At 66.3% G+C, this 57671-nt stretch carries 51 protein-coding genes and 1 pseudogene (2 of these 52 running past the window's edge); 37 read left to right on the top strand and 15 right to left on the bottom strand.

From position 1 onward, the window contains the following. The 6 genes and pseudogenes from BTH_RS25945 to BTH_RS32225 form a co-directional block, all read left to right on the top strand. On the top strand, positions 1–358 hold the final stretch of the coding sequence (locus BTH_RS25945; protein ID WP_009891763.1) for a hypothetical protein. The gene continues 659 nt to the left of window position 1, outside the view; 358 of the gene's 1017 nt are visible here — the last part of the coding sequence; its start codon lies off the left edge, out of view; its stop codon occupies positions 356–358. A gap of 2 nt (positions 359–360) precedes the next feature. After that, positions 361–3384 (top strand): T6SS effector BTH_I2691 family protein, encoded by a 3024-nt coding sequence (locus BTH_RS25940; RefSeq protein ID WP_009891761.1) that lies wholly within the window; start codon positions 361–363, stop codon positions 3382–3384. Positions 3385–3394: 10 nt separating this feature from the next. Then, on the top strand, positions 3395–4114 hold the full coding sequence (locus tag BTH_RS35365; protein ID WP_223297064.1) for a putative type VI secretion system effector: 720 nt from the start codon (positions 3395–3397) through the stop codon (positions 4112–4114). A gap of 347 nt (positions 4115–4461) precedes the next feature. Further along, a complete protein-coding gene (locus BTH_RS35360) occupies positions 4462–4851 on the top strand; it encodes a hypothetical protein (protein ID WP_223297063.1) in 390 nt (129 codons plus the stop codon). 184 nt (positions 4852–5035) lie between these two features. After that, on the top strand, positions 5036–5749 hold the full coding sequence (locus BTH_RS32230) for a putative type VI secretion system effector (RefSeq protein WP_201762942.1): 714 nt from the start codon (positions 5036–5038) through the stop codon (positions 5747–5749). 115 nt (positions 5750–5864) lie between these two features. Next, positions 5865–6132: pseudogene (locus BTH_RS32225) on the top strand (transposase); the annotation flags it as partial. A 189-nt stretch (positions 6133–6321) separates the two neighbouring features. Here the strand turns inward: BTH_RS32225 and BTH_RS34025 are convergent. Next, complete coding sequence (locus BTH_RS34025) at positions 6322–6489, bottom strand: hypothetical protein (protein WP_009951519.1); 168 nt, start codon at positions 6487–6489, stop codon at positions 6322–6324. Between BTH_RS34025 and BTH_RS35355 the strand changes: the two genes are divergently transcribed. From BTH_RS35355 to BTH_RS25900, 7 genes are all read left to right on the top strand, one after another. Next, on the top strand, positions 6482–6979 hold the full coding sequence (locus tag BTH_RS35355; RefSeq protein WP_223297062.1) for a hypothetical protein: 498 nt from the start codon (positions 6482–6484) through the stop codon (positions 6977–6979). The genes BTH_RS34025 and BTH_RS35355 overlap by 8 nt on opposite strands. Beyond that, positions 6972–7691, top strand: a complete 720-nt coding sequence (locus tag BTH_RS35350; RefSeq protein WP_201762943.1) for a putative type VI secretion system effector — start codon at positions 6972–6974, stop codon at positions 7689–7691. The genes BTH_RS35355 and BTH_RS35350 overlap by 8 nt, the downstream gene beginning before the upstream one ends. A 257-nt stretch (positions 7692–7948) precedes the next feature. Then, positions 7949–8356: an IS66-like element accessory protein TnpA gene (gene tnpA / locus BTH_RS25920; protein WP_009888727.1), complete on the top strand. Its 408-nt coding sequence runs from the start codon at positions 7949–7951 to the stop codon at positions 8354–8356. Beyond that, positions 8353–8700 (top strand): IS66 family insertion sequence element accessory protein TnpB, encoded by a 348-nt coding sequence (gene tnpB, locus BTH_RS25915; protein ID WP_009889515.1) that lies wholly within the window; start codon positions 8353–8355, stop codon positions 8698–8700. Before tnpA ends, tnpB begins: the two co-directional genes overlap by 4 nt. 29 nt (positions 8701–8729) lie before the next feature. Beyond that, complete coding sequence (gene tnpC / locus BTH_RS25910; RefSeq protein WP_009889500.1) at positions 8730–10301, top strand: IS66 family transposase; 1572 nt, start codon at positions 8730–8732, stop codon at positions 10299–10301. Between the two features lie 298 nt (positions 10302–10599). After that, positions 10600–11913: an Nramp family divalent metal transporter gene (locus tag BTH_RS25905; protein WP_009891744.1), complete on the top strand. Its 1314-nt coding sequence runs from the start codon at positions 10600–10602 to the stop codon at positions 11911–11913. 749 nt (positions 11914–12662) lie between these two features. Beyond that, on the top strand, positions 12663–12926 hold the full coding sequence (locus BTH_RS25900; RefSeq protein ID WP_009891742.1) for a hypothetical protein: 264 nt from the start codon (positions 12663–12665) through the stop codon (positions 12924–12926). Positions 12927–13125: 199 nt separating this feature from the next. Here the strand turns inward: BTH_RS25900 and BTH_RS25895 are convergent, their stop codons facing one another. From BTH_RS25895 to BTH_RS25885, 3 genes are all read right to left on the bottom strand, one after another. Further along, positions 13126–13407, bottom strand: coding sequence for an H-NS family nucleoid-associated regulatory protein (locus BTH_RS25895; RefSeq protein WP_009891740.1), 282 nt, complete (start codon positions 13405–13407; stop codon positions 13126–13128). A gap of 485 nt (positions 13408–13892) precedes the next feature. Continuing rightward, positions 13893–14819: an amidohydrolase family protein gene (locus BTH_RS25890; RefSeq protein WP_009891736.1), complete on the bottom strand. Its 927-nt coding sequence runs from the start codon at positions 14817–14819 to the stop codon at positions 13893–13895. Between the two features lie 44 nt (positions 14820–14863). After that, complete coding sequence (locus BTH_RS25885) at positions 14864–16204, bottom strand: MFS transporter (protein WP_025369430.1); 1341 nt, start codon at positions 16202–16204, stop codon at positions 14864–14866. Between the two features lie 364 nt (positions 16205–16568). On the opposite strand from BTH_RS25885, the gene BTH_RS25880 reads away from it, so the two are divergent. The 7 genes from BTH_RS25880 to BTH_RS25850 all read left to right on the top strand — a co-directional run bounded on the left by BTH_RS25880 (position 16569) and on the right by BTH_RS25850 (position 24324). Then, positions 16569–17462, top strand: coding sequence for a LysR family transcriptional regulator (locus tag BTH_RS25880; protein WP_009891734.1), 894 nt, complete (start codon positions 16569–16571; stop codon positions 17460–17462). A gap of 802 nt (positions 17463–18264) precedes the next feature. Then, positions 18265–18810, top strand: a complete 546-nt coding sequence (locus BTH_RS25875; RefSeq protein ID WP_025369429.1) for a Csu type fimbrial protein — start codon at positions 18265–18267, stop codon at positions 18808–18810. Positions 18811–18862: 52 nt separating this feature from the next. Next, positions 18863–19423 (top strand): Csu type fimbrial protein, encoded by a 561-nt coding sequence (locus BTH_RS25870; protein ID WP_009891732.1) that lies wholly within the window; start codon positions 18863–18865, stop codon positions 19421–19423. 82 nt (positions 19424–19505) lie between these two features. Next, on the top strand, positions 19506–20030 hold the full coding sequence (locus BTH_RS25865; RefSeq protein ID WP_009891731.1) for a Csu type fimbrial protein: 525 nt from the start codon (positions 19506–19508) through the stop codon (positions 20028–20030). 17 nt (positions 20031–20047) lie between these two features. Continuing rightward, the gene (locus tag BTH_RS25860; protein WP_009891730.1) at positions 20048–20887 is read left to right on the top strand and encodes a fimbrial biogenesis chaperone; all 840 of its coding nucleotides are present in this window, start codon (positions 20048–20050) and stop codon (positions 20885–20887) included. 44 nt (positions 20888–20931) lie between these two features. Then, complete coding sequence (locus BTH_RS25855; protein ID WP_009891728.1) at positions 20932–23343, top strand: fimbria/pilus outer membrane usher protein; 2412 nt, start codon at positions 20932–20934, stop codon at positions 23341–23343. Positions 23344–23358: 15 nt separating this feature from the next. After that, complete coding sequence (locus BTH_RS25850; protein WP_009891727.1) at positions 23359–24324, top strand: Csu type fimbrial protein; 966 nt, start codon at positions 23359–23361, stop codon at positions 24322–24324. A gap of 84 nt (positions 24325–24408) precedes the next feature. Here the strand turns inward: BTH_RS25850 and BTH_RS32185 are convergent, their stop codons facing one another. Then, a complete protein-coding gene (locus BTH_RS32185; RefSeq protein ID WP_223297061.1) occupies positions 24409–24645 on the bottom strand; it encodes a hypothetical protein in 237 nt (78 codons plus the stop codon). 89 nt (positions 24646–24734) lie between these two features. Between BTH_RS32185 and BTH_RS25845 the strand changes: the two genes are divergently transcribed. Both BTH_RS25845 and BTH_RS25840 read left to right on the top strand, forming a co-directional pair. Continuing rightward, positions 24735–26807 (top strand): ATP-binding protein, encoded by a 2073-nt coding sequence (locus BTH_RS25845; RefSeq protein ID WP_025369426.1) that lies wholly within the window; start codon positions 24735–24737, stop codon positions 26805–26807. Beyond that, the gene (locus BTH_RS25840; RefSeq protein WP_009891722.1) at positions 26808–27440 is read left to right on the top strand and encodes a response regulator transcription factor; all 633 of its coding nucleotides are present in this window, start codon (positions 26808–26810) and stop codon (positions 27438–27440) included. It abuts the gene before it with no gap. A gap of 210 nt (positions 27441–27650) precedes the next feature. On the opposite strand, the gene BTH_RS34680 is transcribed toward BTH_RS25840, so the two are convergent. Next, positions 27651–27893, bottom strand: coding sequence for a hypothetical protein (locus BTH_RS34680; protein ID WP_154660009.1), 243 nt, complete (start codon positions 27891–27893; stop codon positions 27651–27653). A 244-nt stretch (positions 27894–28137) separates the two neighbouring features. Between BTH_RS34680 and BTH_RS25830 the strand changes: the two genes are divergently transcribed. After that, positions 28138–28980 (top strand): methyltransferase domain-containing protein, encoded by an 843-nt coding sequence (locus BTH_RS25830; protein WP_009891719.1) that lies wholly within the window; start codon positions 28138–28140, stop codon positions 28978–28980. A 17-nt stretch (positions 28981–28997) separates the two neighbouring features. Here the strand turns inward: BTH_RS25830 and fabV are convergent, their stop codons facing one another. Beyond that, on the bottom strand, positions 28998–30191 hold the full coding sequence (gene fabV, locus BTH_RS25825; RefSeq protein WP_009891718.1) for an enoyl-ACP reductase FabV: 1194 nt from the start codon (positions 30189–30191) through the stop codon (positions 28998–29000). Between the two features lie 224 nt (positions 30192–30415). Then, positions 30416–31999, bottom strand: coding sequence for an acid phosphatase (locus BTH_RS25820; protein WP_009891716.1), 1584 nt, complete (start codon positions 31997–31999; stop codon positions 30416–30418). Positions 32000–32232: 233 nt separating this feature from the next. Here BTH_RS25820 and BTH_RS25815 point away from each other — a divergent pair, with 233 nt between their 5' ends. Continuing rightward, positions 32233–33624 (top strand): cytochrome-c peroxidase, encoded by a 1392-nt coding sequence (locus BTH_RS25815; protein WP_009891714.1) that lies wholly within the window; start codon positions 32233–32235, stop codon positions 33622–33624. Positions 33625–33669: 45 nt separating this feature from the next. Here BTH_RS25815 and BTH_RS25810 read toward each other — a convergent pair whose 3' ends face one another. Beyond that, positions 33670–34380, bottom strand: coding sequence for a M15 family metallopeptidase (locus BTH_RS25810; protein WP_235378641.1), 711 nt, complete (start codon positions 34378–34380; stop codon positions 33670–33672). Between BTH_RS25810 and BTH_RS35340 the strand changes: the two genes are divergently transcribed. Beyond that, on the top strand, positions 34351–34563 hold the full coding sequence (locus BTH_RS35340) for a hypothetical protein (protein WP_223297083.1): 213 nt from the start codon (positions 34351–34353) through the stop codon (positions 34561–34563). The two genes, BTH_RS25810 and BTH_RS35340, sit on opposite strands and share 30 nt — an antisense overlap. On the opposite strand, the gene BTH_RS35775 is transcribed toward BTH_RS35340, so the two are convergent. After that, entirely contained in the window at positions 34527–34706 is a 180-nt protein-coding gene (locus BTH_RS35775; RefSeq protein ID WP_009905872.1) for a hypothetical protein, read from the bottom strand. The two genes, BTH_RS35340 and BTH_RS35775, sit on opposite strands and share 37 nt — an antisense overlap. On the opposite strand from BTH_RS35775, the gene BTH_RS25805 reads away from it, so the two are divergent. The 3 genes from BTH_RS25805 to BTH_RS25795 all read left to right on the top strand — a co-directional run bounded on the left by BTH_RS25805 (position 34632) and on the right by BTH_RS25795 (position 37899). Then, positions 34632–36731 (top strand): glycoside hydrolase family 3 protein, encoded by a 2100-nt coding sequence (locus tag BTH_RS25805; protein ID WP_009891711.1) that lies wholly within the window; start codon positions 34632–34634, stop codon positions 36729–36731. The two genes, BTH_RS35775 and BTH_RS25805, sit on opposite strands and share 75 nt — an antisense overlap. A gap of 286 nt (positions 36732–37017) precedes the next feature. Further along, a complete protein-coding gene (locus tag BTH_RS25800; RefSeq protein WP_009891709.1) occupies positions 37018–37404 on the top strand; it encodes an RT0821/Lpp0805 family surface protein in 387 nt (128 codons plus the stop codon). A gap of 18 nt (positions 37405–37422) precedes the next feature. Further along, positions 37423–37899: an NUDIX hydrolase gene (locus BTH_RS25795; RefSeq protein ID WP_009891707.1), complete on the top strand. Its 477-nt coding sequence runs from the start codon at positions 37423–37425 to the stop codon at positions 37897–37899. A gap of 294 nt (positions 37900–38193) precedes the next feature. Here the strand turns inward: BTH_RS25795 and BTH_RS25790 are convergent, their stop codons facing one another. Continuing rightward, positions 38194–39903 (bottom strand): glutamine--tRNA ligase/YqeY domain fusion protein, encoded by a 1710-nt coding sequence (locus tag BTH_RS25790; RefSeq protein ID WP_009891706.1) that lies wholly within the window; start codon positions 39901–39903, stop codon positions 38194–38196. A 247-nt stretch (positions 39904–40150) separates the two neighbouring features. Between BTH_RS25790 and BTH_RS34675 the strand changes: the two genes are divergently transcribed. Next, positions 40151–40393, top strand: coding sequence for an ornithine acetyltransferase (locus BTH_RS34675; protein WP_009891704.1), 243 nt, complete (start codon positions 40151–40153; stop codon positions 40391–40393). A 530-nt stretch (positions 40394–40923) separates the two neighbouring features. Here the strand turns inward: BTH_RS34675 and BTH_RS25780 are convergent. Together BTH_RS25780 and BTH_RS25775 are read right to left on the bottom strand one after the other, a co-directional pair. Beyond that, complete coding sequence (locus BTH_RS25780) at positions 40924–41730, bottom strand: hypothetical protein (RefSeq protein WP_009909736.1); 807 nt, start codon at positions 41728–41730, stop codon at positions 40924–40926. An 89-nt stretch (positions 41731–41819) separates the two neighbouring features. Further along, on the bottom strand, positions 41820–43040 hold the full coding sequence (locus BTH_RS25775; protein ID WP_009891700.1) for a CaiB/BaiF CoA transferase family protein: 1221 nt from the start codon (positions 43038–43040) through the stop codon (positions 41820–41822). Between the two features lie 441 nt (positions 43041–43481). On the opposite strand from BTH_RS25775, the gene alaS reads away from it, so the two are divergent. Next, positions 43482–46106 carry an alanine--tRNA ligase gene (gene alaS / locus BTH_RS25770; protein ID WP_009891699.1) on the top strand — a complete coding sequence of 875 codons (2625 nt, stop codon included), beginning with the start codon at positions 43482–43484 and terminating at the stop codon, positions 46104–46106. A gap of 438 nt (positions 46107–46544) precedes the next feature. Here alaS and BTH_RS25760 read toward each other — a convergent pair whose 3' ends face one another. After that, positions 46545–47510: a LysR substrate-binding domain-containing protein gene (locus BTH_RS25760; RefSeq protein WP_009891696.1), complete on the bottom strand. Its 966-nt coding sequence runs from the start codon at positions 47508–47510 to the stop codon at positions 46545–46547. A 144-nt stretch (positions 47511–47654) separates the two neighbouring features. On the opposite strand from BTH_RS25760, the gene BTH_RS25755 reads away from it, so the two are divergent. The 3 genes from BTH_RS25755 (at position 47655) to BTH_RS25735 (ending at position 52225) form a co-directional block, all read left to right on the top strand. Next, entirely contained in the window at positions 47655–49148 is a 1494-nt protein-coding gene (locus tag BTH_RS25755; RefSeq protein ID WP_025988538.1) for a YbfB/YjiJ family MFS transporter, read from the top strand. A 551-nt stretch (positions 49149–49699) separates the two neighbouring features. Further along, positions 49700–51208: a trypsin-like peptidase domain-containing protein gene (locus BTH_RS25745; protein ID WP_011402443.1), complete on the top strand. Its 1509-nt coding sequence runs from the start codon at positions 49700–49702 to the stop codon at positions 51206–51208. 462 nt (positions 51209–51670) lie between these two features. After that, positions 51671–52225 (top strand): NUDIX domain-containing protein, encoded by a 555-nt coding sequence (locus tag BTH_RS25735; RefSeq protein ID WP_009891687.1) that lies wholly within the window; start codon positions 51671–51673, stop codon positions 52223–52225. Positions 52226–52317: 92 nt separating this feature from the next. Here the strand turns inward: BTH_RS25735 and BTH_RS25730 are convergent, their stop codons facing one another. After that, positions 52318–52653, bottom strand: a complete 336-nt coding sequence (locus BTH_RS25730) for a YbjQ family protein (protein WP_009891685.1) — start codon at positions 52651–52653, stop codon at positions 52318–52320. 189 nt (positions 52654–52842) lie between these two features. Here BTH_RS25730 and BTH_RS25725 point away from each other — a divergent pair, with 189 nt between their 5' ends. The 4 genes from BTH_RS25725 to BTH_RS25710 form a co-directional block, all read left to right on the top strand. Beyond that, on the top strand, positions 52843–53991 hold the full coding sequence (locus BTH_RS25725; protein WP_009891683.1) for an iron-containing alcohol dehydrogenase: 1149 nt from the start codon (positions 52843–52845) through the stop codon (positions 53989–53991). Positions 53992–54214: 223 nt separating this feature from the next. Further along, a complete protein-coding gene (locus BTH_RS25720) occupies positions 54215–54664 on the top strand; it encodes an acyl-CoA thioesterase (protein WP_009909721.1) in 450 nt (149 codons plus the stop codon). Between the two features lie 4 nt (positions 54665–54668). Further along, positions 54669–55604 carry a branched-chain amino acid ABC transporter permease gene (locus BTH_RS25715; RefSeq protein WP_009891680.1) on the top strand — a complete coding sequence of 312 codons (936 nt, stop codon included), beginning with the start codon at positions 54669–54671 and terminating at the stop codon, positions 55602–55604. Beyond that, positions 55597–57671 carry the 5' portion of a branched-chain amino acid ABC transporter ATP-binding protein/permease gene (locus BTH_RS25710; RefSeq protein ID WP_009891679.1) on the top strand. 151 nt of this gene lie beyond the right edge of the window, so the window shows 2075 of its 2226 coding nt (coding positions 1–2075); it begins with the start codon at positions 55597–55599; its stop codon lies beyond the right edge, outside the window. The genes BTH_RS25715 and BTH_RS25710 overlap by 8 nt, the downstream gene beginning before the upstream one ends.

Here is a 57671-nt window from a genome sequence, read left to right as displayed (position 1 = left end):
TCTCGGATTCGACGACGCGCAATGGATCGCACTATCGCATGTCCGGCCGATCAACCGGGCGTGGGCGCGGATGCGCGCCGGCGGCGGTGTCGTGCGGTACGACGATTTCGTTCGGCTCGACGAAAGCGTGCGCCGTGCGCGTCAATATGGCTTGACCGATCCGGCCGATTTGGAACTGTTTGCATTGCACGCACTCGAGTCGGGGCCGGATTTCGATCTGCATCCGTTGGCGCAGGCGTTGTTGCGCGACCGTCCCGAGGACGTTTACTACAGCAGAGCGATTGCCGAACTGGACGGGACTCAATGGGACGAGATCCGCAAGGCGCACCGCGGCATACATCAATTGATCGAGGAATAAAAATGGCGGGAAGCGACGATCGTTGCGACGTTTGCAAGCTTCAGGGGCTGGCGGTCTATCCGTCGCGCTACGCGGTGGTGCCAAAAACCTTCGACGCGCCAGCGCTCGGACCATTCGACGACAAGAGCGTCACGGGCGTGGCGCTCACGCAAAGCAAGTACGGCTTGCGTCAACTCCGCGAGGGCTTCGTCTATTTGCTCTACGAATCGGGCCCTCGCGGCCCGTTTCATTGGGAAGTGTATTCAGTCGCGCCGGACGGCACGCTCTGGAAGCAGCTGGATACGGCGAGCGTGAAGCGGGTGAGCGCTCCACAGGCTTGTCAGCGAAAGGGGCATAGCGCGTCGCGTGTCCAGTATCTCGTCATCGAGAAACCACATCAGTGCGGCAATGTCTGGATCGCGTTCAGCGAATGGCCGTGGAGCCAAGACACGGTTAAGCGTTACGGCGGCAACGACGCGAACGCCGCGAGTCTGCGCAAGAAACGCATGCAACTGATCGAGCCTTCGAAGTGGATATCGGCGCCGAAGCCGGGGCCGTATTCGGCGCCGCTGACGGAGGCCAATCTGCAGCGTGTCATCGAACACGCGCCTGCTGTCGCGACCACGGCGAAAGGCGAACCCGTCGGCTTGCTCAGCACGGAACTGCCGGAGGCGGTCAGCTACGGGGACTTGGGCGCGTTTCGCGACGCTCGCCTGCAAATTTGTACGTCGCGCTACCCATGGACCATGCGCAACAAGGCTGCGGCGGGTGCAAAGCTGAGCCCGGCCGCGGAAACGGTCAAGCACGCGGAGGGCAGTACCCGAAACGCAAAGGGTGCGCCGTGCGTGCCGATGATGGTGGCGCTGTGGGACGGCATCGGGATCACGCACGAACTGAACGGCTTCCGCAACGATGCGCAGGCGCGCTTTCTGCAGTATTGCGACGAGCAGGCGCTCCGAATCAACGCGCTGCAATGGATCGATCAGGCGAAGCTCGCGGTGGAAGCCGGTGCGCGCAGAAAGGCGACGTTCGATCATAGCCCGGCCACGCCGGGCAGCACGAGCTGGTATTACCCGGATGCCGTCGCGAAGCAAAAGGCGGCGGCGAAGACTCCGGCGGATCAGCGGTTCTGGAGCGACTATCAGTGGATGGGGGAAAACGGCGTACCGCCGTCATACGCCAGACAGATCACGCAGTTTCGCGCGGCGCCGTCTTCGCCGGCCTATCAGGATGCGATGGCGAGAGCGCGCAAGTATGTCGAGGCCAAGCCGAGAATCGAGCAGGATCGCGCGAAAAAGATCGACCAGGACACCGTTACCGGAACCGAGCACGATTGGGCGAAGTATCGCGAGAAATTGGCGGACGATACGTCGGGCAAGAAGGGGGCGTCCAACGGGAACGTCAAACGTATCGACGTCTTTCGCATCCTGTACCAGCGTATCCAGGACCAGAAGCAAGCGTTGCTCGCGCAGCGGACGGCGGATGTCGCGAACTGGCTGGATGCGCCGCTTTTCCTGGCGGCGCTGGAGGATTATCACGAAGAGAACGGCTTCGACGGGATTGCGTTCGAGTTTGCCATTTTCCATGCGATCGTCGGATTGAGCGCCGAGCGAAGCGGCGTGGCCGCATTGAACAAGCTGATCGATCGCCTGGATCCGACGAAGCCGGAGAGCCTCGTTTGGCGAATGGTGGCGAGCAACCAGAAGAAATCGAAGGAAGCGCTGAAGCTTGCGCTCGCGAAGGCGGAGGCGAACAAGAACGTCGTACTGGAGACGGTCGGCGAAGGATTCAACGTATTCGCGGAAACGTCCGAAAAGCTGAAGAAGTTCGCCGAGTTTTACACGAAGATGGACGAAATGAGCAAGCAGGCCAAACAGCTCAACGCCATTGATCAGGCAATGCACGACAAGGGCGTCGACAAGGTGGTCGTCAGTGTCGGGCATCTTGTTTTTCAGCGCTTTCCGTACAAGGGGGCCGATTTGATGGGCCTTGGAAACGGCGTGAGCGAGGCGATCATCAAGTCCGTGTTCATGCTGCGGGTCGGCATCAAGAGCGAAGAGGTGAAGGACCTCGTCTTGCAGCAAGCCAAGGTGGAGCCGCAGCTTCGGAGCAAGTTCCTCGGAGAGTACCAGGCGCAGCGCCGAATGGGACGCAGTTCGCCGGAAGCCTTCCGGATGGCCACGTCGGCTGTTGCCAAGACCGAAGGCTCGAACGTGCTGGCCAATCGCTGGAGCAAGCTCAAGGTGCGCGAGAGTGTCGGCCTTGTGGGCGTGATCGGGCTGATCGAAGTGATCGGGTTGATCAAGCTGATTAACAAGAGCGACAAGGAAGGGCGGGATTGGGCTGAATTGGGCGGCGCATGTTTTTCGGTGGCGGGCGCTGCGGCGGAGGTTGCGCTCAAACCTCTGGAAGCATTCAAGTTTGAAGAAGGAGCCAAGAATCTGAAGATTTTTGGTGGGTATTGCGGGGCCCTGGCTGCTGGAGTAGGGACGACTTTGGATACCTTGGACGCCATAGAAAAATGGGGAAGCGGTGAAAGACTTGTTAGTGTTCTTTACTTCATGAAGGGCATGCTCGGGTTTGGCACGACAATGGCGTTTGGCTTGACGGCGTTGAGCTCATCCGCACCGGTTTTTGAACGTCTTGCGTCCAATATCACTGGGAGGCAGATTCGTATCGTTATTCTCGATCGGATCGGTCAAGGTATCACTGACGCAGCGGCACGTAAGGTCGCGATAGCAGCCGGAGAGCGAGTCGCAACCGTAGCAGCAGAGCGAGTTGGGGCAATGGTGGTGGGCAGAGGTCTGCTGATTATGGCTAGTTGGCAAATCCAAGTTGCTATTATTTCGCTTCAATTTGTTATTTGGTACTTTGGAAATGATGATCTTCAGAATTCAATAAAAGACTCCATTTTTGGGGTTGGCGGGAAATATAAAAATACAGAAGATTTAAAAAAACAGAATGAGGCTTTCGATAAAGCCCTGGTGGCTGTTGGGTTTAAGGATGACACTGCTTCTGATAAGGAAGAGGCGAAATCGCATAGATGAGTGATGATATATGGATACGAGTCGTGCAGTGATATTGAGAGGGGTATTGGAAAATTTACGAAAGGAGCGTGCGGCCGGAGATTTTCTGTTGAATGATTCGGACCGCTCAGCCGCTGGGCTTACGGCGGTGGCGTCAGCGTTAGCCGGTTCGGGAGGCGCGGTCGGTTTGGCGTCTCTGGCGGGAGTAAAAGAGGAGGCCGACAGGGTTCAATTCGAAATCGATGGGAAGAAAATCACAGGTTGGTTGATGTGGTTTCCATTTCAGGATGGTGACGAAGTAGAGGTTGTGGCGGAGCCATTGAGGGATGGAACGTATCGAACATTTGCCGTACTTCGACCATCAGACCGGACGATTTCGTTATATCCGCATTGCTCTCGAGGGCGATGGGCTTTCTTTGGGAATGCTGCAAAAATTTTTGCATTGTTTTTTATTTTTATGGTGTGCTCGATGGGGGCGCTCATATCACTCATGTATTTTATTAAAGGATACGATGATTGGTGGGGGGTTGCTGAATTGATTTTCATGGCATCGGCGGGATCATTTATTATATATGGGTTGATAGCAATCAATATTTCTAGAAAATTTATGCCGTTTGTTGATATGGCGGAAGGGATATTTGAGGTGTTGGGTTGGGAGAGGGTGGAACGAATTGATCTACCGAAAAAAAGCAGGGCTGCTAGGCGCACTGAGGGAATGCCTGGGCTAGGAAAATTGTATTTTAAGTATTGACAGAAATCGTCTGCGCTCGGCGTTTGCGAATGCGATGACGAGCGCCGCGCTCGCCGTGAAGTACACAACTGTGCGGGGCGCCGTCTAGCTGTGCGACGGCGCTCCGATCCATTGCGCCACTGCGTCGCCGACGAGCGGCGCGACCGTCGTCGCAATACCCCCCGGATTGCCCCACCCGAACGGTCGCGGGTATCGAGGGGGGATTCTCAATCACGGAGCGTGACGTCAGTCGCATCGCGACGTCGACGCCCTTTACCGTGCAAGCTACATCAAGTAACGCGGCCGAGAATCGAGCAGGATCGCGCGAAGAAGCTCAACCAGGACACGGTTACGGGAACCGAGCACGATTGGGCGAAGTACCGCGAGAAATTGGCGGACGATACGTCGAGCGAGAAAGGAATGGCAAGACTGCTGTCGGTCTTCTTTATGCAGTTAAAGCTGGAGTTGGAATTGGATCGACCTTGGCTTTGGGGCTGACGATGCTAAGTTCTTCAGCTACGCTATTCGAGCGGATTGCCTCGAGTATCACTGGTCATAAGATTCGGATTGCGATTTTGAATCGTATCGGCCAGGGAATCGCTGATGCAACCGCTCGAAAAGTGGCTATTGCCATAGGAGAGAAAGTTATCGCCATTGCTGCGGAGCGGGCGGGGGCGATGGTGGTGGGGAGGGTCTTGCTTTTTATGGCTGGTTGGGAGATTCAGGTGGCTGCCATTGCAATTCGAGTAGTGATTTGATCATTGGGTAATAATGATTTGCAAAACGCTATTCTAAATTCTACTTTTTGGTTATCTAAAAATACAAAAATTGGCGATATAAAAATCAAAATAAATGTTTCGATAAGGCGTTAGTTGCTGTTGGGTTTAAGGTTGGCAACGGTTCGTTAATGGATGTTGTTAAAGATCACGGGTGATCGGTGATATGAATATTGATAAATTGGTGGTGCTTCGTGGGCGTCTCAAAAATTTCAAAAAAGAGCGATCTACCGGTGATTTCCTGCTGAGCGATACGGAGCGCTCGGCAGTTGGCCTTACAGCGGTCGCATCGGCATTGGTTGATTCCGGCGGAGCAATTGGTCTGGCGTCCTTGGCTGGTACGAAAGAGGAGGCGGATAAGGTTCAATTTGAACTCGATGGGAAGTTTTTCACGGGCTGGTTAATGTGGTCACCGTTTCAAGATGAAGAAGAGGTAGAGGTGGTGGCGGAACCATCGAAAGATGGAACCTACCGTGTTTTTGCGATTCTGAGACCTTCGGATCGCACGATTGCGCTATATCCTCATTGTTCTCGTGGAAAAAGGGCGCATTTTAGAAATTCTTTTAAGTGGTTTTTGAGGGGATTCTCTGTGATATTTTCAATTTATTTCTTCGTCATGTTATTTGCATTCTGGAGGGAGGGGATGTGGAGGGAATTTTTTATTGTGTTGATTGGTGGTGGATTGGGTGTATTTTTGATTTATGGTGTCATTGCCTATAGTATTGCGAGGAGGTTTGTGCCGTTCTCTGATATGGCCGAAGGAATTTTTCGTGCGCTGGGGTGGCTGAATACTGCGGAGATTAATTTGCCGGGGAGAAGTAAATTGGCAAGAGAAGCGGAAAAGAGGCTAGGTTTAGGTATTTTATACTTTAAATATTGAATTTATGGTATTTGCTTGGTGGTGATGGCGTATGTGGCCCTAGCCCGGCAAACCATTCCGTTTGGAACCGGGAAATTCTGGCATGATGTTGCAACGACGACCAGCAGGTCATGCCGTGAGGACGAGCAAGTTTACCGAAGAGCAAATCGCATACGCTTTGAAGCAGGCCGAGCTGGGCACGCCCGTCGCGCGGAGGTATGCCGCAAGATGGGAAGCAGCGACAGGACGTTTTACAACTGACGGACGAAATTCGGCGGGCTGTCGCTCTCCGCGGCTGCGCCGGTTGAAGCAGCTTGAAAAAAAGAACCCGAAACTCAAGCGACTCGTGGTCGACCGGTCGCAGGATAAGGCGATGTCTGCAGAACGTGCTATCAAAAAACTCTAGCAGGGTGTTGAAATTGGATACGGTAAACGGCTGCTGTGGGCGGTTTGTTAGAGATATCGTGTTCATGAACTTGGACAGACGAGAGCGATACGTGGAATGGACGAAATGTAAGAACCGCTGTTCACGACGGTGAAGCTGGACGACTTTGTGCCGGCCGGTCACCCGTTGCGGCCGCTTCGACTGCTGGTCAATCAGTGATATGGTCCACGGCGCATGCGAGGTAAGTGCGCGAGTTGATCTCGTTGGCCCCGATCAGACCATACATCGCGATAGCGCGCTCGTCCCCGATATCGAAGCCGACGAACAGGAAGTTCTTACGGCCCAAGCTCACACAGCGCAGTGCGTTTTTGGCCATTCTCGGATTCGGCGCCACGGTGGCATTTGGTTTAACCGCTTTGAGTTCATCCGCGCCATTCTTCAAGCGCATCGCATCGAATGTTACTGGCCGAAAAATTCGTATCGTCGTCCTCGATCGTGTCGGGCAAGGCATTGTCGATGCGGCGGCGCGCAAGGCAGCCATTGCTGCAGGTCAGGAAGCCGCAGCCGTTGCTGCGGAACGGGCTGGAGCCATGGTGGTGGGCAGGGTGCTTTTGTTTATGGCCAGTTGGGAAATTCAGGTCGCCGTTATAGCTATTCAAGTCGTGGTTTGGGCGCTAAGCAATGATGATTTGCAGAACGCCATGCTCGATTCGGTGTTTGGGATGGAGCGGAAATATAAAGTAGTAGCGGATTTGAAGAGGCAAGACGAGGCCTTCGATAAGGCGTTAGTAGCAGTTGGCTTCAAGTCTGAAGAGCCGGATGAAAAGGTAAGGCAGGGCAAAACGGGGAGGAGCGTACATGGATAACAGTCGAGTAGTGGTATTGCGAGGAACAGTGAGTAACTTCAGCAAGGAGCGAGCAACGGGAGATTTTCTCTTGAGTGATGCCGATCGCTCGACGGCGGGGCTTACGGCAGTAGCAGCAGCACTGGCTGGCTCTGGTGGAGCAATCGGGCTGGCGTCCCTGGCTGGAACCAAGGAAGAGGCCGATAAGGTCGCATTCGAGCTTGATGGTAAGAAAGTAACGGGATGGTTGATGTGGTCACCGTTCAAGAATGGCGACGAAGTAGAGGTGGCCGCTGAATTGATGCGAGATGGTACATATCGAGCTTTTGCGGTGCTCAAGCCGAATGATCGCACTATTGCTCTCTATCCGCACTGTTCTCGAGGGAGGATTGCACATTATAAAAATTCTATTAAATGGCTTATGATAGCTTTTTCATTTGTTTTTTTGGGTTCATGTGGTGTTATGGCAATTATTTTCTTTGCCAACCGCGATGGTGATTGGAAGGGATTTGCGGAATTGATGGGCGGGGGAGGGCTGATCGGGTTTGTGTTTTACTCTGTCGTAACATTTAATATCTCCCGAAAATTTATGCCATTTGTGAAAATGGCTGAAGGGATATTTCAGGCTTTGGGGTGGCGAGATGTGAAAAAGGTGGATTTGCCGGCCAGAAGCAGGGCTGCAAAAAAAGAGGGAAATAAACCTGGATTGGGAAAATTGTATTTCAAGTACTGAGTGAGGAAGTTGACATAAGTGTCAGTCGGAGGTGTAAGGGTGAAATGGATATTGATCGAGCCTGTCAGATTTTTAGTGTGCTGAGGTCATGAGACGATAACGGAATTAACGTCCTATGACCGATGCAACAGTGAGCAAGAAGAGCAAGAATCCGAAGGCACCAAAGCTGTTTCGTAAGCGAGTCGCCGGTACCGTCTCGACGGTGTGAATGAATGTTGCCAGAGTAGGCCCCACCACGGCGAGTAGCGGGGACCACAGTGTCAACAGAAGCACCGAAGAGAACTTCACGCAAAGGCATTCCTAATCACCCCGTCGAATTTCGACGGAAACTCGCCAAGCTGGCCTGCGAACCGGGCGTATCCGTAGCGCGGCTGGCGATGGAACACGGGGTGAACACGAACTTGTTATTCAAATGGCGTCGCGCGTTGCGTGCCGGCGAATACGATTCTGTGGGATTTTTGCCGGTCACATTGGAAGCGCCAGCGCCACAGATCGAGCGACCGACTGCGACCGTGGCGCCGACGCCGGTGATCGGCGCTGCCGCGATGGGCGCCATAGAGATCAACGTCGGTAACACTCGTGTGCGGATCGAGGGCTCGCCCAACGAGGGCACGTTGCGGCTGGTGCTGCGCATGTTGCGCAACACACCGGAATCGGCAGCATGATCGGGCTGCCCAGCCGCACAAAGGTCTGGCTGGCCGCGGGTGTGACTGATATGCGTTCAGGCTTCAACAGCTTGGCCGCGAAGGTCCAGACCGTATTGGAACGCGATCCCTTCAGCGGTCACGTGTTCGTGTTCCGAGGCAAGCGCGGCGATCTGGTCAAAGTGCTGTGGTGGAGCGGCGACGGCATGTGTCTTCTGATGAAACGCCTGGAACGGGGCCGATTCGTTTGGCCACGCGCCGACGGTGGCGTTGTCTGCCTGAGCCAAGCCCAACTGTCGATGCTGCTCGAAGGTATCGACTGGCGCCAGCCGATACGAACGACCGAGCCGACATCGGCGTTGTAAACCCGTCGGCCGCCGCGTAAACTGCCGGCATGACCGCGGCCAACGCCTATCCGGACGACATCGAAGCGCTCAAAGCCATGCTGCTCGAGCGCGATGCTCGCATTGGGCATCTCGAGGACGTAGTCGAATCGCACAAGGCGGCGAACGCCACCGCCAAGGCAGAGATCGAGCATCTGAAGCTGCTGATTGCGAAGCTGCGCCGCATGCAGTTCGGTCGCAAGTCGGAGAAGCTCGATCGTCAGATCGAACAACTCGAACTGCGTCTGGAAGAACTCGAAGCGGACGAAGGCGCGGCTCCGATCGAAATCCCGAAGACACCTCGTACCGCGCCGGAACAGTCGCCTCGCAAGCCGCTGCCCGAGCATCTGCCACGTGAAGAGCAAACGCACTTGCCGCAATCGACCGAGACGTGCTCGGAATGCGGCGGCAAGCTCAAGCTGCTAGGCGAAGACGTCTCCGAACAACTTGAATATGTACCTGCGAGCTTCCGCGTAATCCGTCATGTGCGGCCCAAGTTCGCCTGCGCGTGCTGCGATCACATCGCGCAAGCAGCAGCGCCGAGTCGTCCCATCGAGCGCGGCCTGGCGGGCCCTGGACTACTCGCGCACGTGCTGGTCTCGAAGTTCGCAGACCACATCCCGCTGTATCGGCAGTCGGTCATGTATGCGCGTGAAGGCGTCGAACTCGACCGCTCGTTGCTCGCGAAGTGGGTCGGCCACGGCGCGACGCTTTTACAACCACTGGTCGATGCATTACGCCGTCATGTGATGACCGGGACGAAGCTGCATGCCGACGACACGCCGGTCCCAGTGCTCGAACCGGGCAACGGCAAGACGAAGACTGGCCGCTTGTGGGTCTATGTGCGTGACGATCGATCGTCAGCCGATATGACGCCGCCAGCGGTGTGGTTCGCTTACACGCCGGATCGCAAAGGCATCCATCCGCAACAACATCTCGAGACGTTCAGCGGCACGCTGCAAGCGGACGCCTATGGCGGCTACCAGGCTATCTACGAGACCGGACGCGTGAGGGAAGCTGCCTGCTGGGCGCATGCCCGACGCCAGTTCTATGAGCTACACGCTGCGCGCCCGAACGCATTGAATACCGAAGCGCTCGAGCGTATCGGTGCGTTGTACAAGATCGAAGACGCGATACGCGGCAAACCGCCCGACGAGCGTCGTGCGTATCGAGAAGCACATGCCCGACCGCTTCTCAGTCAGCTTCACGCCTGGCTCACCGCCACGCTGGAGACACTCTCAAAGAAATCCGATACGAGTCGGGCGATTCTCTATGCGCTGAACCGATGGGAAGCGCTCACACGCTATTGCGACGACGGCCAACTCGAGATCGATAACCTGCCGGTCGAGCGAGCGTTGCGTGGAGTGGCCATCGGGAGGCGGAATTACCTGTTCGCCGGTGCCGACTCCGGCGGCGAGCGCGCTGCCGCGATCTATAGCCTCATCGGAACGGCGAAGCTCAACGGCATCGATCCCGAGGCGTATCTGCGCTTCGTCCTTGCCCGCATTGCTGATCACGCAATCAATCGTGTCGATCAGCTCATGCCGTGGGCCATAGCTGATCAACTCCGCGACGACAGCTGACATCAAGATCCCGTCGTCAAGACGGCGCTGCCGACACGCTTACGATTATTCGGAGCACGGCCGCGTTTGAAGCAGGCGACCCATGCGGACGCCGTCCCACGCGTGAATGCATGCCGGTGCGCCGGTTCAACGCGCGCCCGCGCCGGCCGGCAAGCGGCCATCCCGCGAATTTCCCGGTGGGGTGCCATTTTCGCGAAGCCCGCATCACTACCGCTCGACGTGCGTTGACGATCAGGGTGGGCGGTCGTCGCGAATGCGTAAAATGACCGCCACGCACACAGGCCCTCGAACATCTCCCATGCCGCTCCCCACCGTCCCCACGGCGCCGTTTTGCCCCGCAGAAGTCAAAGGCAGCATCACGATCGACGCCGGCGTCTCCGGTCTCGCCAAACTGCGCCGCTTCGCCGGCCCGGGCCTGCTCGTGGCGATCGGTTACATGGACCCCGGCAATTGGGCGACCGACATTCAGGCCGGCTCGCAGTTCGGCTACGCGCTGTTGTGGGTCGTCGTGTTTTCGAGCGTCGCCGCGATCTTCCTGCAGATGCTCGCTGCGCGGCTCGGGCTCGTCGCCGGTCGCGATCTCGCGCAGGCGAGCTACGAGCGTTACGGGCCGTTCGGCCGGATCGTGCAGTGGGTCACGGCCGAGGTATCGATCATCGCGTGCGACATCGCCGAGGTGCTCGGCTGCGCGCTGGCGTTCAAGCTGCTGCTCGGCGTGCCGCTCGCGTGGGGCATCGTTCTCACCGCGCTCGACACGATGATCGTCCTCGGTTTGCAGGGCAAGGGGTTCAGGCAGGTCGAGGCGATCGTGCTCGGGCTGATCGGCACGATGGCGTTCTGCTTCGTCGCGCAGGTCGCGATGGTGCCGCCCGATTGGCGTGCCGTGCTGCATGGCCTTGCGCCCGGCTTGCCGGGCCACGACCGCAAGGATGCGGTCGTGCTCGCGCTGGGCATCGTCGGTGCGACCATCATGCCGCACAACCTGTATCTGCATTCGTCTGTCGTGCAGACGCGGCGCGTCGTCGGCGGCGTGGGCGACGTAATCAAGGAAACGCTCGCGATGGTTCGCATCGACACGTGGATATCGCTCGCCGTCGCGATGCTCGTCAACGCGGCGATCTTGATCTTGGCCGGCGCGGCGTTCCATGCAAGCGGTCAGACTGGCGTCGTCGACATCGAGCAGGCCTACAAGCTGATCACGCCGATCGTCGGCGGCGCGGCCGCGTGGCTGCTCGGCATCGCGCTCCTCGCGTCGGGCCAGAGCTCGACGCTGACCGGCACGATCGCCGGGCAGGTCATCATGGATGGCTTCCTGCGCATGAAGATCCCGTGTTACCAACGCAGGCTGATCACGCGCGGGCTCGCGCTCATGCCGGCGCTCGTCGGCGTGCTGTGGCTCGGCGACGGCGCGGTCGGGCGGCTGCTGGTCTGGAGCCAGGTGCTGTTGAGCCTGCAATTGCCGTTTGCGATGTGGCCGCTGATCCGGTCAGTCGGTGATCGATCGGTCATGCGCGATTACACGATCGGGCGCGGAGCGAAGATCATCGCATGGGCGCTTTTCGTGTTGATTAGCGGAACGAATCTGTTGCTGGTCGCGGGTTTCGCCGGTTGATGCGATTCGCATTGTCGCGAGCCGATGAGTCGCGGTGTGTCAGGCGAGCGCACGTATCGGACCGTCGGGCCGAGGCATCCGCGTTCACAGGCGAGCCATCCTTGGGCGTGTCGCATCGAGCCGGCCTTCCGGCAGCGGACCGAATTCGCACTTCGCGGCGCGGATCGCTTCACTGCATTGCGATGCGTCGCGTGCGGTGAGCCGTGCGCGGCGACGTGCGAAGTGTCGACTCGGCTTCAATCGATCGATCCGGACCAGCCGGGCCGCATCGCATCCGGGGAGGATGCCGTGCGGCAATAGGTGCGGGGTATGGCGGGTGGCGTCAATCCAAAGTTGTCGAGCGCGCCGTATCCGCGTGTCGTGAGCGGCGGTGATTGCGCGATGCGAATCCATCGCGCGAAGCGTGCGATTCGTTCCACATCGCGAGCAGCCAAGCCGCCGTGCCCGGTCGAATTGCCGATGTCCGGCGTGCACCCACTATCGCGAAGCGGCGGGCGTGAGCCGGCAACGCCGCCGGCGCACGCCCGCGTGCGTCGCGCTCGCGACGGGGAAGCGCGGCCGGCGCCGACGAAGCGCCGCTATGCGCCACGCATTGTTTGCATCAGCGAAACGGACTGTTAAGCGTAACGGGAATGATCTATCGCGCGGAGCGCGGCATACTTTCGCATGTCTCATCGTTCCCAGTTTGCTCGAAGAGCACGCTTTCAAAATTGAAACTACGCGTTCTCAAATCGTCATCCTTATCTATCGTGGTCAGCGCATTGCTGTTGGCCGCATGTTCTAGCGCATCCAACATCAGCGCGACTGAAAACCCGAACGTCTACACGGTCGATTCGAGCTCGCGCGGCATTTTGCTGTCATGGGCGGGCGCGCATGAACGGGCCGTCAACGAAGCGACGAGCTACTGCGCGCAACGCGGCATGCAGGCAAGCGTGAAGCGCGAATCCGTCGAACGCGGTAGCGGTTCGCTCGGACGCGCGCAACTCGCCTTCGAGTGCCATCCGTCGTTCTGACGGCGGAACGACGGTGCGGCCGCGCATCGCACACGCGCTGAATCGCCGGTCGCGCGGCTGCGTGCCGCGCCGAATGCAATGAAAAAGCCCACACGGCTCGAGCGAGCGGTGTGGGCTTTGTCACCATGCATGGCTTGCGCGCAGCGAAGCCGATACGCAAACGTTGCCGCCTGACGCCGGGCTACGCGGCACGGAGATATCAGGCGACGAACGCGGCGCGATCCTTTCCGGCGATCCACGAAGGCGGGCGGCCGCGGCCGTTCCATGTCGCACCGGTCTTCGGATCGCGGTACTTCGGCTTGAGCTTGCCGCGACGACGCAACACGCCCGCGCGACCGAACACTTCCTGCGTCGTGAGTTCGAATTCCTCGACGATTCGTTTCACTTCGGATAGCGCGGCACTGCGCGCCTGCGTGCGCGCAGCATCCAGCTTGATCATCAGGGCTTCTCGTTCCGCCAGAAGGTCGAGGTAAGTTTCCATTGAAAAAATGCTCCCTTGCCTGTCGGGATTCGATCGCGTCCCGTATCGGCCGGCAAATGTAGAGTTGTGTGTTGGACGAATGACGACAAGTCGACCGCCGATCGGAAGAAGCGAAGACCGATGCGGCGGTCAGCGGGTGAAACGAAAAATCGCGATCCCGTTTCGGCATCGATCGCGATGCCATCCGCCGTCAAGCGATGGCGTTCCGCATGCGGGCGCAGCGTGAGCGGGGCCTGCGTGCGGGGATGAAAAATCGAAATTCGCGGCGATGTCCGGTGTTCGTGCGATGGCGTGCAGACTCAGCATGCACTCAAGCGCGGAAGCCGTCGGACACGGGCACGGATCATCGTCATCGGAATGGCGAAATTCTAGCGGCGAGCGTCAACGCGAACCAGCGGATCGGGCCGAGATATTCATAAATTTTTGACATACATCGGGTGTGCTCGAAGCGTACGAGGCGGCGCGTCGATGCATCGCGCAGTCGTTTAGCGATCGAAGCGATACAGCGCGCGCGCCGAGTCGCAGAGGATGATGCGTCGAAGAGACGGATCGGGCACCCAGTCGTCGAGCGCCGAACGCGTCGCCCGGTAGTCGGTCCGGTCGCGATGCTGCGTATGAGGCCAGTCGCTGCCCCAGACGAGCCTGCTCGGCGGGTATGCACCGAGCAGCGCGCGCGCCGCGCGCGTGCCGAACATGGTGCCGTCGCCCGAATCGATGTTGCGATATGCGGCGGACAGCTTGACCCAGACCTGCCCCGTGCCGGCGATCGACAGCAGAAACCGGAAGCCGGGGTCGCGCGTGCCGAGATGCGGCGCCGGCCGCCCGAAATGATCGACGACGACACGGCACGATTGATCCAGCAGTGCGGGAATGATCGCGGGCAGGTCGGCGGCGCGACGGTGCACCTCGACATGCCAGCCGAGCGCGTTCGCGCGCGCGAGCAGCGCACGCCAGCGCGGCGCGGCGAACTCCGGAATCGGCAGGCCGACCAGATTCAGGCGGATGCCGACCACGTCCGTCGCTTCGAGCCGCGCGAATTCTGCTTCGGCCGTGCACGGATTCACGACCGCGACGCCGCGAAAGCGCTGCGGATAGCGCGCGAGCGCGTCGACGAAGAAGTGATTGTCGGTGCCGAGAAAGCTCGGCTGAACGAGAACGGCATGCGTGACGCCGCACGCGCTCAGATGCGCGACATACGATTCGAGCGTCGCGTCGTATTCGGGCGAGTGCCGCGCGCTCGGGGTGCGCGGCAGGCTGCGCAGAAACACGTGCGCATGTGAATCGACGGCCTCGATCGGCGCGACGCCGTTGCCGTACCACGCGTCGACTAGCGGATCGCGTGCGTCGCGCGCACGCGTGGCGAAGGTGCGGCCCGTCGTTTCGACTGCCGGATCGTTCGATGCCTGATCCATGAGAAATCCACCAAATGACGAGCGCCCGATCGGCCGCGCGGCGTCTACAGCGCCGCTTCGCGGACCTCGACATCGGGTTGCGACGCCTGGAAGTCGCGCGCGCGCGTTTCGGGCAGGAACCACACGGCGACGAACACGATCCCGTACGCGATGCCCGCGTCGATGCCGAGCGCGACGCCGAGCGGCATCGACGTGCCCATGTGCCCGACGAGCACCGGGAAGATCGCCGAGGCGACGCGGCCGAAGTTGTAGCAAAAGCCGACGCCTCGGCCGCGCACGTTCCTCGGATAGAGTTCGTTGAAGAGCGCGCCGAGCGTGGCCGGAATCCCGGCCGCGAAGAAGCCGAGCGGGAAGCCGAGCAGCAGCATCGCGACGTTGTTGAGCGGCAGCAGCACGTACAGGTTGACCGTCACGACGCAGCACGCGGCGAACAGCATCAGGTTCCGGCGGCGGCCGATGCGGTCCTGCAGGTACGCGCTCGTCATGCATCCGACGATGAATGCGACGATGATCACGGCGAGATACGCGCCCGTGCCGAGCACAGACAGATGGCGCTCGGTCTTCAGGTAGGTCGGCAGCCAGGTCGTGATCGCGTGATAGCCGCCGTGCGCGCCGACGCCGATCAGGCCGCCGACGATCGTCATCCTGAGCACCGACGGATCGAAGATGCCCTTCGCCGACGAGCGTGCCGACGCGGCCGACATGGCCGACGTGGATGAAGCCGACGTGGCCGCGCGCGCGTCGTCGCGCGGCGGCTCGGGAATGGCGCGCCGGATGTACAGCACGAGCAGCGCGGGCAGCACGCCGATCGCGAACAGCGCGCGCCACGCCCATTCGGGCGGCAGCCACGAGAAGACGAGCGTGTAGAGCAGCACCGCGCCGCCCCAGCCGAAGCCCCATGCGCTCTGCACGATTCCCATCGCCTTGCCGCGATGCTGCGCGCGAACCGTTTCGCTCAACAGCACGGCGCCTGCCGTCCACTCGCCGCCGAAGCCGATCCCTTGCAGGGTTTTCAGCACCAGCAATTGCTCGAAGTTCTGCGCGAATGCGCTGAGGAACGTGAACAGCGAGAACCAGCACACGGTGATCTGCAGCGCGCGCACGCGGCCGAAGCGATCGGCGATCATGCCGGCGAGCAGGCCGCCGATCGCGCCCGCGGCGAGCGTCGCGCCGCCGATCAGCCCCGCCTGCCCCTTGCCGATGCCCCAGGATGTGAGCAGCGCGGGAATCACGAGGCTGAACATCTGCGTATCGACGCCGTCGAGTGCCCAGCCGGAAAAACATCCTTTGAACGTGCGTCTTTCTACGGGCGATATTTCTTTGTACCAGCTCACTCGTGCTCTCCAGAATGATGTCGCAATAAGCGGTTGAGAAAAAGCCCGCATCATATCGTCATATTTTATCGAGGGGTAAACGACATATGCATCACGAAACCGGGCATTATCGATAAAAGAAAATTATGATGGCGGACTTCGCATCGAGCCCGGATGTGCCGGCGGGAAAGGCCGACAACGTTTGCATCGGCCGAAATGCGGCGATTTTTGTTCGGCGCGATGCGAGGTGCGGAATACTTGAAACGATTCATCAAATAATTCTATTTTGCTGAATGATCGGTAAATTCAAAATTCACGAGAAGAATTCGTCGATTGGGAGAGCGTGCGGAATGAAGGCTGGCGTTCGTCGCTCCGTTTGCCGATTCGGCGGCGAGGCGGCGAGCGTCGAAAAGCAGTCTCATTGCACCGAGTAATGATGGAATCCAAGCATCTACGTTATTTCCTGGCCATCGCCGATACCGGCAGTCTCACTCACGCGGCGATTCGCCTGGGTGTCGCGCAGCCCGCGCTCAGTCATGCGCTGACGAAAATGGAGCGCGAGCTCGGCGTGAAGCTGTTCGACCGTTCGAGGCGCGGCGCGACGCTGACGACGGCGGGCGAAGCGATCGTCGACGACATTCGTCTGAGCCTCGCGCGGATGGACGCAGCCGCGCGGCGCGCGAGCGAGATCGGCGCGCAGCGCGCCGGGCGGCTCAGCATCGGCTTCGTGTCGGCCGCACTGTTCGATACATTGCCTGCCGCGGTGTGCGCGTTGCGCGCGGCGTCCCCGCGCGTCGATCTCGTGATGAGGGAGATGAGCAATGCGGAGCAAGTTGTCGCGCTCGAGCGAGGCGAGATCGATATCGGCATACTGCATACGCCTGTCGCGATCGGCGGCCCTGTTCACGAGAAGCTGATCCGGCGCGATCCGCTGATCGCCGTGATTCCGAAGTCGTTTCCGCGGCAGCCGGACGGCTCGATCACGCTGCGGGAGCTGTCTCGCGCGGGGCTCATCTGGTTTCCGCACGAGCAGTTGCCGTCGATTCGCGCGGCGATCCTCAGCGCGTTCCGGCTGGCGGGGCACCCGATCGAGGTCGTCCAGGACGCCAATCGCACGCTGACTGTGATCGCCTGTGTGGCGGCTGGCTGCGGCGTGTCGCTACTGCCGTCGTCGATCCGGACGCTGACGTTCGAAGGCGTCGACTTCAGCCCGGTGGCTGACGGGCAGGCGCTGCCGGAATTTCCGTTGACGGCGATCTGGCCCAAGCGGTCGCGCCGCACGCTCGCCGATCGCTTCGCGGAGCTATTGCCCAGGTTTCAGCCGAGTTGAGCGAGGCGGGCGATGGGCGGCGCGCGTGCCCGTCTTCGCCCGCGCTGAATGCGCCGGATTCCGCCTCCGTCAATCGTTTGAATACCGAATGATTGGGATCGCGAAGCGCGCAAGCGTCGCGAGATATTATTTCATTATAAAAATGCGCGCATGCGGGCGAGTGACGATAAATAGAATATCGATCGCGCAACGTGAATCGATTGATCGGTCGCTCGAGCCGTGCCGAAATTGATCGTCTTCATCCACCCGCCATTCTCGATCGATCGTGCTGAAAGAATGGCGGAATTCTACTCTTCCTGTCGATAATTCCGGTTTTGTTTTCCCGCTCGGCTTCTCGGAGCAAGGTGGCGGAAGCCGGCCGTGTGGCCGCTTTCGTCATGCCTGTCATATTTGGAGCGGGCATCCCCGTGCATACGGTGGAATCTTTAAACATTGTAAAATTTTTCGAAACTCGGATTATTCTGATAGTAACAATTACGCCGAGCATTCATCATCTATTCAATTATATTTTCGATGTAAGCGGGGCGCGATTCTGGAATAACCGCATTCGAGAAGACCAATCGAGTTGACCTCAACCAATTAAAAACCGGGGCGGCCGAAACTGAATGTCGACTTTGCATGCCGCGACGGCGGTGCGGGAGATGCGCCGCCGTTCGGTCGCGCTCGTCCGCCGCGATCGCGGTGCGGGTTGGCGGGCGTCGGTGCATGCATGGCGCGCGCGAGGCGACGGGGTCGCCGCGCGCGGCGATTGGGCCATCGAAAAACAACAACGAGATCACCGGGCGATCGTGTGGAGAGCGAAATGCGCAAGCATGTGGTGCGGATGGTGGGCGGGGCGGCTTTCATGCTGTTTTTCGCGACTGTCTCGGCCGGGCAGTTGACCGGCGCTATGCAGGTGAATTTGCAGGTCAGCCGCGGTTGCGAGGTCGCGGGCGTCGCCGAAGGCGTGGATCTGGGCCGGCTGGATTTCGGCACGCAAGGGCCGCTCTGGTCCGACTACCTGACGGCCGACGGCCGAGCGACGTCCGGCGGCGCGGTGCGCGTCGTCTGCAGTCCGGACGTCAACGGCTTCCTGGTCTCGATCGACAGCGGTCGCAACGGGGATCAGTCGACCCGCTATCTGGTCAAGCGCGCCGCGGACGGGCGCGTCGCCGGCCGGATTCCGTACAACGTGTACCGCGATGCGGCGCGCAGCGTGCCATACGTGCCGCTCATGCCGCAGTCGTTCGTCGTCGACGGGCGGCGGGACGACGTGACGCTGCCGCTTTACGGCATCGTCAACGGCATGACGCGCGCGGTGCCCTCCGGAACCTACGAGGATTTGCTCGGGATCACGCTCGACTGGTGATCCGGGCAGGTAAGCAGCAACCGATCTTTTTCACCACACGGAAGGAAACAACATGAAGGCTCACTGGAAAGTCTGGGCGGCTCTCGCCTGCGTGTCCGCCTGCGCAGGCGTGCAGGCGCAAACCAGCCCGCTCACGGGGACGGTCAATACGCAGCTCGTGCTGACGACGGGCTGTGCGGTCGATACGGGCGGCGGCTCGGTCAGCTCGACGAATTTCGGCACGCTCGACTTCGGCACGCAGCCGAGCGGCTTCACGGGCCGGCTCACGAGCGCGGCGAAGGGCGGCGGCACGACGTCGACGCAAGTGACGTGCTCGCCGGACGTCACGTCGATCCAGGTGACGATCGATGGCGGCCAGAACGCATCGAAGGGCGCGGCTGTCGGTATGGGCACGCGCGCGCTTGCGAACGGCGGCAGCTTCGTGCCTTACGAGGTCTACGCCGATGCGGGGCATTCGCAGCAGTACGTGTCGGGCGCGCCTCAATCGGTCGCGGTACCGACGCCGGGCGCCGCGTTCGAGCTGCCGCTGTACGGCGTCGTCAACAAGACGAACCCGTCGGCGCTCGCCGCCGGCACGTACACCGACGTGCTGAACGTCACGCTCGGCTGGTAAGCGAGCGCGCCGGTTCCGTTCAGTTTCGCCTCGCGGTTCGCGTGCAAGCGGGCCATGGGGCGCCCCCAGATTTTCGATCGTCATGTCGAGCTTTCAACGAGTGGTTTTCCTGCTGGGCGTCGCGGCGTGGCCGGCTGCCGGCCGGGCGGACACGCTGTTGCCCAGAACCCAGGCCTTCACGGTCAGCGCGCAGATCGTCGCGGGCTGCGGCGTCGCGGGCGGCGGGCCGACGAGCGGCCTGAACTTCGGCACGCTCGACTTCGGCGCGCATCCGGCCGTCGCGACAGGGCAGGCGACGGCCGCGATCGGCGGCGGCGCGTTGCAGATCGAATGCTCGCCGGGCTCGACGCTGAAGATGACGGTCGACGGCGGCGCTCACGCGAGCGCGGGCAACACGCAGCGCAACCTGTCGAGCGGCGGCGCGCGCGTCGCGTACCAACTGTATTCGGACCCCGGGCGCACGCAGGCGATCGCGATCGGGCAGGCGGTGTCGCTGCCCGTGTCCGGGACGATCACGCTGCCGATCTACGGCGCGCTGACGCTGCCGGGCGGCGGCGCGCCCGCGGGCACGTATACCGACACCGCGCAGGTCACGCTCAGTTATTAATCAATCAGGAATTCGTGATGAAAGTTTCGAGACCGCCTGGCGCGCCGGCGCGCGCGGCACGGGTGCTGCGCCGCGTGTTGCTCGGCGCGGCGGCCGCGGCGTCGTTCGCCGCGCAGCACGCGCAAGCGGCGGCGTCCGTGATGATCTGGCCGATCGATCCCGTGATCGAGAGCGGCGAGCGGGCCGCGGCGCTTTGGCTCGAGAACCGCGATCGCCGGCCGGTGACGCTGCAGGTGCGCGTGCTCGGCTGGCGCGAGGCGAACGGCGAGGATGTCTACGACGAGAACCAGCAGCGCATCGCGGGCAGCCCGCCGATGGCGACGGTGCCCCCCGGCAAACGCCAGTTGGTCCGGCTCACGCGGCTCGCGGATACCGCGCCCGGCAGCGAGGAGGCGTACCGCGTGCTGATCGACGAGATCCCGCAGCCGGACGACGACGCGCAGCCGTCCGCGGGCGACACGGCGCTCGGCGTGAAGTTCCAGATGCATTATTCGGTGCCGCTTTTCGTGTACGGCGACGGCCTGTGGACGAAAGAGAATCCGGAGAAGCGCCGCGATCCGGTGGCGGCGGGGCGGCCGGCGCTCCGTTGGCGCGTCGCGCACGACGGCGGCAAGCGCTGGCTCGTCGTGTCCAACCGTGGCCCCGTGCATGCGCGGATCACGCATGTGGTGTTCGAGGCGAACGGCGCACGCGCCGATTTCGCGCGCGGCCTGCTCGGCTACGTGTTGCCCGGCGCGCAGATGCGCTGGGCGCTGCCCGAGACCATCAAGCTCAATTCCAATTCCAAGCTGATCGCCACCGTCAACGGCGTGGCCGATCTTGCAATCGACGTGGACGGCGCCGCTTCGAACCGGTAATCCGCATCACGACACAAGCGACGATGTCGCGACGGGGAAATGCCTTGAAGCGGTACAACGAATACAGAACGAGAGGGCTGCCGCGACGGCGCGCGGCGGCGTGGACGGTGGGCATCGCGTTCGCGGCGGCGGGGGACGCGCGCGCGAACGAGCCGATGACGCTCGCGGACAGCTTCGGCCGCGCGCCGCCGCCCGGGGGGGGCGCGGCGGCGCACGGCACGCTGTATCTCGAACTGGTCGTCAACGCGCTGTCGACGGGGCGCATCGTGCCGATCCGCTATCGGGACGGCGTCTACTACGCGCGCGCGGGCGACCTCGCGCAGGCGTCGGTGCGCACGGGCGCGGAGCCCGACGCGCTCGTCGATCTGTCGAAGCTCGACGGCGTGCAAGTCGAATACGAGAGCGGCGAGCAGCGCCTGAAGCTGAGCGTGCCGCCCGACTGGCTGCCGCAGCAGACGGTCGGCTCGCGGCGGCTGTACGACCGCACGCCCGCCGCCGTGAGCTTCGGGCTCCTGTTCAATTACGACGTGTACACGAACTCGCCGACGCTCGGCACGAGCTACACGTCCGCTTGGACCGAACAGCGGCTCTTCGACAAGTGGGGCGCCGTGACGAACACGGGCGTCTACCGGCGCGATTATGGCGGCGGCGTCGGCGGTGCCGGGAGCAACCGCTATCTGCGCTACGACACGTCCTGGCGCTACTCGGACCAGGACCGGATGCTCACGTACACCGCGGGCGACGTGATCACGGGCGCGTTGCCGTGGTCGAGCGCGGTGCGCCTGGGCGGCGTGTCGGTGGAGCGCGACTTCAAGGTGCGCCCCGACATCGTTACGTATCCGCTGCCGCAGTTCTCGGGCCAGGCGGCGGTGCCGACCGCCGTCGATCTCTTCATCAACGGCAGCAAGACGACGACGGGGCAGGTGAACCCCGGCCCGTTCACGATGAACAACGTGCCGTTCATCAACGGCGCTGGCGAGGCGTCCGTCGTCACGACCGACGCGCTCGGCCGTCAGGTCGCGACGACGATTCCGTTCTACGTCGCGAACACGCTGCTGCAGAAGGGGCTCTCCGACTATTCGCTGTCGGCCGGCGCGATGCGGCGCGATTACGGAATCCGCTCGTTCTCGTACGGCAAGTTCGCGGCGTCGGGCACCGCGCGCTACGGCCTCGCCGACTGGCTGACGATCGAGGGCCACGCGGAAGGCGGCGAGCGCCTCGCGCTCGGCGGCCTCGGGTTCGATGTCGGCGTCGGCATGTTCGGCGTGCTCAACGTCGCGGCGACGCAGAGCAGCCTCGCCGGCACATCGGGCCGGCAATACGCATTCGGCTACGGCTATTCGTCGCAGCGGTTCAGCGTGTCGCTGCAGCGAATCCAGCGCACGGCAGGGTTTCGCGATCTGTCGGTCTACGATCTGCCGGCGGACGTCACGTACCGGCTCGTGCGCAGCAGCACGCAGGCGACGGGCGCGCTCAATCTCGGCGCGATCGGCGGCACGCTCGGCGCCGGCTATTTCGACGTGCGCGGCGCGGACGGCACGCGCACGCGGATCGCGAACCTGTCGTACACGCGGCCGCTGTTCCGGCGCGCGACGCTCTACGCGTCGGTCAACAAGACGATCGGCGACCACGGCGTCGCCGCGCAATTGCAACTGATCGTGCCGCTCGGCGACAAGGGCGTCGTGACGGGCTCGGTCGCGCGCGACGAGCGCAACAGTTTCAGCGAGCGCGTGCAGTACAGCCGCAGCGTGCCGAGCGACGGCGGCTTCGGCTGGAATCTCGCGTATGCGGGCGGCGGCGCGCACTATCAGCAGGCGGACGCGACGTGGCGCAACCGCTATGTCCAGGTGCAGGGCGGCGCGTACGGCTACGGCGCGGGGCGCGGCTACGCGCGCTGGGGCGAGGTGCAGGGCTCGGTCGTCGTGATGGACGGCGCGGTGCTGCCCGCCAATCGCGTCGACGACGCGTTCGTGCTGATCGACACGCAAGGCCGCGAAGGCGTGCCGGTGCGCTACGAGAACCAGCTCGTCGGCAAGACCGACGGCGGCGGCCATCTGCTCGTGCCGTGGGCGCCGTCCTATTACGCGGGCAAGTACGAGATCGATCCGCTCGATCTGCCGAGCAACGTGCGCGTGCCGATCGTCGAGCGTCGCGTCGCGGTGCGCGACCACCGCGGCGCGCTCGTCACGTTCCCGATCCAGAAGATCGTCTCCGCGCAGATCGCGCTGGTCGACGCGTCGGGCCGGCCGATCGGCATCGGCTCGCGCGTGCTGCACGAGGAGAGCGGCCAGGCCGCGCTCGTCGGCTGGCAGGGCGAGACGTATCTCGAAGGCTTGTCCGCCGTCAATCACCTGCGCGTCACGACGCCGGACGGCCGCATCTGCCACGCGACGTTCGCCGCGGACGTCGACGCGGCGCAGATGAGCCGCATCGGCCCGCTCGCGTGCGGCGAATAACGACAGGATCCAACGATGAAGCCATTCCGATCATTCTTCGTGCGCACCGCGGCGACGCTCGCGCTCGGTCTCTTTGCCGCGCTGCACGCGCACGCGTCGTGCTCGGTCGTGAGCGCGGCCCCCGCGTCGTTCGGCACGATCACGTCGTTCGTTGCCGCGAGCCAGCCGCAATCGACGTCGACGACGAGCAGCGGCCTGTCGTGCTCGGGCGCGTTGCTCGGCCTGTTCGTGATCGGCGACCAGATCAACGCGGCGATCACGTCGGCGAACGGCGGCAAGCTCGTCGGTCCGACGGGCGATGCCGTGCCGTACTCGGTGTTCGCCGATCAGAACTATTCGATCAAGCTCGACCTCGGCGTGACCTACAACTGGGCGAGCGGGCAATTGCTGAACCTGCTCGGAATCTTCGGCGGCCCCGCGCAGACGCTGCCGATGTATTTCCGGACGATCCAGGGCAGCAACGTCGCGGCGGGCACGTACACGGACACGCTGACGATCGCCTGGAACTGGGACTACTGCAGCGGGATCGGCGTGCTCGGCCTCTGCCTCGGCCGCGACCGGGGTTCGGGCACCGCGGTCGTGCCGGTGACGATCACCGTGACGAACGACTGCGTGATCGTTGCACCCGACGTCAGCTTCGGCGCGGCGCCGACGGTCGCGAGCTTCGCGCCGGTGACGGGCAGCGTGTCGCTCACCTGCACGAAGGGGATGGTCTACACGGTGGGCCTCTCCAGCGGCGCGAATCCGCATGCGAGCGGGCGCCGGCAGATGGCGAACGGCGCGAACCGGCTGCAGTACGACATCTTCGGCGCGGGCGGCAGCGCGGCGTGGGGACAGTCGGCGAACCGCGCGGGCAGCGGCGCGGCGGCCGACGGCCGCTCGGCGCAGCAGTTCCCGTATACCGCGCGGCTCTATCCGGACCAGCCGACGCCCGCCGTCGGCACGTATACCGACAGCGTGGTCGTGGACGTGCGCTATTAGCCGAAAAGCGGCGTTTTTCTGAAATCGTTTCGGCCATGCGAATCGAATCGGACGGGGGAGCGGGAGGTGAGAGGAAAAGCCGGATCAGTTATTTTCATTTTCGAACGAAGCGTAGATTTGACGAGGTGCGATGCCCGAAATGGCCAAATCGGGCGCGAGAATATCGTGATGCGCATGCGTTGATCGTCGACTTTCGCTTGCCGGCCGGCCCGCATGCATGCGGGCCGGTTCAAGCGCGGACGCCGCCGTTCGCGACTGCACGCCATCGAATCGAAGAATCGGAGAAAGCGCACGTGCGATGGGATAAACGACCGTACCCATAAAGGGAACGCCGCAAGAAAGGGAAGTGCGGTTTTTCCCGGAAACGGAAGAGATGCGTATTCTGGCGAGGTTCCATATGGGATGAAGGTATGAAAAGCGACGGCTTTTGCGGAGGCAAATTCTGTCGACGCATACTGGTGTGCATCTCCGCTGCGGCGCTCGCGTTCCTGACGCTGTCGCAGGTCACCAATCGGATGCAGGAGGGCATGCTGGCCGCGACCGGGCCCTGCAAGTGGACGCATGTGTACCCATTGCTGTGGGGCAGCCACGTGCTCGTCGCGCTGTTGAGCTACGGATGGGCGCACCGCGATCTGAAGCGGCTGCAGGCGGCGCTCAGAGCGAGCCGGGGCTCGCTCGCGACCGCGAGCCACGAGTTGCGCGCGCCCGTGAACGGCATGCTCGCGCTCGTCGAGCTGGTGAGGCAGGGGCTGCTCGCGCCGGAGCAGCAGCGGCTGCTGAGTCTCGTGCAGGACTCGGGGCAGTCGCTCGCGCGCGTGCTGAACGACATTCTCGATCACGCGAGCATCGAGGCGGGGCAATTCGCGATCGAGAAGACGCGCGTCGACGTGCGCGAGCTCGTCGACAGCGTGAGCGCGATGCTCGCGGTGCAAGCGCATCGCAAGGGGTTGCGGGTCCGGCTGCACGTCGACGCCAACGTGCCGGCCGCGGTGCTGACGGACGGCAATCGACTGCGGCAGATTCTCGTCAACCTGATCGGCAACGGCATCAAGTACACGGAGCGCGGCAGCGTGTCGGTGCGCGTGCGCGCGACGGACGCCGTCGACGGCTCGGTCGAGATCGTCGCGACGGTCGTCGACACGGGAATCGGCATTGCCGCCGACGAGTTGAGGCGGCTTTTCACGCCGTTCGTGCGCGCGGCGCGCGGCGCACGGCGCACGGAATCGGGAACGGGGCTCGGGCTTGCGATCGCGCGCAAGCTCGCGCGATTGCTGGGAGGCGACGTGACGTTGACGAGTGATGAAGGCAGGGGGACGACGGCGACCGCGCGCATTCGCTGCGCGGTCGCTGCGCGCGGCTATGCGCCCGATGCGCTTGCGGGGCGGGTCGTATCGATCGACGTCGCCGATGGCGCGCTCGCGGCGACGCTTGCCGCCTATGCGCGCGCGGCCGGCTTGCGGGTGGCCGCGCGCGGCGCGGCGCACGTCGATGCGGTGCTGTGTGACGACGCGCGCGTCGACGCTTCGCGGCCGCAGGTCGGCTGGGTCGGCGTGACCGACGCGCCTCAGCCTGGCGGCTGGACCGGCGACGGCGCGCACGTGCGCCTGAGCAGCAATCCGCTCGGCTGGCGCGCGTTCGCAGACAGCCTGCGCGCCGCGCTCGACGCGCGCGACGCAGCGGGCGCGCGCATGGCGGCGGAGGGCAAGTCGCGCGCCTATCGCGTGCTGGTCGTCGACGATCAGGAGATGAACCGCATCGTGCTGCGCTATCAGCTCGATGCGCTCGGCCACCGCGCGCGCCTTGTCGCGAGCGGCGACGAAGCGTTGCGCGCGCTCGTGCGGAGCGCATTCGACGTCGTGCTGACCGACTGCCGGATGCCGGGCATGGACGGCGTCGCGCTGACGGCGGCGATCCGCGCGCATCCGGATGCGCGCGTGCGCGCGACGCCCATTGTCGGCGTGACGGCGCTCGTGTCGGACGCCGAACACGCGCGCTGCGTCGCGGCCGGCATGACGTCCTGCATCGGCAAGCCGACGACGCTCGACGCGCTCGAGCGCGCGCTCATCGATGCGATCGAGCCCGCGCCCGCGTTGCGCTTCGATCCGTCTCGCATCGACGCGGCGCGCATGCTCGCGGGATTCGGCGCGCCGTCCGCGCGCGGCGCGGCGCGCGACGCGATCCTGCTCGCGTGCCGCCGCGCGCTCGAGCGCGACCGGGACACGCTCACGCGCCATCTGCGCGACGGCCTGTCCGAGCGCGAACTGCGTGCGTGGTGCCACACGGCGCGCGGCACGTACAGCCTGTTCGGGCAGACGCACGTCGATGCGATGCTCGACGAATTCCACCATCTGCTGACGGCGGGCGACGCGCGCGCGATTCGCGGCGCGGTCCGGGAAACATTCGCGATGGTGAACCATCTGCTGCGCTGCGTTGCGCATCCGGCGCAATCGCGCGATCGCGGCGATCCAAAAGGAGGAAGGTAAATGAGCGTTCAAGTGTTGATCGCGGACGACCATCCGCTCGTGCTGTTGGGGGTGCGCCACATGCTGGCGGGCGTGGGCGACGTGTCGATCGTCGGCGAGGCGCATGATCCGGCGGGGCTGCTCGCGCTGCTGGCGGCGACGCCCTGCGACATCGTCATCACCGATTTCGCGATGCCCGAGCAGCCGGCCGCGGACGGCCTCGCGATGCTGAGCGCGATCCGCGACGGCCATCCTTCGGTCCGCGTGATCGTGCTGACGATGCTCGACAATCCGGTGCTGATGCACACGATGCGCCAGGCGGGCGCGCTCGCGGTGCTGAGCAAGCGCGGCGACCTCGACGAACTGCCGCGCGCGGTCGCTGCGGTGTGCCAGGGGCGCGCGTTCGTCGGCACGCACGCGGGCGCCGCGAGCGGGCTCGCGATGCGCGCGACGGACGCGCCGCCGCAACTGAGCCCGCGCGAGATCGAGGTCGTGCGGCTGTGCGCGACCGGGATGACGATGACCGACATCGCGAACCGCTATGGCCGCAGCATCAAGACGGTCAGCACGCACAAGCACAACGCGATGGGCAAGCTCGGGCTGAAGTCCGACGTCGATCTGTTCATGTACGCGACGGAGAACGGGTTGGTTTGACGGGGTGGTCGGCGGAGGGGCGCGTGACGCGCTTCGGTCCGACTCGCATCGCTCGCGCGTTCGGCTGCTCGGCATGCGCGGCGACGCGTCGTGCGGCGTGCCGCGGGGCAGACGTCTCGTCGTGTGTCGGCCATCGCCGGATCGTTTCCGTCGACGAAACGCCGCGGTCGCGGCCGACGATGCCGCAGAGACGGACGGCGGCGATTCGATTCACGCGAGCGCCGCGCGCGATTCTCCATTTTCGTCGCCGATATTGCTCGCCATCGATCGATGCGGGCAACGAGGCCGGCGATCACGAAATTCGCCCGCCATTTCGGATCGAATTCGACTGGAATTGGTTCTGGATTGAATGATCCGCGCGGGCCGCGAGGTTTCGGCGAAGATCCGGCGGCGAAATTGCCGGAACAACTGGTCGATTTGCAGTGTTTCAAACGTTTGCCGATATCGGTCCAAGCGAAACGTTTCTCGTCGAGAAAATTGCACGTGGTGGCAAATGCATTTTTTCGGGGGTAACGGAATTTTCTGCGGCGATATATTTATTTGACGAGGAATAGGCCGGTTCCTATTTTAGGACTGTCGTGAATTTCGATATTCCGTGCGATGGGAGGCGGGGTATCCGCTAATCAGTGCTGCTTGAGATGCGTGCTTCGCCGCGCCAGCGGCAGTCCGATCCGGGAAGCGCGCGGGGAGAAGCCTCATGGATGCCACGATCGGCCGTTACGCACCGCACGATAGCTGCCTGACGAATCGCAGTTGGGATCCGGAGTGCTATCTGCAGTTCTCCGGCTTGCGTTTGCGGCCCGCCGTCGAACTGTTGCAGCGCATTCCGCTCGCTTCGCCGGACGTCGTCTACGACCTCGGCTGCGGCACCGGGCAAGGCACCGTCGCGCTCGGCGAGCGCTGGCCGCGCGCGCGGGTGGCTGGCGTGGACAGTTCGCCCGAAATGCTCGACCGCGCACGCACGCTCGAGCACGACATCGCGTGGCGCGAAGCCGATATCCGGAACTGGACGCCCGACGAGCCGGCCGACCTCATCGTCGCGAGCGCCGTGCTGCATTTCCTCGGCGATCACGACATCCTGATGCCGCGGCTGATGCGCCATCTTCGGCCGGGCGGCTGCCTCGCGCTGCACATGCCGGACTGGTGGGGCACGCCGTGGTATCGGCTGATGCACGAAGTGCTCGCGACGGGCGGCGCGGACGGCGGCGCGCTCGGCACGCCCGCGTTGCGCGCGGAACTCGCGAAGAACCGCGTCGAGAGCCCGCAGTTCTACTATTCGCTGCTCGCGCCGCGCGCCGCGCATCTCGACATCTGGCACACCGACTACCTGCAGATCGTCGAGGGAGAGAACCCGGTGTTCGACTGGATCAAGGTGTCCGGCCTGCGGATCGTCACCGACGCACTCGCGGCCGACGAGCGTGGCCGCTTTCTCGATCTGTACGTGCCGCGCCTGCACGCGCTCTATCCGCGCCGCGACGACGGCCGCACGCTGTTTCCGTTCAAGCGGCTCTTCATCGTGGCGCAGGCGCCGTCCTGCTGAGCGGCGCGCGTCGCCCGTCACTCGATCAGATTCGGAATCCGTATGTTCGGATCGACGTGCGCATCGTAATCGACGCCGTCGATCTCGAAGCCGAACAGACGCAGGAATTCGGTCTTGTAGCCCGCGAAATCGGTGAGTGCGTACAGATTGTCGTCCGTCACCCGATCCCACAGTTCGAGCACTTGCGCCTGCACGGCCGGATCGAGCTCGAGCCGGTCCGCGCGCAGCCGGCCTTCGGCGTCGACGTGCGGGGGCGCGCCGTACAGGCTGTCACGGAACAGGCCGTCGACCTGCTCGATGCAGCCTTCGTGCGTGCCGCGCGCCTTCATCACCTTGAAGAGCAGCGACAGATAGAGCGGCATCATCGGGATCGCCGAGCTCGCCTGCGTGACGACCGCCTTCAGCACCGACACGCGCGCGTCGCCGCCGCGCGCGGCGAGCTTGTCGCGCAGCGCGAGCACAGTGCGGTCGAGGTCCTTTTTCGCTTCGCCGATCGAGCCGTTCCAGTAGATGTCGTGCGTGACCTTCTCGCCGAGATACGTGAACGCAGTCGTCTTCGCGCCGTCGGCGAGCACGCCCGCCGCATCGAGCGCGTCGATCCACATGCGCCAGTCCTCGCCGCCCATCACGGCGACGGTGCCCGCGATCTCGTCGGGCGTCGCCGGCTGCAGCAGCGTTTCCTTGATCGCCTCGTTGTCGGTATCGATGCCGCGCAGCCGCACGGCCTGGCCGATCGGCTTGAGCGTCGACTGATGCGTGATGCCCGTCTTCGGATGCGTCCTGCGCGGCGCGGCGACACTGTAGACGACGAGATCGACCTGCCCGAGATCGCGCTTGATCGCGTCGATCGTCTTCTGCTTGATTTCGTCGGAGAACGCGTCGCCGTTGATGCTCGCCGCGTAGAGGCCCAGCGCGGCCGCTTCGTCGTGGAACGCCGCGCTGTTGTACCAGCCCGCCGTGCCGGGCTTCGCGTCGAGCGGCGCGCGCTCGAAGAACACGCCGAGCGTCGCCGCGCCCGCGCCGAATGCGGCCGCGATGCGCGCGGCGAGCCCGTAGCCCGTCGACGCGCCGATCACGAGCACCTTCTTCGGGCCGCGCTCGATCGGCCCGCGGCCGGCGACGTACGCGATCTGCTCGCGAACGCTCGCCGCGCAGCCGGCAGGGTGGGTGGTCACGCAGATGAAGCCGCGTACGCGCGGTTTGATGATCATGGCGGTCTCGTCGGGATGCGGGGCGGTCGAAAAAACAGCGTGCATTCTAAACGACGCGCGCGAACGTTACGTTTGCCGGGGCGCAGGGAGCGGGTGCTCGCGATCGATGCCGGCCGAGCGTGTTCGCGCGTTGCCCGCGCATCATGCGCCGCGGGCGAGCGATGAAAAAGGGCGGCCGAAGCCGCCCGAAGAAGCGATGTCGCGTTCGTGAGTCGGTGTGGCGCTCAGTTGCCCGTCGACAGCGTGAGCGCGTTCGTCAGGTCGCCCATCGGCTTGAAGCCGTTCGCGACGAGCGCGTCGTCGCGCTGCTTGAGGCCCGCGAGCTTCGGCAGCGAGAAGCGGCGCGTGATGAAGCGCAGGATCGATGCGGTGTCGTACTGCGTGTGGTCGACGAAGCCCCGCTTCGCGAACGGCGAGATGACGAACGCCGGAATGCGCGTGCCCGGGCCCCAGCGGTCGCCCTTCGGCGGCGCGACGTGATCCCAGAAGCCGCCGTTCTCGTCGTACGTGACGATCACGACCATGTTGTTCCATTGCGAGCTCTTCTGCAGGTGCGCGATCACATCGGCGATGTGCTGATCGCCCGAGGCGACATCCGTGTAGCCCGGGTGCTCGTTCAGGTTGCCCTGCGGCTTGTAGAACGTGACCTGCGGCAGCTTGCCCGCGTCGATCGCCTGGATCAGGGCGGCGCCGTTCGAGCCGGCGTCGAGCAGGTGCTGCGCGCGGTTCGTGCTGCCGGGCGCCTGATTCGCGTAGTAGTTGAACGGCTGATGGTGCGGCTGGAAGTTCGGCGAGGTCATGTTCGGGCCGTAGATCACGCCCGACGTGCCGCGTTGCGCGGCCTGCAGCGCCGCGCCCCACGCGCCGGCGTACCACGCCCACGAAACGCCTGCGCTCGTCAGCAGATCGCCGATGTTCTGCTGCGTCTGCGGCGGCAGCGTCGACGGATTCGACGGATCGGCAAGGTTCGGATCGCCGCCCGTCGCCGCTGCGTTGCCGCTCGGCTGATACGGCGGCTGCATCGTGTTGACCGCATAGAAGTCCGGCGTGAGGCCGCCCGACTTTACGAACTTCGGCGGGCCCGACAGCGCGGAGGCGGGCGAGTTCGACGCAGTCGTGAGCGTCACGCCGTCCGGATTGACGACTGAGATCTGGCTCGCGGCCGGGCTCTTGTCGGCGTTCGGATAGAACGGCGCGCACGCGCAGATCAGGTACTGGTGATTCAGGAACGAGCCGCCGAATGCGCCCATGAAGAAGTTGTCGGCGAGCGTGTACTGCTGCGCGAGCTTCCAGAGCGGCAGCTTCGACGGATCGGCGGTGTAGTGGCCCATCACGAGGCCGCCCGCATCGGTCCAGGCGGCGTACTTGTCGTTCTTGCCGCCGTCGATCTGCATCTGGTTTTCGTAGAAGCGGTGAACGAGGTCGCGCGTCGTCACGCTCATCGGCGTGTTGAAGCCGTTCGGATCGTCGATCGCGAATGGGGCGTTCGGCAGATTCGCCGTCATCGCCTCCGTCACCGCGGGCGTGACGCCCGCCGCGGTCAGGCCGGTCCAGATCTTCGGCAGCGTCGCGAGCGGTGTGCCGTCGCGGTCGACCTGCGGCGCGCTCGCGGCCGTCACGTTCTGCAGGCCGTTCGCGCCCGGGAAGTTGCCGTACAGGTTGTCGAAGCTGCGATTCTCCGCGTAGATCACGACGACGTTCTCGACTGCTGACAGGCCGGGAGACGTGACATCATCCCCGCCGCACGCGGTGAGGCCGATCGCGGCCGCGAGCGCGATCGGGCTCACGCGAATCCAATGCTTGTTCATCCGTTATCTCTCTTGTCGCACGAGGCGTATAGGTATCGAGGGGCCGGCCGGCGCGCGCCGCGAAAAGCGGCGCATCGACTGAATGCGCATTGACAGCCGGCTGCGCGGATTGTGTAAGGAGCGTTTGACAGCAACATGTTGTAACGCTTTCGTTAAGCTGTCGATTGCCCGTCATCGAACCGTCACGCGGGTGACATACGCTCGCGCCTTTCTCACTCGACACCGCCGGATCGATGATGCGCCGCCCGCCGCGACACGCTTGCCCGAATCGTTCGACCTTCTTCGCGCCGCGCGCGTTGGGCGCATCCGTCGCGGCGATCACGCTCGCGACGGGCATCTCCGCTTGCGACGCGAACGGGCCGGCCGCTACGTCCGCACCCGCCGCCGCGCCCCGCGAACGGGCGAGCGCGCCCACCGTCGCCAGCGCGCCCGCCGTCGTCGACAATCAGCCGCAGACGCGCGCGCAGGTGTACGAGGCGGTGAAGCAGATGACGGCGCTCGGCCGGCAGTTGTTTCTCGATCCGTCGCTGTCGGGCAGCGGCAAGCTCGCGTGCGCGTCTTGCCACAGCCCGCAGCGTGCGTTCGGGCCGCCGAACGCGCTGCCCGCGCAATTCGGCGGCGACGATCTGCGCCAGCAGGGATTTCGCGCGGTGCCGACGCTCAAGTATCTGCAAAAGGTGCCGGCGTTCAGCGAGCACTATCACGAATCGGACGACGAGGGCGACGAGAGCGTCGACGCCGGCCCGACGGGCGGGCTCACGTGGGACGGCCGCGTCGACGGCGGCGCGGAGCAGGCGCGCGCGCCGCTCACGTCGCCGTTCGAGATGAACAGCACGCCCGCGAAGGTCGCGCGCGCGGTGCGGGCCGCGCCGTACGCTCGCGCGTTTCGGGCGGCGTTCGGCGCGCGCGTGCTCGACGACGATCGCGCGACGTTCGAGGCGGTGCTGCAGGCGCTCGGCACGTTCGAGCAGGCGCCTGACGTGTTCTATCCGTACACGAGCAAGTACGACGCGTATCTGGCGGGCCGCGCGCGACTGACGCGCGCCGAGCTGCACGGGCTGCAGGTTTTCAACGACGAGAAGAAGGGCAACTGCGCGAGCTGCCATGTGAGCCGTCGCGGGCTCGACGGCTCGCCTCCGCAGTTCAGCGATTTCGGGCTCATCGCGATCGGCGTGCCGCGCAATCGCGAGCTCGCAGTGAATCGGAATCCGAAGTTTTACGATCTCGGCGCATGCGGGCCCGAGCGTCAGGACCTGAAGGGCCGCGACGAGTTCTGCGGGCTGTTCCGCACGCCGACGCTGCGCAACGTCGCGCTGAAGAAGACGTTCTTTCACAACGGCGTCTATCACTCGCTCGACGATGTGCTGCGCTTCTACGCCGAGCGCGACACGCATCCGGAGAAGTTCTATCCGGTGACGCACGGCGTCGTCCGGAAGTTCGACGATTTGCCGAAGCGCTACTGGAAGAACCTGAACGACGAGCCGCCGTTCGACCGCAAGCGCGGCGATCCGCCCGCGATGACCGACGCGGAGATCAAGGACGTGATCGCGTTCCTCGGCACGCTCACCGACGGTTACGATCCGCGCGCTCAGCCGGCAGGCGAATCGGCCGGCGGCAGTCGCTAAGGACGCCGGACGCGCGCGCGGGCGCCACGGCGCGGCGCGCGCGCGTCATTCGCGCAGCGCATCGGCGACACACGCGGCGCGCGCCGCCTCATGGCTCGCGCGCCGCGTGCGCGCAATGCACTGCGCATACGACGCGACGTATTGCTCGAACATCCGGCGCGCGTCGTCGGGCGACGCCTCGACCATGCGCGCGACGAGCGCGCGCGAGCCCACTTCGAAGTGCTGATAGTCGATCGGGTCGTCCCAATAGCCGCCCCAGCGCAGGAAGCCGTTGTTCGCGAACACGTCGACGGCGCGTTCGGCCATGCCCGGCCGCGCCGGCTTGTCCGGCCGCTCGTCGAGCCGGTTCATCGCCGTCTTCGCGGCCGACTCGGGCAGCACGCGCGCCGCGCCGTCGTCGCCGAACGACACGTACGGGTTCTGGACGGGATTGACGTCGATCGCGACGCCGTACGCATGCATCGACCACGCGTCGCCGCCCGTCTTGCGCCGCGCATTGAACCCCGACGTGTTGTCGTCGCGCATCGACGCGCCGTCGTCGCCGCGATAGCGCTCGATCGGCACGGCCTTGGCCAACGGAAAGCGCATGTCGTACAGTGTGCGGAAGATCGTCTGCACGCGCGCGGCGAGCGCATCGAGCACGACGATCTCGCCTTTTTGAATCCGGCCGTCGAAATTCACGTAATCGAACGACACGTTTCTCAATCGCTCGCATTGAACCGGTGAATGGTCGCTTATCACGGATTCGGCATGCATATCCGCGCATTGCGCGGCCGTGATTCGGTCGATTTCCGCATGCGCATTCGATGCGCGGAAAATGGAAAGCAGCATGAAAAGCACCGTGCTATGCTGCGCGCACTGCCGAATCGGCGAGAACGTTCGCGGCAGAAGTCGCATATCGATCACTCGTTTGACGAATTCGATGAATGGGCATTCTGAGTGAATGAATACGCGTGAAGTTCCGGAGTACCGATGAACCGAAAGCCGATAGGGACGCCGGATGACGAATGAAACGACGTGAATGCCGCGGGAATGCGCGCGGCGAGGATTCGGTGAAGATGCGCAAGAAAAGCTTGGTTCATTTGCCCGTCGCGCTCGCGGTGACGGCGATGCTCGGCGGGTGCACGGGCGACGACGACGCGGCGATCGAGTCGCGCGCGGACGCGATCGTCGAACGGATGACGACCCGGCAGAAGGTCGGCCAGAAGCTGATGATGGCGTTCCGGTATTGGTGCCCGGACGGCCAGCCTGCCTGCACGGCCGGCATGACTGAATTTCCGGCCGCCGCGCGCGACGCGTTGCGCGATAGCGGCGTCGGCGGCGTGATCCTGTTCTCGAACAACCTGACGGGCATCGAGCAGACGCGCCGGCTGATCGACGGCATTCGGGCCGCGCCCGCGGCCGACAGCCCGGTCGGCCTCCTGATCGGCATCGATGAGGAGGGCGGCAACGTGTTCCGCCTGCCGCGCGTCGAAGCGACCGCGTTTTCCGGCAACATGGCGCTCGGCGCGGCATACGAGGCGACGAGGGACGACCGGCTCGCGTACGACATGGGCCGCGTGCTCGCGGCCGAAATCGCGGCGGTCGGCTTCAACGTGAATTTCGCGCCGGACGTCGACGTGAACAGCAATCCGCTCAATCCGGTCATCAACGTGCGCGCGTTCGGCGACGATCCGGCGACGATCGGCCTGCTCGGCCGGCGCATGGTGCAGGGGATGGCGAGCGAGCGCGTGATCGGCACGTTCAAGCATTTTCCCGGGCACGGCGACACGGACACCGATTCGCACTACGGATTGCCCGTCGTGATCAAGTCGCGCGCCGACGCCTACGCGATCGATCTCGCGCCGTACCGGCAGGCGATCGAGTCGGGCGAGGCGCCCGACATGATCATGACCGCGCACATCCAGTATCCGTCGCTCGACGACACGCGCGTCACGACGCGCACGGGCGAGCAGATGATCGCGCCCGCGACGATGTCGCGGCGCATCCAGCACGATATCCTGCGCGGCGAGTTCGGCTACCGGGGGGTGACGATCACCGATGCGCTCGACATGAAGGGCATCGCCGATTTCTTCGACGAGGCCGACGCGGTCATCAAGGTGTTCCAGGCGGACGTCGACATCGCGCTGATGCCCGTCGAGTTCCGCACGGCGGCCGACGCAGGGCGCCTTGCGGCGCTCGTCGATCGCGTGGCCGCGGCCGTCGATTCGGGCCGGATCGATCGCGCCGAATTCGACAGCTCGGTGCGCCGGATCGTGCTGACGAAGCTGCGCAACGGCATTGTCGCGTCGGACCGCGGCCGGCCGGTCGACGAACTGGCGTCGATCGGCGGGCCCGCGCATCGCGCAATCGAGCGCGACCTCGCGCAAAAGTCGATCACGGTGCTGCGCAACGAGAACGGCACGCTGCCGCTGCAGGCGGCCGGCCGGCGGATCTTCATCCTGACGCCGTGGGGCGAGCAGGCGGAGGCGATGCGGCGGCGCTTCGTCGAGCTCGGCCATCCGCTCGCGACGGGCGCGAAGCTGAGCGCGATCACGTGGGCCGAACAGCAGCAGGCGATCGATGCGGCCGACATCGTGATCGTCGGCACGCTGTCGACGGGCGTGACGCCCGTCGAGCACAACGGCGATCCGAATGCGCGGGTGAGCCCGCCGGCGCCCGCCGCCGCGCTGATGCGGCAGGCCGCGCCCGCGAAGGGCGAGGAGGAGGGCTCGGTGATCTTCGACCACGTCGAGCGGGCGGACGCGGCGACGGACGTCCGCGCGCGCCCGAGCGTGCTCGCCGCGGCCACGGCGCCGAGCGAGGCGCAGCAGATGCGCAATGCGATGGACTACGCGAAGGCGCGGCGCAAGACCGTGATCCACGTGACGATGCGCGCGCCGTACGACGCGATCAGCTACGACGACGTCGCGGACGCGACGCTCGCCACATACGCGTACTACGGCTACGAAGGCGGCTTGCGCGGCCCGTCGCTGCCCGCCGCCGTCGACGCGATGCTGGGCGTCGAGCGGCCGGTGGGCAAGCTGCCGGTCGCGATCCACGCGTTGAACGCGGACGGCTCGACGGGGCCGTTGCGCTATCCGCGCGGTTTTGGGCTGCGGTACTGACAGTGAGCCGAGCGTCGGCGACCGGGCGTGGCGCGGCATGCCGTGACGTCACGCTCGCGCGCCCGCACGTGCAGGGGCGGCGCGACAGGTCGCCGCGCATCGCCCGCATCGCCCACCTCGCCGCGCGATTTCGTCGCCGGATTCGGCCGGCGAAGTCCACGTGAAGCGGTGCGCCGCCGCCCGATCGGTTTCAAATACCGTTCGTTGCAGTTATCCTTGAGCGCTCTCCCGGCGCGCGACCAAAGCCGTGCGCCGGGACATTCGATTGCTTCCAAAGGAGAACAACATGACGATGCGAGCCCGTGTCTCGATCCTGTCGCGCGTGCTGGCGGGTGCCGCATGTGCGGCCGCCGCGCTTGCCGCGCATGCGCAGAACAACCTGAACTTCCTGAACGACACGCCGATCAGCTATTTCAGCAAGGCGGACACCGCGTCGCTCGCGAAGGCCGTGCAGAAGGTTCGCGACGAGGGCAAGGACGGGGAGACCGTCGACTGGGCCAACGACGGCCGAGGCACGAAGCTCGCGGCGAAGCTCACGCCGACCACGAACGAGCAGGAAGGCCGCGCGTGCCGCGAGATCAGGACCGAGATCGAGGCGAAGGGGCAGTCGATGACGCTGCGGCCGCTCTATTGCAAGACCTCGACCGGCAAATGGCAGTTGCAGAAGCGCTGACGCGGGCGTGACGCGCGGATGAGCGCGACGAAGCCGCGGGGCCGCCCGCGCACGGTGTCGTGCGGGGTCGTGCTGCTCGATTCCGCCGGTCGCGTGCTGCTCGCGCACGCGACCGACACGGCGCACTGGGACATCCCGAAGGGGCAGGGCGAGCCGGGAGAGACCGCGCGGCAGGCGGCGCTGCGCGAGCTCGTCGAGGAGACGGGCATCGTGCTCGATCCTGCTCGCCTCGTCGATCTGGGCCTCTTCGCCTATCGGCACGACAAGGATCTGCACCTGTTCGCCGCGCGCGCCGCGGCCGGCGAGACGGATCTGTCGCGCTGCACGTGCACGTCGATGTTCCCGAGCCGCCGCGACGGCTCGATGATTCCCGAGATGGACGCGTTTCGCTGGACGGAGCCCGCCGACGTCGACGCGTATGCGAGCCGCAGCCTCGCGCGGCTCTTCGGCACGACGCTGTCGCTCGAGGAACTGCATCGGGATCTTCCGCGCTGAGCGCGACGAGGCGCGCCCGTCGCGCTTGGCATGGTTTTCTTCATGCCTCGTGCTGGCGGGCGGATGCCGGGCCGATGCATGGCGGCGCGGCTTCGACGCCCGAACGCGACGCGGGGGCGATCTCGGTTCGACCTCGGGCGGCGGCACGGGCGGCACGGGCGACGCGTTGCGCGCCGGCCGTCAAGCGCCGAATGCTCGCCGCACCGACGCGGGCATCAAACGAAAATGCCCGGCTTGAACCGGGCATTTCCTTTTCGGCGCCGCCATCGCGCGGGCGACCCCGCGCTCCGGACGTCAGGCCGGTTTGCCCCAGCTGTCGCGCAGGCCGACGATTCGGTTGAACACCGGCTGGCCGGGCTTCGAATCGACGCGATCGGCGACGAAATAGCCGTGCCGCTCGAACTGATAGCGCGCTTCCGGCAGCGCATCGCGCGCGCCCGGCTCGAGATAGGCCTGGACGATCTTCTTCGAATCCGGATTCAGCGCCTCGAGGAAGTTGCGGCCGCCCGCGTCCGGATGCGGCTCCTTGAACAGGCGATCGTAGATCCGCACTTCGGCCGGGCACGCGTGCGCGGCGCTCACCCAATGGATGTTGCCCTTGACCTTGTAGTTGTTCGCGCCCTCGGTGCCCGACTTGCTGTCCGGATAGTAGTTGCAGTGAACGGCGGTCACGTTGCCGTGCTCGTCCTTGTCCGCGCCCGTGCATTCGATCACGTAGCCGTAGCGCAGCCGCACCTTGTTGCCCGGGAACAGCCGGAAATAGCCCTTCGGCGGATTCTCGTTGAAATCCTCGCGCTCGATCCACAGCTCGCGCGAGATCGGGAACGCGCGCTGGCCGCGCTCCGGATGGTGCGGGTGCACGGGCGCCGTGCATTCCTCGGTCTGACCTTCCGGATAGTTGTCGATGACGAGCTTGAGCGGATCGAGCACGGCCACCGTGCGCGGCGCCTTGTCGTCGAGGTCGTCGCGCAGCGCGCCTTCGAACACGCTCATGTCGATCCACGAATCGACCTTCGTCACGCCGATCCGCTCGCAGAAGAGCTGGATGCTCTCCGGCGTGAAGCCGCGGCGGCGCACGCCGACGATCGTCGGCATCCGCGGATCGTCCCAGCCGTCGACGTGGCCTTCCGTCACGAGCTGCAGCAATTTGCGCTTGCTCGTGATCGCATAGGTGAGGTTCAGGCGCGAGAATTCGATTTGCTGCGGCAGCGGCCGCGCGAACACGCCGGCGTCGGCGAGCTCGTTGAGCACCCAGTCGTAGAGCGGGCGGTGATCCTCGAATTCGAGCGTGCACAGCGAGTGCGTGATGCCCTCGAGCGCGTCCGAGATGCAGTGCGTGTAGTCGTACATCGGGTAGACGCACCACTTGTCGCCCGTGCGGTAGTGATGCGCGTAGCGAATCCGGTAGATCACCGGGTCGCGCATGTTCATGTTCGGCGAGCTCATGTCGATCTTCGCGCGCAGCACATGCTCGCCTTCGCCGAATTCGCCCGCCTTCATCCTGCGGAACAGGTCGAGGCTTTCGTCGGGCGAGCGGTCGCGGAACGGCGACGGCGTGCCCGGCTCGGTCAGCGAGCCGCGGTTCGTGCGCATCTCGTCGGCGCTCTGGCTGTCGACGTACGCCTTGCCGCGCTGGATCAGCAGTTCGGCGAATTCATAGAGCCTGTCGTAGTAGTCGCTCGCGAAATACTGATGGTCAACGCCGGCCTTTTGCCAGTCGAAGCCGAGCCAGCGCACCGCGTCGACGATCGAGTTCACGTACTCGACGCTTTCCTTTTCCGGATTCGTGTCGTCGAAGCGCAGGTGGCACACGCCGCCGTAGTCGCGCGCGACGCTGAAGTTCAGGCAGATGCTCTTCGCATGGCCGATGTGCAGATAGCCGTTCGGCTCGGGCGGAAAGCGCGTCTCGACGCGGCCGCTCCATTTGCCCGTGCGGTTGTCGTCGTCGATGATGTTGCGGATGAAATTGGATGGCGCGGTGGCGTCGGTGCGTTCGGTGCTCATGCGGAACAGGGAAGAAAAGGGGAGGGGACGCGTGCCGCGCCGCCCGAATTCGTCAATTCTACCTGACGGACGGGCGTCCTGAGGAGCGCGGCCCCTTGCGGCGGGCGGCGCGGCGCGTTTTTTCGGCGTTTGTGCGGGACGTGTTGCCGCTGTAACGGGACGTAAATCGCCTTGCCGGCCCGATTTCGCTTTTTTAAGATGCGCTCATCCGGATTCCTGCCCGGATTTCATGCCGCCGCGCCGTGCCATGCGCGGCAACGCTCTCGAAGACAGCATCATGATGATGAAGAAGACTCGCTTTCTCGTTCGCACCACCGTCATCGCCGTTGCGCTCGCCAGCCTCAGCGCGTGCGCGATGAACCGCACGCAACGCAACGCCGGCATCGGCGCGGCGGCGGGCGGCGCGCTCGGCTATCTGATCACGGGCGGGCCGATCGGCACGGTCGCGGGCGCGGCGGCCGGCGGCCTCGTCGGCGCGGGCGTGCGCTGAAGCGGCGGCCGTCTCGCTCGCGGGCGCGGCCCGGCGCTTCGGGCGCGTCAAGGCCGCGGGCGGCGGCCGGATGCGGGCGCGGCGCGGCAACTGCGTCTCGTTCGACGCGCTTCGACGCTCGCCTAGTCCTTTGCGAACCTGAGTCGTCAACTGATCCGCATGCCTCACGCAGTCGGGCAGCAGGGCGCGCCACCGGCGCGCCCTGTTTCGTTTACGGCCGGGCGTCCTCCGTCCGCTTGATTTCGCGGCGGATGCTCGGCGCCGCGCCGGCGTCTTCGCGAGCCGGGTTTCGCGGCGTTCCGTTGCGACGGCGCTGGGTTGGGCGCGGCGGCCGCGGGCGATTTGCCGGCGTCGCGCATCGATCGTCGCCGTGGTTTGCGCCTTTCCGCTTGTTTCCTTCCGGTCTTTCCGCCTTCGGGTTCCTCAGGCTCTCCTCGTTTCGGCTTGCGTCTTTGGACGCATGACTGTCGCCGGCCAGCGTGCGCCCGCGCGTATTCGCACCGCGATGCCCTCGTGCGATCGCCGAGGAGTCAGCCGTTCGGGTAAGCCGTCGCGATCAGGTTCGCGCGCAGCGTCGCGAGTTGCGCGTACATGTCGTGAACGAGGTACAGGTCGCGGCGGCGCGTCCAGGCCTGGCCGGACTGCGGGTCGTACAGCGTCGGCAGCGGGACTTCCGCGACGGCGGCCGCCTTCATCCCACGCGCCCGCGAGGTCTGGATGCAGCGCTTCGCATGATCGCGGTGGCCGACGACCGCGACGTTGCCCATCGCCGCCGCGCTTCCTTCGAGCGCGATGATCGCGGCGGCGACGCCATCGGTGCTCAGGTACGTGACCGAGCCGTCCGCGGCGACGACGGGCTCGATCGAACGGACGTCCGCCATCTGATACTTCGACGCGAGAAAGCGCGCGATTTCCCACTGCGCGTAGACCTTGACGGGCTTCAACCGGCGAATTCGGTAGACCGCGTCCGCGAGCGCCTCGTTGACGGGGCCGGGGTCGGGCAGCGCGGTCTGGTTCGCGCCGTTCGTCGGCGTGTTGCCGCTCGCCGCGTTCGCGCGGTTGCCGAAGCCGTATGCGACGATGCGATCGATCCGGGCGGCGGCGATCGTCGGCAGATCCCACGTGAAGCCGATGTCCATCAGGTACGGCGCGATCGCGGCGGCGCTCGGCGCGTCGTTCAGCTCGGCGGTCAGCTTGCCGACCATCTGGCGCGCGAGCTCGGCATCGCCGATCGCGGGCTCGGCGATGCTGTCGTTGCACGCGGTGACGACCGCGCCGACGAGCGGCAGCGTCGCGGCGGCGGACGTGGACAGCAGGAACTTGCGGCGTGACGACATGCGCAACCTCGGCGGAAAAAAGCGGGATAGCCCGCTTTGTACCGATTGGCCATGACGGTGCGATGTCGGCGCGCGCCCGCCCGCCGCGTTCAGACGACGCGCTTGTCGCGAAGCGCCGCGATCGCCGCGTCGCCGTAGCCGAGCATGTCGCGCAGCACCGCGTCCGTATGCTCGCCGAGGAGCGGCGGCGCGCTGCGCGCGTCGGGCGGCGTCTCGCTCATCCGGATCGGGTTGCGCACGAGCTTCACGGTCGCGCCGCTCGGGTGCGGCAGCTCGACCTGCATGCCCCGCGCGCGCACCTGCTCGTCGTCGAATACTTCGGCGAGATCGTTGATCGGCCCGCACGGCACGCCGAGCGCCTCGAGCGCGTCGAGCCACTCGCGCTTCGTGCGCGTCTTCGTCATCTCCGCGATGATCGGCACGAGCGTGTCGCGATGGCGCACGCGCGCCGGATTCGTCGCGAAGCGCGCGTCGTCGGCGAGCTCCGCCCGCCCGCCCGCGTCGACGAACTTGCGGAACTGGCCGTCGTTGCCGACCGCGACGATGATCCAGCCGTCGCTCGTCTCGAACGTCTGGTACGGCACGATGTTCGGATGCGCGTTGCCCCAGCGCACCGGCGGCTTGCCGCTCGCGAGGAAGTTCGTGTTCATGTTCGCGAGGAGCGCGACCTGCACGTCGAGGAGCGCCATGTCGATGTGCTGGCCGCAACCCGTGCGGTCGCGGTGCGCGAGCGCGGCGAGGATCGCGATCGTCGAATAGAGGCCCGTCGCGAGATCGGCGATCGCGACGCCCGCCTTCTGCGGACCGCCGCCCGGCAGGCCGTCGCGCTCGCCCGTGATGCTCATGAAGCCGCCCATCCCCTGGATGATGAAGTCGTACCCGGCGCGGTGCGCGTACGGGCCCGTCTGGCCGAAGCCCGTCACCGAGCAGTAGACGAGATCGGGCTTTACGGCCGCGAGCGACGCATAGTCGAGCCCGTATTTCGCGAGCTGGCCGACCTTGTAGTTCTCGAGCACGACATCGCATTGCGCGGCGAGCTCGCGGACGATCCGCTGGCCCTCGGGCGTCGCGATGTCGACCGTCACCGAGCGCTTGTTGCGGTTCGCGGCGAGGTAGTACGCGGCCTCGCGCGTGTCGGCGCCGTCCGGCGTTTTCAGGTACGGCGGGCCCCAGTGCCGGGTGTCGTCGCCGAGTTCCGGGCGCTCGACCTTGATCACGTCGGCGCCGAGATCGGCAAGCGTCTGCGCGCACCACGGGCCGGCGAGCACGCGGCTCAGGTCCAGGACGCGGATATGGCTGAGGGTTCCCATCTTCGATCAGTCTCCTCTGTTGGCTGCGCTATCGGCCGGCGCGCGCGCAGGCATCGCGCCGGGCATGGCGCGATCGCGCGGGCGGGCGCCGGGTTGGGTTGTCCGGTCGGTGTCTCCCGCCGCATCTTAAAGCGATTCGTGCGCGGTTGTCGCGCAAGCGAGGCGGGCGGGGCGCAGCGGGGGGCGTTCGGTTCGAGCGTGGCCGCCGAACGACCCCGCGCATCCGGCGCACGCCAGCACGCCCCGGGGATGGCCCCGGGACGCCGTCCGCGCCACCGCCCGGCTCATCGCCCCGACGGGCCGCCGCCTGCCCGGAACGCCCGCCGGCCGCGACCGCGGATCTATCCCGTATAATCGATCGTTTCAGAAACCCGCCGCCGCCCGCTTGAGCCGGAGCGGCCGGCGCTCAACCCAGTTTTGGCCTGACCGTCCCCGCACGCTATGAAAGCCGCCGAAATCCGCGAGAAATTCCTCAAGTTCTTCGAATCGAAGGGCCACACGATCGTCCGCTCGTCGAGCCTCGTGCCCGGTAACGACCCCACGCTGCTCTTCACCAATTCGGGGATGGTGCAGTTCAAGGACGTGTTCCTCGGCGCCGAGACGCGCCCGTACTCCCGCGCGACCACCGCGCAGCGCAGCGTGCGCGCGGGCGGCAAGCACAACGATCTCGAGAACGTCGGCTACACCGCGCGCCACCATACGTTCTTCGAGATGCTCGGCAACTTCTCGTTCGGCGATTACTTCAAGCGCGACGCGATCCATTACGCGTGGGAGCTCTTGACGACCGTCTACAAGCTGCCCGCCGACAAGCTCTGGGTCACCGTCTATCACGACGACGACGAGGCCTACGACATCTGGGCGAAGGAAGTGGGCGTGCCCGCCGAGCGGATCATCCGGATCGGCGACAACAAGGGCGCGCGCTACGCGTCGGACAATTTCTGGCAGATGGGCGACACCGGCCCGTGCGGCCCGTGCTCGGAGATCTTCTACGATCACGGCCCGGGCGTCTGGGGCGGCCCGCCGGGGTCGCCGGAGGAAGACGGCGATCGCTACATCGAGATCTGGAATCTCGTGTTCATGCAGTTCAACCGCGACGCGCAGGGCAACATGACGCGCCTGCCGAAGCCGTGCGTCGACACCGGCATGGGCCTCGAGCGGATCGCGGCCGTGCTGCAGCACGTGCACAGCAACTACGAGATCGACCTGTTCCAGCAGCTGATCAAGGCGTCGGCGCGCGAAACGGGCGTCGCCGATCTCGCGAACAACTCGCTGAAGGTGATCGCCGATCACATCCGCGCGTGCTCGTTCCTGATCGTCGACGGCGTGATCCCCGGCAACGAAGGCCGCGGCTACGTGCTGCGCCGGATCGTGCGCCGCGCGATCCGCCACGGCTACAAGCTCGGCCGCAAGGGGCCGTTCTTCCACAAGCTCGTGGCGGATCTCGTCGCCGAGATGGGCGCCGCCTATCCGGAGCTGAAGGAAGCCGAGCAGCGCGTGACCGACGTGCTGCGCCAGGAGGAAGAGCGCTTCTTCGAGACGATCGAGCACGGGATGTCGATCCTCGAGGCGGCGCTCGCCGATCTCGACGCCGCGGGCGGCAAGACGCTCGACGGCGAACTCGCGTTCAAGCTGCACGACACGTACGGCTTCCCGCTCGATCTGACGGCGGACGTGTGCCGCGAGCGCGGCGTGACGGTCGACGAGCCCGCGTTCGACGACGCGATGGCGCGCCAGCGCGAGCAGGCGCGCGCGGCGGGCAAGTTCAAGGCGACGCAGGGCCTCGAATACACGGGCGCGAAGACGACGTTCCACGGCTACGAGGAGATCGCGTTCGACGACGCGAAGGTCGTCGCGCTGTACGTCGAAGGCGCGTCGGTCGGCGAGGTGAAGGCGGGCGAGAGCGCGGTCGTCGTGCTCGACCACACGCCGTTCTATGCGGAATCGGGCGGCCAGGTCGGCGATCAGGGCGTGCTCGCGAACGCGGCCACGCGCTTCGCGGTCGCCGATACGCTGAAGGTCCAGGCCGACGTGATCGGCCACCACGGCGAGCTCGAGCAGGGCGTGCTGAAGGTGGGCGACGCGGTTCGCGCGGAGATCGACGCCGCGCGCCGCGCGCGCACCGCGCGCAACCACTCGGCGACGCACCTGATGCACAAGGCGCTGCGCGATGTGCTCGGCTCGCACGTGCAGCAGAAGGGCTCGCTCGTCGACGCGGACAAGACCCGCTTCGACTTCGCGCACAACGCGCCGCTGACCGACGACGAAATCCGCCGCGTCGAGGCAATCGTCAACGAGCAGGTGCTCGCGAACGCGCCGGGCATCGTGCGCGTGATGCCGTATGACGACGCGGTGAAGGGCGGCGCGATGGCGCTCTTCGGCGAGAAGTACGGCGACGAAGTGCGCGTGCTCGATCTCGGCTTCTCGCGCGAGCTGTGCGGCGGCACGCACGTGCACCGCACGGGCGACATCGGCTTGTTCAAGATCGTCGCGGAAGGCGGCGTCGCGGCGGGCATTCGCCGCGTCGAGGCGATCACGGGCGACAACGCGGTGCGCTACGTGCAGGCGCTCGACGCGCGCGTGAACGCGGCGGCGGCCGCGCTGAAGGCGCAGCCGTCCGAGCTGATCCAGCGGATCGGCCAGGTGCAGGATCAGGTCAAGTCGCTCGAGAAGGAGCTTGGCGCGCTGAAGTCGAAGCTCGCGTCGAGCCAGGGCGACGAGCTCGCGCAGCAGGCGGTCGAAGTGGGTGGCGTGCACGTGCTCGCCGCGACGCTCGACGGCGCCGATGCGAAGACGCTGCGCGAAACCGTCGACAAGCTGAAGGACAAGCTCAAGAGCGCGGCGATCGTGCTCGCGGCGGTCGACGGCGGCAAGGTCAGCCTGATCGCCGGCGTCACCGCGGACGCGAGCAAGAAGGTGAAGGCGGGCGAGCTCGTCAACTTCGTCGCGCAGCAGGTGGGCGGCAAGGGCGGCGGCCGGCCGGACATGGCGCAGGCGGGCGGCACGGAGCCGGCTAACCTGCCGGCGGCGCTCGCGGGCGTCAAGGGCTGGGTCGAGGAGCGCCTGTAACGCGACGGGGCGGCGCGCCGGGGATCGGCGTGCCGGTTCGTGCCGGTTCGTGCCGGTTCCGTGGCGTTTTCGTCGCGTTTTCGTGCCGTTCGCGGCGGGGGCGGCATCGCATGACGTGAAGCGCGCATTGCAGGCCGCGCGTTTGCGCTGCGGGAAGACCGAATCGATCGGCGCGTCGATGACGGACCGATCGCGCGCAGCGTCCCGGCGATTCGGCCTCTCGCGTTGGCGTTGGCGAACGTCATGAGCCGCTGCGACCGCGCGACTATCGAATGATCGAACGACCGTAACGGTCCAGTCGGCTTGTGCCGGCTGGACCGTTTTGCTTTTGCTTCGACGAGGTTTGCGGCGCTTGGCGATGCTTGCGTGACGTCTCGCATGCGTCACGTCGCGGCGCGACGATCGCGACGCGAACGATGCATCCGCGCATATCCCGCGTCACGCGGACAGCGTCTCGCGCGCCGTCCCGCGCCGCGCGCGCCGGCGCGCGACCTTCGCCGCTTCGTGCGCCGCGACGTCGGTTGCGTTCGCCGCCGCGGCGGCATCGCGCAATGCATCGCGCAGCGCGGCGAGCGCCGCCGAGAAATGTCCTTGACGCCAGACGAGCATCGTGTCGATCGGCGGCATGTCGTCGATCGGATGCACGCCGAGGCTGTCCGGCTCGCGCTGGACGGCGAGCACCGAGCGCGGCGCGACCGCGACGCCCGCGCCCGCCGCGACGCACGCGACGATCGCATGGTACGAGCCGAGTTCGAGCACGCGCTCGGGCTTGATCCCAGCCGCCGCGTACCAGCGCTCGACGCAGCCGCGGTACGCGCAGCCGCGCTCGAACGCGACGAGCGTCGGCAGCAGCACGTCGCGCGGCGTGCGCACGCGCGGATGGCCGCGCGGCGTCAGCAGCACGAGTTCCTCGGTGAACGCGCAAGCCGTCTCGAACGGCTCGCCGAGCGCTTCGGAGCCGGCCGGCGTCGCGACGAGCGCGGCGTCGAGCTCGAAATCGCGCACGAGGCCGATCAGCTTGCCGGTCGTGCCGGTGACGAGCTCGAGCGTGACGTCGGGCCACGCCTGGTGGTAGCGGGCGAGAAACGCGGGCAGCCGGCTCGCCGCGGTGCTTTCCATCGCGCCGAGCCGCAGCCGGCCGTGCGGCCGGTTTTCGGTGACTGCGTGGCGCGCCTCGTCGGCGAGCGCGAGCAGGCGCTCCGCGTACGGCAGCAGCGTCTCGCCGGCGGGCGTGAGCACGAGCCGGCGGCCATCGCGCACGAAGAGCGGCGCGCCGAGCTGTTCCTCCAGTTGCTTGATGCGAGTCGTGACGTTCGATTGCACGCGATTGAGCTTCGCCGCCGCGCGCGTCACGCCGTTCTCGCGCACGACCGCGCGAAAGATCGCCAGGGCCGCGAGATCCATGATTCTCTCCGTGGGATGGATCGAATTTCGATTATTCATTTTTCGAGAACGATTAGTCAAGTTAGCATCGAATCGACTTCGGCCATGACCGCGATCTTGCCGCGACGCTTCCGCCCCTTTGGCGGGCGCTTCGCCCTCGAAACGATGAACTCTCTTCCTTCCTTGCGTGGCGCACCGGCTGCGCCGAACTATTCGTCGTCCGACGAGCGCGCGGCGCGCGATGCGGCGCTGGCGGGCGCGGTGGCGCTCGCGGTCGCGCTCGGCGTCGGGCGTTTCGCATTCACGCCGCTGCTGCCGTTGATGCTCGCGGGCGGCGAGCTCGACATCCGGCACGGCGGCTGGCTCGCGTCCGCGAATTACGCCGGCTATTTCGTCGGTGCGATGACGTGCGCGCGCATCGCCGTCGATCCGGCGCGGATGGTGCGCGCAGGGCTCGCGGCGACGGTCGCGCTGACGCTCGCGATGGGGGTCGCGAGCCCGTTCTGGTTGTGGGCGCTCGTGCGCTTCGCCGGCGGCGCGGTCAGCGCATGGACGTTCGTGTTCGCGTCGCAATGGGGGTTGCGGCGCGTCGTCGAGCACGGCGCGCCTGCGTGGGGTGGCGTCATCTATACGGGGCCGGGGCTCGGGATTGTCGCGACCGGGCTGATCGGCTTCGCGCTGGCAGGGCGGCACGCGGCGCTCGGGTGGTTCGGATTCGCGGCGGCGTCGGCGGTGCTCTCGGCGCTCGTGTGGCGCGCGTTCGGCGCAGCGGGCCGCAGGCATTCGCGTGGCGGCGGGCAGAAATTGGGCGATGAACGCGACGCCGCGGATGCGGGCGATCGGCGTGAAGGGCAGTTGGCGGCCGGATCGATCGGAGCGGCCGTTTCGGCGGCCAACGCAGCCAACGCAGCCAACGCAGCCAACGCAGCCAACGCAGCCAACGCAGCCAACGCAGCCAACGCAGCCAACGCGGCGACAGCGGCAACCACAAGGAATTTCACGCGGGCGAGCATCGCCGGCGGGCACGAAGCCGCCGCCGCACCGGCCGCCGGCACGCCGAATCCATCGGCTGTCTCCGCTCGCCGCGACGCGTTCTGGCTCGTGCTCCTCTACGGCCTGCCGGGCTTCGGCTACATCATCACCGCGACCTTCCTGCCGGTGATCGCCCGCGCCGCGCTGCCCGCGCATTCGCCGTGGCCCGACCTGTTCTGGCCGATGTTCGGCGCGGCGCTGATCGTCGGCGCGCTGCTCGGCGCGCGGCTGCCGAGCCACTGCGACAACCGTCTGCTGCTCGCCGCGTGCTGCGCCGTGCAGGCGGTCGGCGTCGCGCTCGGCATCGTCTGGCCGACGACGCCCGGGTTCGCGCTCGGCAGCGTGCTCGTCGGCTTGCCGTTCACCGCGATCACATTGTTCGCGATGCGCGAAGCGCGCCGCCTGCGCGGCGAGCACGCGGCCGGCCTGATGGGCTATGCGACGGCGTCATACGGCGTTGGGCAGATCGTCGGGCCGCTCGCGGCCGCACCGCTCGCCGCGCACGCGGGATCGTTCTCGCCGGCGCTCTGGCTCGCGTCGGCAGTGCTGGCGGTGGGGGCGGCCGGGTTTGCCGCCGTCGCGTCGGGCGCCTCGCGCGCGGCGACGCGCGACGGCGGCACCGGATGAGCGCTCGGCGGCCGGCTGGACGACGAGGCGGCCGAGCGGCCGCGAGCGGTGCCGGTTGAGCCGATTCCGCCCGCCCGTCGCGAGTCGAAATCTGTGTCGGGCGAACTGTCATCGCGCCGCCGCCGGTATTTCGCGCCGCGCGCTGCCGCCGATTTCCCGTTGCGGTTTTTTCGAATCTACGCCGGAACTGTCGAAGTACGGTCGCCAAGTCGCGCGTTGGATGTTTCTTCGCGCGATCCGTCTGCATGAAAGATCGGCCGACGCGCCGCGCGAACCGGATCGATGCGGCGATCATCCGCGATCGAAGCTGCGTGCGCGTCCAGCCGTTTCCGCGCGTCGCGATGCGCGCCGCCTGCCCGGACGCATGCGCGCCGCCGGTTCGGCGCGCATCCGGCGAACGCTCGTCGCAAGCTCCGGCAAGCGGCGTATCTCGTGAAAGCACCGACTTCCGGCAGTCGGCCGCTATGCAATAATCGATTCATCAGTGCGTGCTAGTCCTTCGCGCGTCGCGCGACGGGCCCCTGGCATAACGACTGCCTTGGAGGTGCACTGTGTCTCGTCAAACGTTTGGCCGCGCCCTGATTCATGCCGCAGTGCTCGGGGCGGCGCTCGCCGGCTTTGCGTGCCTGCGGCCGGCGGAGGTCGCAGCGGGCACGCTGTCTCCGTCCGCGAAGGCGAAGCGGATCGCGCAGCCCGGCCCCGCAGGGCCGATCGATTTCCCCACGCTCGTCGAGCGATACGGACCCGCGGTGGTCAGCGTGAGCGTGCCCGCCCAGGACCCGCAGATGTCGGCGTCCGGTCTCGAGGCGCTCGATCCCGACGATCCGTTCTTCGCGTACTTCAAGTCCGCCGCGATGCCGCCGCCCGCGTCGCAGGACAACGTACCGCGCGCGATGGCGGGCGCCGGGTCCGGTTTCATCGTCAGCGCCGACGGGCTCATCCTGACGACCGCCTACGTGGTCGGGCAGGCGAGCGAAGCGACGGTCCGGCTGATCGACCGGCGCGAATTCAAGGCGCGGGTGCTCGCGGTCGACGACCAGAGCGACGTGGCCGTGCTGCAGATCGACGCGACGAAGTTGCCGACCGTGCGGCTCGGCGATTCGTCGCGCGTGCGCGTCGGCGAGCCCGTGCTGACGATCGGCACGCCCGACGGCTCGGCGAACACTGTGACGACGGGCATCGTCAGCGCGACGTCGCGCACGCTGCCCGACGGCAGCCGTTTCCCGTTCTTCCAGACCGACGTGACCGGCAACCTCGACAACTCGGGCGGTCCGGTGTTCAACCGCGCGGGCGAGGTGATCGGCATCGACGTGCAGATCTACGGAAGCGGCGATCGCAATCCGGACGTGACGTTCGCGATCCCGATCGGCATGGCGGCCAAGGTGCGCGCGCAGGTGCTGCAGGCGCAGCCGCCTGCTCAGCCGGCGCAGCGCGCGGCTGCGCAAAACGGGCTTGGCGTCGACGTGCAGGACGTGGGCCCCGGGCTCGCGGCCGCGTTCGGCTTGCCGCGGCCGGCGGGCGCGCTCGTCAACGCGGTCGAGCCGGGGTCGCCCGCGGCCGCGGTCGGCCTGAAGCCGGGCGACGTGATCGTGCAGGTGGGCGACCGGCCGCTCGGCCGCTCGTCCGAGCTCGCCGCCGACGTGGCGGCGCTGCCGCCTGCGGCGAGCGTGCCGATCACGCTGGTCCGCAACCGGATGCCGATGACGGTGATGCTCGGCGCGGGCGCGGCGGCGGGCGCATCGCCGGCGGCGGCCTCGGCGAACGCGGGCGCGGGCAGCAGCGAGGCGGGCGGCGCGGACCGCTTCGGCCTGACGATGCATCCGCTGACGGACGACGAGCGCCGCTCGACGGGGCTGCCCGTCGGGATGATGGTCGATGCGGTGCGCGGGCCGGCGGAGAATGCCGGCATCCGGCCGGGCGACGTCGTGCTGGAGTTCGACGACACGCTGATCGAGACGCCGGACATGGTGCCCGCGTTGGAGGCGAAGGCCGGCAAGGCGGTCGCGGTGCTGATTCAGCGGGGAAACGAGCGGAAGTTCGTGTCGGTGCGCTCGAGGTAGGGACGATTCGACGCGCTTGGCCGATGCCGGGATTTCGCGCCGTCCGCCGTGCTTGCCCCACGGGCGGTTGGCATCGGCGCGCGCGGTGCCGGCGATGCCCGCTCACTTGGCCGCGCGACCGGGTTGGCCGACGTTGGGCGCCAGATGGCTGCTGCGCATCGCGTGCGATGCGTCCGGCGACGGCGAGCCGGCGACGCGTGCTTGCCGGCCGACGGCGGATCGACCGCTTTTCCGATGCGTCGATGCGTCGATGCATCGATGCGTCAATGCATCGGCGAACGGCCTCGGGGCAACGAAAGCCGGCTTTGTGAAACAAGCGAGCCGGCCGCGTTCCATCGCGCGCAGCGCGTATTCCGTTCGTCCAAACTCGCTAGAATGAAGCCTTTCCGATCCGGGAGCGGCAAGATCCGCCCGTGACCCCGACGCATTCGAGCGAATGCGCAAAGCCCCGAGCGCCCGACCATGACCACCGCAGACTACCGTTTTTGTCCTCGCTGCACGCGAGCGCTCACCGAGCGCGCCGATCCCGTCGAGGAGGGCGGCCGCGTGCGCCGCGCGTGTCCCGACGCGACCTGCGGCTACGTCCACTGGAACAACCCGGTGCCCGTCGTCGCGGCGATCGTCGAGTACGAAGGCAAAATCCTGCTCGCGCGCAACGCCGCGTGGCCCGAGGGGACGTTCGCGCTCATCACCGGCTTTCTCGAGCACAGCGAGACGCCGGAGGCGGGCATCGCGCGCGAGGTGCGCGAGGAGACGTCGCTCGAGGCCGAATCGGTGACGCTCGTCGGCGTCTACGAATTCATCCGCAAGAACGAGTTGATCATCGCGTATCACGTGCGCGCGAACGGGACGATTCGCCTGTCGCCCGAGTTGCTCGAGTATCGGCTCGTCGATCCGCCGAAGCTGCGCCCGTGGCGGGCGGGAACCGGCCAGGCGGTTGCCGACTGGATGCGCTCGCGCGGCCTCGAGTTCGAGTTCGTCGATTTCCCCGGGGCCGCCGCCGCGAACAACGGATAAAGCACGATCGCGAATGACGGGCGGGCGCAAGCCGCGAGCACCGCGGCGAGCCGGCGGAATGCGCGTCCCGCGCCCCGCCCGCGATGCCGGGGTCAGCCGGCGCGCACCGCCTGCACCGCAGTGCCGTAGCACAGCACCTCGGTGACGCCGGACGCGATCTCGGTCGCGTCGTAGCGCATCCCGACGATCGCGTTGCCGCCCATTTGCCGCGCCTCTTCGATCATCCGTTCGTAAGCGTCCTGCCGCGCGCGCTCGCACAGCGACGTGTAGAGCGAAATGTTGCCGCCGAACAGCGTTTGAATCGATGCGCCGAACGTGCCGACGATCGAGCGCGAACGCACGACGATGCCGCGCGCGACGCCGAGCGAGCGTTCGATCCGGTAGCCCGGGAGGTCGAAAGCGGTCGTGATGAGCTGCGGATCTGCCATGATGTTTCCTCGTCGATGTGAAAATGTCCTTGCGCCGCGCCCCTTGGAATTTGCCGCAATCTATGCTTTTCTGTGCGGCACGCCCCGCGTGCGCCGCGCCCGGCGTCGCATGTTCGCCCGGACGGCGGCCGCTTGTCCAGCGCCGCGCGGCGGGGCGATTCGAACGAGCACGATCGAAGGAGACTTCCGGTGGCCTATATCTATTACCTGACGCACATCCATCTCGGCGACGACGCGCTCGCGATGCTCGGCGCCGAGTGCGCGCGCAGCGGCATCGCGCGGCCGCTCGTCGTGACGGACAAGGGCGTCGCGGCCGCGGGGCTCGTCGATCGCGCGCTCGATGCGCTCGGCCTCGGCGCGCTGCCCGTGTTCGACGACACGCCGTCGAATCCGACCGAAGCCGCCGTGCTCGCCGCCGCGCAGCGCTATCGCGACGAAGGCTGCGACGGGCTCGTCGCGGTCGGCGGCGGCTCGGCGATCGATCTCGCGAAGGGCGTCGCGATCGCGGCGACGCATCCCGCGCCGCTCACGCAATACGCGACGATCGAGGGCGGCAGCGGCCGGATCAGCGCGGGCGTCGCGCCGCTCATCGCGGTGCCGACGACGTCGGGCACGGGCAGCGAGGTCGCGCGCGGCGCGATCCTGATCCTCGCCGACGGCCGCAAGCTCGGCTTCCATTCGTGGCATCTGCTGCCGAAGGCGGCGATCTGCGATCCGTCGCTCACGCTCGGCCTGCCGCCCGGGCTCACGGCGGCGACCGGCATGGACGCGATCGCGCACTGCATCGAAACGTTTCTCGCGCCGGCGTTCAATCCACCCGCCGACGGCATCGCGCTCGACGGCCTCGAGCGCGCGTGGGCGCACATCGAGCGCGCGACGCACGACGGCGGCGACCGCGCCGCGCGCCTCGCGATGATGAGCGCGTCGATGCAGGGCGCGATGGCGTTCCAGAAAGGGCTCGGCTGCGTGCATTCGCTGTCGCATCCGTTGGGCGGCGTGAAGGTGAACGGCAAGACGTCGCTGCATCACGGCACGCTGAACGCGGTCGTGCTGCCCGCAGTGCTGCGCTTCAACGAGCACGCGCCGAGCGTCGTCGCCGAGCGCCGCTATGCGCGGATGCGCCGCGTGATGAACCTGCCGGAGAACGCGGACCTGCCGCAGGCGCTGCACGACATGACGGCGCGCCTCGGCCTGCCGACGGGCCTCGCGCAAATGGGCGTCGACGAGCGTGTGTTCGACCACGTGATCGAAGGCGCGCTCGCCGACCATTGCCACAAGACGAATCCGCGCGTCGCGTCGGCCGACGACTACCGGCGCATGCTCGTCGAATCGCTGTGACGGCGGCGCGCGTTGCGTCGCGGGCGACTGGGCGGACCTGTTCGCCGGTGTTGTCGCACGCGTGTTCACGGGCGTTTGGGCGGCCGCGTTCACGCGCCCCGTCGACGCGCGGCGAACGCGCCGCCGCCATCGCTGCCATCGCCGCCGCCGCCGTGCAACCGTCCGGCCATGGCGGCCATTTCCAACCCGTCGTCAAGCAACCGTCTCTTCGCACCGCTCCGACATGTCCTTGACCAAACCCGTTCCGCTGCCGCGCAGCGCCTATCGCCATTTCCTGCCGATCACGACACGCTGGATGGACAACGACGTCTACGGGCACGTGAACAACGTCGTCTACTACAGCTACTTCGACACGGTCGTCAACGAATACCTGATTCGCCGCGGCGCACTCGATGTCGAGCGCGGCGAGACGATCGGCCTCGTCGTCGAGACGCAGTGCAACTATTTCGCGCCGCTGGTGTTTCCGCAGTGCGTAGAAGCGGGGCTGCGGGTCGCGCGGCTCGGTTCGTCGAGCGTGCGCTACGAGATCGGCCTCTTTGCGCACGGCGAAGCGTCGGCCGCCGCGCAAGGGCATTTCGTGCACGTGTACGTCGATCGCGCGACGCGCCGGCCGGTGCCGCTGCCCGAGCCGCTGCGCGCCGCGCTCGCGCCGCTCGTCGCGCAGGCGGCCTGACGCGGTGCAGTCGATCGTCGTCAATCTGCTGAACGGCCTGAGCTACGGGCTGCTGCTGTTCATGCTGTGTGCGGGGCTCACGCTGATCTTCGGCATGCTCGGGGTGCTCAATTTCGCGCATGCGAGCTTCTACATGCTCGGCGCGTACGCCGGCTGCGCGATCGCCGCGCGCACGAGCTTCTGGGTCGCGCTCGTCGCCGCGCCGCTCGCCGTCGGCGCATTCGGCGCGCTCTGCGAGCGCACGCTGCTCAGGCGGGTGCGGTCGGGCGGCCATCTGGACGAGTTGCTGCTCACGTTCGGGCTCGCGTATCTGATCGGCGAAGGCGTGAAGCTCGTGTGGGGGCTCGCGCCGCTCACCGCGCCCGTGCCCGCCGTGCTCGACGGCGCGGCGTTCACCGTCTACGGCGCCGTCTTCCCGCGTTATCGCGTGTTCATGACGAGCGTGTCGTTCGCGATGCTCGGCGCGCTGTGGGCGGTGCTGCGCGTGTCGCAGACCGGGCTCGTCGTGCGCGCGGCGCTCACGCATCGCGCGGCCGTCGAGGCGCTCGGCCACGACGTGCCGCGCGTGATGACGCTCGTGTTCGCCGCAGGCACCGCGCTTGCCGCGCTCGCCGGCGTGATCGGCGCGCCGCTCGCGGTGATCGAGCCCGCGATGGCGCAGACGCTCGGCTCGGTCGTGTTCGCGGTGATCGTGATCGGCGGGCTCGGTTCGCTCGCGGGCGCGCTCGTCGCATCGCTCGCGGTGGGCTGCGCGCAGACGTTCGCGACGGCGAGCCGCGCATCGCTCGGCGACGCGGCGCAGTGGGCGGGCATCGCGCTGCCCGACGCGTGGCGCGCGTTGACGCTCGCGCAGCTCGCACCGCTGATTCCGTATCTGCTGCTCGTCGCGGTGCTCGCGTGCCGCGCGCGCGGCCTGTTCGGCGAGCGCGCCGATGTCTAGCGCGAACGCGGCGCGAAGCCGCCTGCCGGAAGCGCTGTCATGGCTTGCGCTCGTCGCGCTGCTCGTCGTGCCCGCGCTCGCGTGGCCGCGCGGCTGGATGCTCGGCTATCTCGCGCAGACGGCCGCGATGATCGTGCTCGCGCTGTCGTACAACCTGCTGCTCGGCACGACGGGGCTGCTGTCGTTCGGGCACGCGGCGTTCGCGGGGCTCGGCGCGTTCGTCGCCGCGCACGGATTCAATCGCTACGGCCTGCCGCTGCCGCTCGTGCCGCTCGCGGGCGGTGTCGCGGGCGCGGCGTTCGGCGCGCTGTTCGGCTTCGTCGCGACGCGCCGTGCGGGCACCGCGTTCGCGATGATCACGCTCGGGCTCGGCGAGCTCGTCGCGGCCGCCGCGTGGAGCGTGCCCGACTGGTTCGGCGGCGCGGGCGGCGTGTCGATCGATCGCGCGGCGGGCCCCGCGCTCGCCGCATGGGATTTCGGCAAGCCGATGCATGCGTATGCGTTGATCGCGGTCTGGTGCGTCGCCGCGGCGGTCGCGATGCGCGTGCTCGTGCGTACGCCGTTCGCGCGGCTCGCGAACGCGGTGCGCGACAATCCGGCGCGCGTCGCCGCGCTAGGCACCGATCCGCGCCGCGTGCGCTACGCGATGGCGATCGCGGCCGCGTTCTTTGCCGGCGTGTCGGGCGCGCTGACGCTGATCGACGTCGAGGTCGCGACGTCGGAGAGCGTCGGGATGCTGCGCTCGGGCGCGGTGCTGTTCGCGACGGTGATCGGCGGCGCGACGGCGTTCTTCGGGCCCGTTGTCGGCGCGGTGCTGCTGACGTTCTTCAGCGTGTTCGTCGCGAGCGTGTCGCGCGCGTGGCTGCTGTATCTCGGGCTGCTGTTCGTCGCCGTCGTGCTCGCCGCGCCGGGCGGCGCCAGCGGCTGGTGGCGCGTGCGACGGCGGCGCGCGGCGCGCTTCGATGGACGAAGCGGGTTCTTCGGCGCGCTCCTCGGCGCGGGCGCGGCGCTGGCCGGCGGCGTCGCGATCGTGTTCGCCGTCGAGCTTGCGTATGCGCTGCAGTTCGCGCAGGACGACGGGCGGCGCGCCGTTATCGGGCCTTGGCGATTCGATGCGCTCGCGCCGCTCGGCTGGGGGATCGCGGCGATCGCGGCCGCGCTCGCGGCCGGTCTCGCGCATGCGGCGCGGCTGCGGCGCGGCGCGCATCGCCTGGGCGCGTCGGACGCCGACGGGGCGAATGCATGCGGTCTGTCAGGCGCATCGGTTGCGCCGGGCCCAGGCGACGCAGCCCACGCCGCCGACCCGGCCGATGCGGCGAGCGCGCCCGGCGCGACAGGCATGCGCCGCGTTGCGGGCGCGCCCGGCGACGCGTCATCGTCATCGCCATCGTCATCGTTCGCGACGGCCACCGCCGCCGGAGCGGCCGAGGCCGATCCCGGCGCGCTCGGCGTGCGCACGGCGAGCGCGCCGCCCGCGCTGCGCATGACGAACGTCGGCAAGTCGTTCGGCGCGACGCCGGTGCTCGTCGGCGTCGATCTGACGATCCGCCACGGCGAGCGTCATGCGCTGATCGGCCCGAACGGCGCCGGCAAGTCGACGCTCTTCAATCTGATCGCGGGCGCGCTCGCGCCGACGCACGGCCGCATCGCGATGAACGGCGTCGAGCTCGGGCGGCGGCGGCCGCATGCGGTCGCGCGCCTCGGGTTCGCGCGCAGCTTCCAGCAGACGAGCGTGTTCGCGCGGATGACCGTCTACGACAACCTGCGATGCGCGGCGTTGCACGCGCCGCGCGAGCGCCGCCGCTGGCGCAACCGGCTCGCCGGTTCTGCCGCGATCGATCGCGCGGCCGACGCGGCGCTCGCGTCGATCGGCCTCGCCGCGCACCGCGACGCGCTCGCGGGCAGCCTGAGCTACGCGGAGCAGCGCGCGCTCGACGTAGGGCTCGCGCTCGCGAGCGGCGCGTCGGTATTCCTGTTCGACGAGCCGACGGCCGGGATGAGCCGCGAGCAGGCGCGGCGCACGATCGAGCTGATCCGCCGCGCGACGGCGGGCAAGACGGTGCTGAT

It is taken from the genome of Burkholderia thailandensis E264, assembly GCF_000012365.1.
In the GTDB taxonomy this organism is placed as follows: domain Bacteria; phylum Pseudomonadota; class Gammaproteobacteria; order Burkholderiales; family Burkholderiaceae; genus Burkholderia; species Burkholderia thailandensis.
This window is presented reverse-complemented; position numbering and strand designations above follow the sequence as displayed.

Coding starts and splice junctions, on each gene's coding strand:
- BTH_RS25755 (WP_025988538.1), top strand. CDS start 47,655: ATGAACTCTCTTCCTTCCTTGCGTGGCGCACCGGCTGCGCCGAACTAT.
- BTH_RS35775 (WP_009905872.1), bottom strand. CDS start 34,706: ATGAACCAAGCTTTTCTTGCGCATCTTCACCGAATCCTCGCCGCGCGC.
- BTH_RS25735 (WP_009891687.1), top strand. CDS start 51,671: ATGACCACCGCAGACTACCGTTTTTGTCCTCGCTGCACGCGAGCGCTC.
- BTH_RS25860 (WP_009891730.1), top strand. CDS start 20,048: ATGAAAGTTTCGAGACCGCCTGGCGCGCCGGCGCGCGCGGCACGGGTG.
- BTH_RS25775 (WP_009891700.1), bottom strand. CDS start 43,040: ATGGGAACCCTCAGCCATATCCGCGTCCTGGACCTGAGCCGCGTGCTC.
- BTH_RS25730 (WP_009891685.1), bottom strand. CDS start 52,653: ATGGCAGATCCGCAGCTCATCACGACCGCTTTCGACCTCCCGGGCTAC.
- BTH_RS25840 (WP_009891722.1), top strand. CDS start 26,808: ATGAGCGTTCAAGTGTTGATCGCGGACGACCATCCGCTCGTGCTGTTG.
- BTH_RS35365 (WP_223297064.1), top strand. CDS start 3,395: ATGGATACGAGTCGTGCAGTGATATTGAGAGGGGTATTGGAAAATTTA.
- BTH_RS25875 (WP_025369429.1), top strand. CDS start 18,265: ATGCGCAAGCATGTGGTGCGGATGGTGGGCGGGGCGGCTTTCATGCTG.
- BTH_RS25830 (WP_009891719.1), top strand. CDS start 28,138: ATGGATGCCACGATCGGCCGTTACGCACCGCACGATAGCTGCCTGACG.
- BTH_RS25880 (WP_009891734.1), top strand. CDS start 16,569: ATGGAATCCAAGCATCTACGTTATTTCCTGGCCATCGCCGATACCGGC.
- BTH_RS25870 (WP_009891732.1), top strand. CDS start 18,863: ATGAAGGCTCACTGGAAAGTCTGGGCGGCTCTCGCCTGCGTGTCCGCC.
- BTH_RS34675 (WP_009891704.1), top strand. CDS start 40,151: ATGCGCGGCAACGCTCTCGAAGACAGCATCATGATGATGAAGAAGACT.
- tnpC (WP_009889500.1), top strand. CDS start 8,730: ATGACCGCGGCCAACGCCTATCCGGACGACATCGAAGCGCTCAAAGCC.
- BTH_RS25905 (WP_009891744.1), top strand. CDS start 10,600: ATGCCGCTCCCCACCGTCCCCACGGCGCCGTTTTGCCCCGCAGAAGTC.
- BTH_RS25885 (WP_025369430.1), bottom strand. CDS start 16,204: ATGCGGGCTTTTTCTCAACCGCTTATTGCGACATCATTCTGGAGAGCA.
- BTH_RS25795 (WP_009891707.1), top strand. CDS start 37,423: ATGAGCGCGACGAAGCCGCGGGGCCGCCCGCGCACGGTGTCGTGCGGG.
- BTH_RS25890 (WP_009891736.1), bottom strand. CDS start 14,819: ATGGATCAGGCATCGAACGATCCGGCAGTCGAAACGACGGGCCGCACC.
- BTH_RS25850 (WP_009891727.1), top strand. CDS start 23,359: ATGAAGCCATTCCGATCATTCTTCGTGCGCACCGCGGCGACGCTCGCG.
- BTH_RS32230 (WP_201762942.1), top strand. CDS start 5,036: ATGAATATTGATAAATTGGTGGTGCTTCGTGGGCGTCTCAAAAATTTC.
- alaS (WP_009891699.1), top strand. CDS start 43,482: ATGAAAGCCGCCGAAATCCGCGAGAAATTCCTCAAGTTCTTCGAATCG.
- BTH_RS35340 (WP_223297083.1), top strand. CDS start 34,351: ATGGTCGCTTATCACGGATTCGGCATGCATATCCGCGCATTGCGCGGC.
- BTH_RS25820 (WP_009891716.1), bottom strand. CDS start 31,999: ATGAACAAGCATTGGATTCGCGTGAGCCCGATCGCGCTCGCGGCCGCG.
- BTH_RS25810 (WP_235378641.1), bottom strand. CDS start 34,380: ATGCATGCCGAATCCGTGATAAGCGACCATTCACCGGTTCAATGCGAG.
- BTH_RS34025 (WP_009951519.1), bottom strand. CDS start 6,489: ATGGCCAAAAACGCACTGCGCTGTGTGAGCTTGGGCCGTAAGAACTTC.
- BTH_RS25815 (WP_009891714.1), top strand. CDS start 32,233: ATGATGCGCCGCCCGCCGCGACACGCTTGCCCGAATCGTTCGACCTTC.
- BTH_RS25760 (WP_009891696.1), bottom strand. CDS start 47,510: ATGGATCTCGCGGCCCTGGCGATCTTTCGCGCGGTCGTGCGCGAGAAC.
- BTH_RS25790 (WP_009891706.1), bottom strand. CDS start 39,903: ATGAGCACCGAACGCACCGACGCCACCGCGCCATCCAATTTCATCCGC.
- tnpB (WP_009889515.1), top strand. CDS start 8,353: ATGATCGGGCTGCCCAGCCGCACAAAGGTCTGGCTGGCCGCGGGTGTG.
- BTH_RS25865 (WP_009891731.1), top strand. CDS start 19,506: ATGTCGAGCTTTCAACGAGTGGTTTTCCTGCTGGGCGTCGCGGCGTGG.
- BTH_RS25895 (WP_009891740.1), bottom strand. CDS start 13,407: ATGGAAACTTACCTCGACCTTCTGGCGGAACGAGAAGCCCTGATGATC.
- BTH_RS35350 (WP_201762943.1), top strand. CDS start 6,972: ATGGATAACAGTCGAGTAGTGGTATTGCGAGGAACAGTGAGTAACTTC.
- BTH_RS25800 (WP_009891709.1), top strand. CDS start 37,018: ATGACGATGCGAGCCCGTGTCTCGATCCTGTCGCGCGTGCTGGCGGGT.
- fabV (WP_009891718.1), bottom strand. CDS start 30,191: ATGATCATCAAACCGCGCGTACGCGGCTTCATCTGCGTGACCACCCAC.
- BTH_RS25845 (WP_025369426.1), top strand. CDS start 24,735: ATGAAAAGCGACGGCTTTTGCGGAGGCAAATTCTGTCGACGCATACTG.
- BTH_RS25720 (WP_009909721.1), top strand. CDS start 54,215: ATGTCCTTGACCAAACCCGTTCCGCTGCCGCGCAGCGCCTATCGCCAT.
- BTH_RS32185 (WP_223297061.1), bottom strand. CDS start 24,645: ATGGGTACGGTCGTTTATCCCATCGCACGTGCGCTTTCTCCGATTCTT.
- BTH_RS25940 (WP_009891761.1), top strand. CDS start 361: ATGGCGGGAAGCGACGATCGTTGCGACGTTTGCAAGCTTCAGGGGCTG.
- BTH_RS25805 (WP_009891711.1), top strand. CDS start 34,632: ATGAAACGACGTGAATGCCGCGGGAATGCGCGCGGCGAGGATTCGGTG.
- BTH_RS25780 (WP_009909736.1), bottom strand. CDS start 41,730: ATGTCGTCACGCCGCAAGTTCCTGCTGTCCACGTCCGCCGCCGCGACG.